The 46,703-nt window shown below is 64.4% G+C and carries 35 protein-coding genes and 1 pseudogene; 13 read left to right on the top strand and 23 right to left on the bottom strand.

All coding sequences use genetic code 11. From position 1 onward, the window contains the following. From B9C43_RS59460 to B9C43_RS56460, 3 genes and pseudogenes are all read right to left on the bottom strand, one after another. Positions 1 to 515 (bottom strand): annotated as a pseudogene (locus tag B9C43_RS59460) (site-specific integrase); the annotation flags it as partial. A 1,061-nt stretch (positions 516 to 1,576) separates the two neighbouring features. Beyond that, positions 1,577 to 2,563, bottom strand: a complete 987-nt coding sequence (locus B9C43_RS54440; protein WP_143447293.1) for an MvdC/MvdD family ATP grasp protein — start codon at positions 2,561 to 2,563, stop codon at positions 1,577 to 1,579. Between the two features lie 217 nt (positions 2,564 to 2,780). After that, entirely contained in the window at positions 2,781 to 3,212 is a 432-nt protein-coding gene (locus B9C43_RS56460; RefSeq protein WP_143447292.1) for a hypothetical protein, read from the bottom strand. A gap of 1,315 nt (positions 3,213 to 4,527) precedes the next feature. Between B9C43_RS56460 and B9C43_RS59450 the strand changes: the two genes are divergently transcribed. Then, positions 4,528 to 4,716, top strand: coding sequence for a very short patch repair endonuclease (locus B9C43_RS59450; protein ID WP_235039410.1), 189 nt, complete (start codon positions 4,528 to 4,530; stop codon positions 4,714 to 4,716). 178 nt (positions 4,717 to 4,894) lie between these two features. On the opposite strand, the gene B9C43_RS60420 is transcribed toward B9C43_RS59450, so the two are convergent. The 5 genes from B9C43_RS60420 to B9C43_RS57330 form a co-directional block, all read right to left on the bottom strand. Next, positions 4,895 to 5,440 carry an abortive infection family protein gene (locus B9C43_RS60420; RefSeq protein WP_407657200.1) on the bottom strand — a complete coding sequence of 182 codons (546 nt, stop codon included), beginning with the start codon at positions 5,438 to 5,440 and terminating at the stop codon, positions 4,895 to 4,897. 216 nt (positions 5,441 to 5,656) lie between these two features. Then, positions 5,657 to 8,491 carry a CHAT domain-containing protein gene (locus B9C43_RS54425; protein ID WP_143447290.1) on the bottom strand — a complete coding sequence of 945 codons (2,835 nt, stop codon included), beginning with the start codon at positions 8,489 to 8,491 and terminating at the stop codon, positions 5,657 to 5,659. Between the two features lie 663 nt (positions 8,492 to 9,154). Beyond that, positions 9,155 to 12,478 (bottom strand): CHAT domain-containing protein, encoded by a 3,324-nt coding sequence (locus B9C43_RS54420; RefSeq protein WP_084435004.1) that lies wholly within the window; start codon positions 12,476 to 12,478, stop codon positions 9,155 to 9,157. A 16-nt stretch (positions 12,479 to 12,494) separates the two neighbouring features. Further along, complete coding sequence (locus B9C43_RS54415) at positions 12,495 to 15,146, bottom strand: CHAT domain-containing protein (RefSeq protein WP_084435003.1); 2,652 nt, start codon at positions 15,144 to 15,146, stop codon at positions 12,495 to 12,497. Between the two features lie 4 nt (positions 15,147 to 15,150). Next, positions 15,151 to 15,486 (bottom strand): CATRA system-associated protein, encoded by a 336-nt coding sequence (locus B9C43_RS57330; RefSeq protein WP_160097439.1) that lies wholly within the window; start codon positions 15,484 to 15,486, stop codon positions 15,151 to 15,153. Between the two features lie 51 nt (positions 15,487 to 15,537). Between B9C43_RS57330 and B9C43_RS54410 the strand changes: the two genes are divergently transcribed. Further along, the gene (locus tag B9C43_RS54410) at positions 15,538 to 17,460 is read left to right on the top strand and encodes a CATRA conflict system CASPASE/TPR repeat-associated protein (protein ID WP_160097437.1); all 1,923 of its coding nucleotides are present in this window, start codon (positions 15,538 to 15,540) and stop codon (positions 17,458 to 17,460) included. 21 nt (positions 17,461 to 17,481) lie between these two features. Continuing rightward, complete coding sequence (locus B9C43_RS54405) at positions 17,482 to 18,588, top strand: macro domain-containing protein (protein ID WP_084435001.1); 1,107 nt, start codon at positions 17,482 to 17,484, stop codon at positions 18,586 to 18,588. On the opposite strand, the gene B9C43_RS54400 is transcribed toward B9C43_RS54405, so the two are convergent. The 3 genes from B9C43_RS54400 to B9C43_RS54390 form a co-directional block, all read right to left on the bottom strand. Beyond that, a complete protein-coding gene (locus tag B9C43_RS54400) occupies positions 18,585 to 21,530 on the bottom strand; it encodes a CHAT domain-containing tetratricopeptide repeat protein (protein ID WP_084435000.1) in 2,946 nt (981 codons plus the stop codon). The genes B9C43_RS54405 and B9C43_RS54400 overlap by 4 nt on opposite strands. Before the next feature lie 68 nt (positions 21,531 to 21,598). Continuing rightward, complete coding sequence (locus tag B9C43_RS59445; protein WP_084434999.1) at positions 21,599 to 22,696, bottom strand: integrase core domain-containing protein; 1,098 nt, start codon at positions 22,694 to 22,696, stop codon at positions 21,599 to 21,601. Between the two features lie 55 nt (positions 22,697 to 22,751). After that, positions 22,752 to 23,105 carry a hypothetical protein gene (locus tag B9C43_RS54390; protein WP_084434998.1) on the bottom strand — a complete coding sequence of 118 codons (354 nt, stop codon included), beginning with the start codon at positions 23,103 to 23,105 and terminating at the stop codon, positions 22,752 to 22,754. A 581-nt stretch (positions 23,106 to 23,686) separates the two neighbouring features. Here B9C43_RS54390 and B9C43_RS54385 point away from each other — a divergent pair. After that, positions 23,687 to 24,253, top strand: coding sequence for a Uma2 family endonuclease (locus B9C43_RS54385; protein WP_200826157.1), 567 nt, complete (start codon positions 23,687 to 23,689; stop codon positions 24,251 to 24,253). Positions 24,254 to 24,265: 12 nt separating this feature from the next. Here B9C43_RS54385 and B9C43_RS54380 read toward each other — a convergent pair whose 3' ends face one another. After that, entirely contained in the window at positions 24,266 to 24,634 is a 369-nt protein-coding gene (locus B9C43_RS54380; protein ID WP_235039409.1) for an integrase, read from the bottom strand. A 67-nt stretch (positions 24,635 to 24,701) separates the two neighbouring features. On the opposite strand from B9C43_RS54380, the gene B9C43_RS54375 reads away from it, so the two are divergent. Then, positions 24,702 to 24,971, top strand: a complete 270-nt coding sequence (locus tag B9C43_RS54375; protein ID WP_084434996.1) for a hypothetical protein — start codon at positions 24,702 to 24,704, stop codon at positions 24,969 to 24,971. 296 nt (positions 24,972 to 25,267) lie between these two features. On the opposite strand, the gene B9C43_RS54370 is transcribed toward B9C43_RS54375, so the two are convergent. Continuing rightward, positions 25,268 to 26,929: a hypothetical protein gene (locus tag B9C43_RS54370; protein ID WP_143447289.1), complete on the bottom strand. Its 1,662-nt coding sequence runs from the start codon at positions 26,927 to 26,929 to the stop codon at positions 25,268 to 25,270. Positions 26,930 to 27,624: 695 nt separating this feature from the next. Between B9C43_RS54370 and B9C43_RS54365 the strand changes: the two genes are divergently transcribed. Continuing rightward, positions 27,625 to 28,131 carry a helix-turn-helix domain-containing protein gene (locus B9C43_RS54365; protein WP_200826156.1) on the top strand — a complete coding sequence of 169 codons (507 nt, stop codon included), beginning with the start codon at positions 27,625 to 27,627 and terminating at the stop codon, positions 28,129 to 28,131. Here the strand turns inward: B9C43_RS54365 and B9C43_RS54360 are convergent. Then, complete coding sequence (locus tag B9C43_RS54360; protein WP_084434994.1) at positions 28,107 to 29,792, bottom strand: ATP-binding protein; 1,686 nt, start codon at positions 29,790 to 29,792, stop codon at positions 28,107 to 28,109. The genes B9C43_RS54365 and B9C43_RS54360 overlap by 25 nt on opposite strands. An 882-nt stretch (positions 29,793 to 30,674) precedes the next feature. Here B9C43_RS54360 and B9C43_RS54355 point away from each other — a divergent pair. Continuing rightward, the gene (locus tag B9C43_RS54355) at positions 30,675 to 33,026 is read left to right on the top strand and encodes an ATP-binding protein (protein WP_084434993.1); all 2,352 of its coding nucleotides are present in this window, start codon (positions 30,675 to 30,677) and stop codon (positions 33,024 to 33,026) included. Here B9C43_RS54355 and B9C43_RS59440 read toward each other — a convergent pair. The 4 genes from B9C43_RS59440 to B9C43_RS58175 form a co-directional block, all read right to left on the bottom strand. Further along, on the bottom strand, positions 32,995 to 33,348 hold the full coding sequence (locus B9C43_RS59440) for a hypothetical protein (protein WP_235039408.1): 354 nt from the start codon (positions 33,346 to 33,348) through the stop codon (positions 32,995 to 32,997). The two genes, B9C43_RS54355 and B9C43_RS59440, sit on opposite strands and share 32 nt — an antisense overlap. Before the next feature lie 223 nt (positions 33,349 to 33,571). Beyond that, positions 33,572 to 33,931 (bottom strand): integrase, encoded by a 360-nt coding sequence (locus B9C43_RS59435; RefSeq protein ID WP_143447287.1) that lies wholly within the window; start codon positions 33,929 to 33,931, stop codon positions 33,572 to 33,574. A gap of 107 nt (positions 33,932 to 34,038) precedes the next feature. Next, positions 34,039 to 34,467, bottom strand: a complete 429-nt coding sequence (locus B9C43_RS57325) for a subtilase-type protease inhibitor (protein WP_160097435.1) — start codon at positions 34,465 to 34,467, stop codon at positions 34,039 to 34,041. A gap of 459 nt (positions 34,468 to 34,926) precedes the next feature. Beyond that, positions 34,927 to 35,463, bottom strand: a complete 537-nt coding sequence (locus B9C43_RS58175) for a DUF4383 domain-containing protein (RefSeq protein ID WP_200826155.1) — start codon at positions 35,461 to 35,463, stop codon at positions 34,927 to 34,929. Between B9C43_RS58175 and B9C43_RS59430 the strand changes: the two genes are divergently transcribed. Further along, positions 35,344 to 35,727: an integrase core domain-containing protein gene (locus B9C43_RS59430; RefSeq protein WP_084435008.1), complete on the top strand. Its 384-nt coding sequence runs from the start codon at positions 35,344 to 35,346 to the stop codon at positions 35,725 to 35,727. The genes B9C43_RS58175 and B9C43_RS59430 overlap by 120 nt on opposite strands. A 184-nt stretch (positions 35,728 to 35,911) precedes the next feature. Here the strand turns inward: B9C43_RS59430 and B9C43_RS54330 are convergent, their stop codons facing one another. The 3 genes from B9C43_RS54330 to B9C43_RS54320 form a co-directional block, all read right to left on the bottom strand. Beyond that, the gene (locus B9C43_RS54330) at positions 35,912 to 36,736 is read right to left on the bottom strand and encodes a DUF6551 family protein (protein ID WP_143447285.1); all 825 of its coding nucleotides are present in this window, start codon (positions 36,734 to 36,736) and stop codon (positions 35,912 to 35,914) included. Further along, positions 36,720 to 37,256, bottom strand: coding sequence for a hypothetical protein (locus tag B9C43_RS54325; RefSeq protein WP_143447284.1), 537 nt, complete (start codon positions 37,254 to 37,256; stop codon positions 36,720 to 36,722). Before B9C43_RS54325 ends, B9C43_RS54330 begins: the two co-directional genes overlap by 17 nt. 480 nt (positions 37,257 to 37,736) lie before the next feature. Next, the gene (locus tag B9C43_RS54320; protein ID WP_084434988.1) at positions 37,737 to 38,282 is read right to left on the bottom strand and encodes a hypothetical protein; all 546 of its coding nucleotides are present in this window, start codon (positions 38,280 to 38,282) and stop codon (positions 37,737 to 37,739) included. Positions 38,283 to 38,953: 671 nt separating this feature from the next. Here B9C43_RS54320 and B9C43_RS54315 point away from each other — a divergent pair. Next, positions 38,954 to 39,211, top strand: a complete 258-nt coding sequence (locus B9C43_RS54315) for a helix-turn-helix domain-containing protein (protein ID WP_235039407.1) — start codon at positions 38,954 to 38,956, stop codon at positions 39,209 to 39,211. Positions 39,212 to 39,224: 13 nt separating this feature from the next. Here B9C43_RS54315 and B9C43_RS60415 read toward each other — a convergent pair whose 3' ends face one another. After that, on the bottom strand, positions 39,225 to 39,446 hold the full coding sequence (locus B9C43_RS60415) for a TIGR02391 family protein (protein WP_407657199.1): 222 nt from the start codon (positions 39,444 to 39,446) through the stop codon (positions 39,225 to 39,227). 56 nt (positions 39,447 to 39,502) lie between these two features. On the opposite strand from B9C43_RS60415, the gene B9C43_RS54305 reads away from it, so the two are divergent. Beyond that, positions 39,503 to 40,324 (top strand): integrase core domain-containing protein, encoded by an 822-nt coding sequence (locus B9C43_RS54305; RefSeq protein WP_235039406.1) that lies wholly within the window; start codon positions 39,503 to 39,505, stop codon positions 40,322 to 40,324. A 235-nt stretch (positions 40,325 to 40,559) separates the two neighbouring features. On the opposite strand, the gene B9C43_RS54300 is transcribed toward B9C43_RS54305, so the two are convergent. After that, positions 40,560 to 42,041 carry a hypothetical protein gene (locus B9C43_RS54300; protein ID WP_084434986.1) on the bottom strand — a complete coding sequence of 494 codons (1,482 nt, stop codon included), beginning with the start codon at positions 42,039 to 42,041 and terminating at the stop codon, positions 40,560 to 40,562. 707 nt (positions 42,042 to 42,748) lie between these two features. Between B9C43_RS54300 and B9C43_RS54295 the strand changes: the two genes are divergently transcribed. From B9C43_RS54295 to B9C43_RS54280, 3 genes are all read left to right on the top strand, one after another. Then, complete coding sequence (locus B9C43_RS54295) at positions 42,749 to 44,407, top strand: hypothetical protein (protein WP_084434817.1); 1,659 nt, start codon at positions 42,749 to 42,751, stop codon at positions 44,405 to 44,407. Between the two features lie 496 nt (positions 44,408 to 44,903). Next, positions 44,904 to 45,083, top strand: a complete 180-nt coding sequence (locus B9C43_RS54285; RefSeq protein WP_084434819.1) for a hypothetical protein — start codon at positions 44,904 to 44,906, stop codon at positions 45,081 to 45,083. A gap of 16 nt (positions 45,084 to 45,099) precedes the next feature. Further along, positions 45,100 to 46,575 carry an alkaline phosphatase D family protein gene (locus tag B9C43_RS54280; RefSeq protein WP_084434820.1) on the top strand — a complete coding sequence of 492 codons (1,476 nt, stop codon included), beginning with the start codon at positions 45,100 to 45,102 and terminating at the stop codon, positions 46,573 to 46,575. Positions 46,576 to 46,703: the final 128 nt, after the last annotated feature.

Here is a 46,703-nt window from a genome sequence, read left to right as displayed (position 1 = left end):
TCCAAGGCTGGGTCGTCACCGGTGGTTCCGGCGATCTCGTTGATCTCCGCCAGTCGGGTATCCGCCACCGCACGTCGCGTGGAGGGCAGCCGTCGTGGTTTGGCGACCTTCTTGGCCGGGTTCGCACCCTCGTCGATAAGCCCGTCGTCGACGGCATGGCGGTAGATGCAGCGCAGTGCGGCGATGAGGTGCTCGGCCGCGCTGCGGCCGCCCCGGGCGTTGCGCCGGACGACCACGTTGCTCCTGATGGTCTCGACCAGCTGTTTGATCTGTGAGGGTGTGGGTTCGTCCAGGCGTCGATCACCCCAGTGCTGGGTGATCCGGTTCCAGTAGGAGCCATAAGCGCGGCGGGTGCCCGCGGTGACGGCTGCGGAGACGGTCGGGATGTACTCGCGGAACGTCGGTATCGCTGGTCGCTCGACCGGGGCTGTGAGCAGGTCTTCGGGCGTGATGCCCATCCGATCCAGCAGCAGCCGAGCAGCATCCACCTCCGCGGTCGACGGTGTGATGGTCATGGCCGGTCACCCGCCAGCAGGAGGTCGAGCGAGGCGGGCGGATACACCGCGAGGGTCTGCCGGTCGGCGTCAGCGACCAGCCGTGGGACCAGCCCAGCGCGGTCATCAGGGCATGATCGACGAACCGTCCGCGGTCGTCGATCGTGGCCACCCCGTAGAGGGCTGTGCTGGACCGGGTCAGCGGGGCCACCGGCAACGGCATCGGTTGACGTGCTGCCAGCGAACTGGAAGGAGCCAAGCGTGTGGTCGGGAAGACCACCGGCTGAATGACAGAACCGGTCACAACGACCACCGCCCGAGGCGGTTCGTGACCGGTTCAGAGGGTTGGAGTGCACTCAAGCACTCACACGTTGGATGTGGCAGGAGTTCCACAACTGTGTGTCCAAGGACGATCTTGCGCACTATCTACACGCCTATACGTCGGATTGTGAACGAGCGAGCCTTGCCTTGCCTGGGAAGTGCGACATGGGGAAGAGATGATGCGTCCTCGATGTTCCTTCAGACATCCCTGTAGAGGAGCGTGACTAGCCGAGATGGAGGCGAAGTCTCCTACACATGTACGGGAGCGCCCATTTGATGTCTACGCTCTGCGGTGGATAGCGCACATTCAATCAGTGAGACTGGACTGCTGCAACTGTCACAGGAGATCGTCAGGCGACGAGCTTTCCTCCAGCACGTACCCACCGACTCAACTATTTTTGGGCGTCCTATAGGCGGCGGGTCGGGACGTGGGTTGAGCAACGATACGTTGCCGAGCGGATGATAACCCGTGGTTCTGAGGTATCGACTGTCGATTCTTTGCATGCACCGAGCAGAGGTCAACACCGCACCGCTGCGCAGATTGGCCCCCTCTAACGCTGGAGGAGGCCAATCGATCAACGTGCAACGTTGCGCTTGGTAAAATTAATCGTCGGTCTTCTTAGGTTTTCCACACCTCGTCAAGAATGATGGCAAAGGCGCATCAACATCTTCGGCCGGTGTGGCACACAAAGCGGAAAAAGTTTCAGGAACGGGAAAATTCTGAATTTCATCCACGGAACATCACCTCCTCTCGGTGACTATTATTCTTGGACAAGAAATTTTGCTACGCTCGCCGCGGCAGGTAGGCCGATCTCGTCCGTATAGCCTAGCCATTGGCCATTAGGGTTGACTTCTAAGAAATAGTGGTTACCGTCTCGATCCACCGCAAGATCTATGGCGGCAAATGCCAGATCTAACTCCCGCAACAGGCTTCGGATTTTGGCCGCGACTTCCGATGGGAGTACCCCGGCGGTATAACTACTGCCGCCGTTGAATTGAAGGGCGCGCCAGTCAACGACGGAAGAATCGGAATGGCTCGCTTCATTCAATGTTTGCTTGGCGATGAACAATTCGTCGCCTACGCAGGTAACTCGGAGTTCATGTGACTTTTGGATATAACGCTGCAGAAGTGTCGGCTGTGATCGAATAAGATCAATTCTATCTATATGTTGCTCGGTAATAAGAGTGGTATCGACATCATAAGAACCATCACCGTACTCCAAATGCGGCTCGGCAATTGGCTTGAATACCGTTGCCCCCAGGGAGCAGAACTCCAAGGCGCACCTTGGATCGTTGGTAATTATGGTGTCCGGTACCAGTAACCCTACTTTGTGCGCGATTTCCAGTTGATACGGCTTGAGTCTGGCCCGGAACATTTCCTGCGGTCGATTTAGCCAGGTCCTGTCATCAAGAGTGATGCACACACTGTTAATCACATCCTGAACTTCTTTTTGAAGAGCAGCCCGCTGCACTGGGTCGCGGATGGACTCGGCGAACCCGAAAGTCGACGTAAAGCCAAAGGGCTTTCTAAACCAAACGCTATTGACCTTGTCCAGCTGGATAGTTTCGTTCGATTTTACGAGCAACTTCCGCCGGCTTCGATAGTCCCAAAGAAACTGGTCGTCACCACGAATAATACTATCGGTATCGAGGCGGACAAGGCTATGCCCCATCTCAATGAGATGCTTTCTCACAGCTTCCACGTGGCAATCGTCATAGGAGTTGGTCAAGACCAAAACAGTCTTCATCATCAATCCCCAAGCTGGAGTTGCGCCTCATGAGTGGTATACCAGGAGCGCGAGCTGACAAATGTGTCCGGTAACTTGGGAGAACCCTGGTGAATCATGTCAGTTCAGGACTGATCCACGCAGCAAGCAACGAAGATGCCCCCCACATTGCATACCGCAGCCTAGTGTCAGTGCTACATTGATATACTGCGAGAGATGTAGGCGCTTCAAGCTACTGTCACCGTGTGTCAGTCCACATATCCAGAGGAAGTTGCTCATCGAAATCTCGTAGTCTACTCTGGACAGTAGAAGCTATCGTCTCCGCGAACTGATGCAGGCCTGGATGGAGACGCGGACTAACTGACCAGAGGAAGTCGATCATTTTGTCCGGCCTGGCTAGTATCTCCGCATAATCTTCGTCAGCACGGCCAAATTGATTGTCCCAGCGCTGCCTGACCTCTGGTGTACCGACGACGTTCAGCCATCGGATGGCGTTGAGAGCCAAGTTAACGCTGGTCAGAGCGGCGACGGCGGCAGCATTGTGAGTTGTTACCGGCTTGCGGGCAGACTCCAGTTGGTCCTCAAACCAGGTTGGGTTAAACCTTGTAATATCCCTGTCAGTTGGAGTAGCAACTACAGAATCCGGCTTACGTTTGCCGAAGATCCCCATTCATCTCCGCCTTCCGTTGCGGTCGCTGGCATAGCGGTCAGTGAGCGGTGTGCAGTGAGGAAGTCGTTGAGAAGTGATGTCATGTTACACATTTGATCTTGCGCGCCCACGGACAGCCTATTTGGATCACTACTCCCGGCGGTGTAGGTAATAATGACGCGGAAACCTCCAGCGGTTCAGTATCGGTGACAGGTGGCCGTATACTATGTATGGGTAGGGTTGGAAAGAGACCATTTCGTGGCGGTAATGAGTTAGCTACGTACAGATGACGACGGACTGGCAGAGTCGGACAGGTCCGGCCGCTCCGAGCGGTCATCGGTAATGCCGGCTTGGAGGGCGGCCCTGGTTTCCCAGCGACTCGGGTGAGACTGACCTATCACCCTGGAAAGCAAAAGTGCGCCGTCTCTATCGCGGATCAGGAACCGTGTCCGGGAACCCGCCTTCCAGGTCCATGACGAGGTGCGCACGGCTTGGGTCACCCACGCCGCGCGGCCCATGGCCGGAGCGTGAGAAACGCCGCCTCCTCAACCGAAGTCGCTCTCGGCGTGCGTTCACCGTCCTTGTTCTCCCGCGCGGCCTGGCTGGTCGAGGCCGCGGGCGGCCGGGGCCCGGCGGATCCGGCCCAAGATGGCCGAGGCGGTCGCGCTGGCCAAACTGCACCCCGCCGGCGAGGTCGACCAGGCCCTCGGGACGGTGTGGACGTCGTGGCGTGGTGCGGGACGGTGGTTGGGCACTCCGGCAGGGCGGCGAGGCTTTGGCCGGGAGGGTTTCGGGACACCGGTTCGGCAGTCAGGCGTGGTGCAGGTTGCGAAACTCGCGCCGGACCCGGGCCGGGGGACAAACAGTGGCTTCGCCGGGTTTCTCCCCCGGGGCCGGCGCGGATCCGCCGCGAGGCCCCGGGCCAGCCGCAATGCAAAGGCGCGCAGTAGCCGCTGTTGTCGAGTGAATGCCGCAGCAGATCGGCACGGCGGTCGAGGTTGTTGCTCGGCTGATTTGTCGGACCTCAGTGCCAAACTCGCCTGGTGTATCGACATTTGGATTCCGGGCCACCGCCGCCAGCTGCATCGCCATCTTCGTCTCGGGTGATGAGTCGGACCAAGTGCAGCGGCACGAAGCCTGAGTTGGCACTCCGCAAGGCCCTCCACCGCAGAGGTATGCGTTTCGTCGTCGATCGTGCTCCGCTGGGCACGAACCGCCGGAGACGTGTGGATGTTCTGTTGCGCGCGCCCGTATAGCTGTCTTTGTGGACGGCTGCTTCTGGCACTCGTGTCCGGTGCATGGCCACCTTCCACGTGCCAACCGAGGATGGTGGCGGTTGAAGCTCCGTGGTGTCGTGCTGCGCGACCGTGACACAGACGTCCAACTGGACGCAGCCGACTGGCGGGTGATCAGGGTGTGGGAGCACGAAGACCCGAACGACGCTGCTGATCGCATCCACCGCTTGGTGCTGGAACGGACAGACTCACCCGCATCACCACCGCCGCACTGGTCTGGCACCACTTGACTGCAGGGGAGGTATGGCGGCTTGCGGCCAACATCTGCCGACAAGAAAGTATCAGTCCCAGACCCTGTTAGGTCACCAGTCTGACTACAAGTGGGTTCAGCCTCACCGACTTGAACCCACACGTGTCCGAGGGGGGAATCGAACATGCCAATGTGGACTACCTGCGCATTGCAGGTGTTCATGTGGTCAACGGTAGGCCCTTTTGGAGATCACTACAAGCCACAGTGGACGTTTGGTACGCCTCTGTTGGCGGTGGGCTTCGCCAGCCGTGGTGGGTCGCTGTGTGGTGGTGAGGTGTTCTTGCGCCAGGGCGCGTTGGGATCGGTGAGGGTGTCGAGGAGGAGTTGGGACGGGGTGACTGCGGCATCGAGGGGCAGGTGTGCGTGTCGAGACGGAGCCGGACGGGCGCAGTCGTTGCGCCGTGCCCGGTTCCGTAGCTGCGGTTGCGCAGTTCGCCCAGTGCAGTAACGATGGTAGTGACCGCGCCGAGGATCTTCTCGACCGCGCCGCTGCCATCACCGCCTGGCGTGGTTGATGAAGGATGCAGGCCGAGCGCCTCTTGGGCGCCTGCGCCAGGGCGGGAAGGTCCGATTGTTGACGGTACAGTCTCTTTCGATGAGCACAACTTGGCGGTGCTTCGGCCGGTGCCAATCGCCTGTGCAGGATCGTCGACGATCGCCCGAACGCGTCCCGCAACAACTGGGCCACTTACCCGACTAGCCACCACGATGAGTCGCGGATGGCGCCTGGCAGCACCGTGGGCGGGTATCTCAGCGGGATGGCCGTTCAGCGTTATCCCCCGTTGATCACAACACTCTTGAGGCAAGCGTCCGTGTGACACTTCTGCTGGGCCGGAAAGATCAACTGATTCGGTGAGGACGCCAGGTGGATCGACTACCGGACGACGCGTGCTGACTGAAGGGTTCGTAAGGGGGAGCACTCAGTTGGTGCCGATGACCGCTAGCGCTGCCCAGCGGTACAGGCGCCGCTGACGCAGCGACGGGTCCCGGAGAATGGAGGCCAGCGCGGTCGCGGGGGAGGGGGCGGTCGGCAGTGCCTGGTAGAGCCGCGACAAGCAGCTGCTGACAACCTGATCCTGGCTGCCGATCTCGAAGTGCGTCGAAATCACGTGGGTCGCACCTGCGGCCAGCGCGGCCAGCGCGAGTCCGAGGGGTTCGTAATGGTCGTCACCGCTGGGATAGCCGCTGTGGCAGGAGGCAAAGGAGAGGTAAGGGGGTGGGGCCGTGGTGCCGTCGAGGAAGTCTGCTGCCGACAGCACGACCGATTGTTCCGCGAGGACCGCCTGCGCCAGACCTGGTTCGCGGTTGCCGTGGGCGGCGAGCACGGCGCTGCGCCAGCGGTCGCCGCCGCGCACAAAGGCGGGCACCACCTGTGCGGTGTCGGTGATTCGGTCGTGCCCAGCGGGGTGCGCCTCCAGACCATCTAGCTCGGGTGCGTTGATGCCGGCGTGTGGGTCGTGCCAGGACACCGCCGCCGACGGCGGTGTCCCGGCACGGTTGCGGTGTTGGAGGGCGGTGAGGAACCGCAGGGAGGGGGCTAGGACGAGGTCCGCGTGGTCGACGAGCAGGTCACCGCCGGGCAGCGGCAGCGCGGCGAACGGTACTGCCCACAGCCACCCCGTTGGGATCACTACCAGTGGCACGGGTTCGGCGGCGGCCCGCAGCCGCGTCGCGAACGCTGCGGGCAGGACCGGGCTCAGCACGTCTAGGTTCCCGGCCCGCAGCAGGATTCTTCCGTCCCGCGTATCGGCCAGCAAGGCTTCCCGAAGCTGGATCATCTCGCCGGTGACCGGCGCGACCGTCGCCACGCAGGTGCCGTCCGGAGAGCGCCACATAGAGATCACGTGCTGGTCGCCTTCTGCGGACTGCACGGGCATCACGATGAGGACGTCCTGCCGGATGCCGCCCAGGCGCTCCATTCGCAATGGCTCGGCGCCGTAGACGTCAGCGAACAGGTCGTTCGTCTGTTCGCTGAGCTGGACGTAGAGCCCGTCCAGTCGCCGGCGGAGGTCGGCCGGGGTCTGGTCGAGCAGGTCGTCGACAGCTGCTGGGGAGCGGACACCGCGCTGGCTGGGGTCGCGTTCGGCGAGCGCGGCGCCGACACGGGCGATCTCGGTAAGCAGACCGGCCAGATCCGGGGGCAGGTTGGCGTCACCGCGTCGCAGCAGTCCCGCGAGCCGGTCGGTGCGCAGCCGCTCCGCGAGTTCCACGGCCAGCTCGCCGTCACCGATTTGGACGGCCAGCAGCATCGCGTGCTCGTACTGGGCTCGGACGGTGTCGGTGATGTGTCTCCGGGCATCGGGGGTGGCCACCGCACGCCGAATCTTCTCGGAATGGCGGATCGCCGCGCGGATGTGCTCCGCGGTGGCGGTGTGGTCACCCAGGGCATAAGCCATCAGTGCGCTCCCGGCCGCTGCGGCGATCGCGAACATGGTCGCGCCTGAATCGACCGCTTCCGCCTCGGCAGTCCGGTAGGAGTCCAGAGCCAGGGCGGTGTTCCCTGCGGCGTTCTGCTGTTCGGCGTACAACAGGTGGTCCCGCGCGCGGTCGAGGGCGTCCCGCGCAGTGCTTGTTAACCGCCGCGCGCCCTTGGAGTGTCCGGAGCCTAGGATGTCGACCAGCTCGAGGTGCCACCGCGCGCTGTCGGCGCCTGCCGACAGGCCCGCCTCTTCGTAGGCCCGCGCCGAGGCACGGAGGGTCTTGCGGGCCTGCCGGACGGCGTTGAGCGAACGAGGGAGGCGGAGAAACCCGCGCACGGAGCGGCCGCCGTTGCGCGCCAGCTCCAGCCTGGCCCTAGCCTTCAGTAGATTGGCCGTGCCAATGGCATTGCCGCCCATCGCTTCGTAGCATCGACCGTACTCGTCGAGGCACCGCTCCGCCTCGGCGAACTCACCGCCTGTGGTGTGTAGGTGGGCGAGCGGCAGGATCAGCTCGGCCACGGTGAACGGGTCCTCGGCCTCCTCCAGTGCATCGGTGATCGTCTTCTTGGCCAGGGCCCACTCTGGGCCGCCGACTGCGACACCGCGTTGCAGGAACTGCGCCACATAGACGACGGTGACCATCTTCAGCTCGTCCGAGCCGATCTCGGTGGCGGCGGCTAGCTGCGTCCGCATGAGGTCGAGTGCCGCGCTCCGGTCTCCGGCCGCGTTGAGCGCCCGCGCCCGCAGCACCTCGGCCAGGCCGATCAGGTATCGGTCGCCGACGCTTCGGTGCACGTCTGCAGCCCGCTCGGCGAACGCCGTCGCCGACTCGTGGTTCCCCACGAGTACCTCCCACGCCGAGCGCTCCCGGTGCAGGTCGGCGTGCAGGTGGATGTCTGTGCTGCCGTCGCCTGCGGCGATCGCCGCGTCGAGCACTTCCCATTTGTCCTTCTGATAGGACATGCGTGCCGCTCGTGCCAGGCCGATTCGCGCGGCGAGGACGCCGTCAGGATCGCCGAGGTCCGCGTAGCCGCGTTCGGCGTCCTTGTATGGACCGATCGCCTCGGTTGCCCTGGCTTGGGTCCAGTAGGTGTTGGCGACGGCGAGCACGACCAACGGCACCTCGGCGCCGGCAGGTCTCAGTGCCTGCAGGAGTTCCCGTCCGGTCGTGCTCTTGCCGATCCGCCTCAGGATCTCAACGTGCCTCACCGCCGGGACGACGCCACCGTCTACTGGTGCGGACAGTTGCGCTGCGCCGGGCAGGTCAGTAGCTGCCAGCCGCCAGGCTCGGTCAGCCATTTCCGCGCCGACAGGGTGAATATGTGGATACTTCACCAACGATCCTCCGGATTCTCGTGAGGGCAAGGAACCCTAGCGCGTGATCTCGGACTTTCCGAGGGCCAAATAGTGCGACATGGCTTTATCGGACACTTCGTTCCAGATTTCGGCGCGGCCGGATGGCTTTATGTTGATCGGCATGAGCGATGACATGCCGCGCTGCTAAATGATCTCCAGTTCACGTGATCGACATCATCTCGGACGTCACGCAATGGTAATGCCGGAAGTGCGCTGGGACGCCACCGAGAACGCGTTCAGACCTTGAGCGATGCTCTGAAATTTGCCACGATATTGACTAGGAGTTTGTGGGGCACTCGTTTCGCGTTCGAGGCAGGCTTCAAGCGGATCGCGTCTTCGAGCAGTAGCGTAGGCGGCGTGGCCTATCGGGCAGGGCCGCCTGTCATCTCGCTGTAGACGAGGCAGAATAGTCGGCTGTCGTTCGGTTGCATCACCGCGAACGAGCCGATTCAGGACCATCCACGGGTTCCGCTGATCACTGCGTAGTTCGTCGGCGTCCAACTCGGTTCAGCGGTCCTCATCGTGATCGGCGGCATCGTCGCGACCATCGTCCCGATCATGATCGCGGCCCGGCTGTAACAGGCCGCCGGGGATGGGTTGGCGGCGATCTGGATGCGGAATAACTGTGCTGAATGGACTTGGCTAGGCACCGGTGTGGATGTGTGCCGCCCACACGTGCGGGTGCTGCGGATAACGGTCTCGTGCTTCGCGTGTCGCAGTGTGTACCGCGTGCGCGGCTGATTCGGCGCCCTGCGCAGTGACGGTCCCATACACAGTTTGAGTGAATCGGGCTGCGGGACGGTCCTTGACCGGCCACAGCGTCGCAATGACGTGCCGGTAGCCGGCCAGGTGGAAGGCGGCGGCCAGGTGAATCGCCTCATCGGTCAACGTCGTCCCCACCTGTGCGGTCGAGCACGCGGACAGGCAGGCCAGATCGGCGTTTTCCAAGTGCAGCCGGGAGATGTCCAGGATCGTCAACGGTTTCGTGGCGTGGTCGTCGAGCAACAGGTGGCTGGCCGACGGATCGCCTGGATCGCTGAAGCCGTGACACGCGAAGTGCACCCAGTTGTGCCGGGGCAATTCGGCGAGGACCCGATCGCGAACCGCATCCGCCTCACGCAGGACCGTGGGCCGGCGCGGGAGGTTGTCGGCGAGAATTCCGGCTTCGTGTGCGACACCGGGCAGGTCCAGCGTCGCCACAGTGTTGGGCATGGCCACCACCAGTGCATCCACCTCGGCACCGAATCTCGGGCGACGGCGAGCATGCAGAAGTGCCCGAACGGTCGGCGTATACGACGAGACAACCCGGTCCATCACTGTCTTCGGCGGTCCCCCTGATGACGGTTGGTGATAACCCGCGGCGTGCAAAGGAAGGAACGACAACGGCCCCGTCGGGCACCACCAGAGCCGGGGCCATCTGTCGCCGGAGGGCCCGTGCAGGCCAACGTGCTCGAGCACCGGCCCGGTGACGTTGTCCCATAGCCATTCCAGCGTCTCGGTGACGGTGTTCGCATCGGCCTGGAACTCCGTCGCGCGCCGACGGATCTCTTCCGGCGTCACGCCTGGCAGGCGGACGACCTCGACGCCTCTCGGAGTGAGGATCAGCGCGTCGGAGCGGAAATCGCTGATCGAGAACAACACCACAGGCCCGTCTGCGGCGGCCGCAAGCAGTTCGTCGGCCGGTGGCGGCAGCAGGAAGTGCGCGAATCCCGGCAGGGCGCGGATGTCGGCGGTCAGCTGATTCCACCGCACTGTGAGCGCGTGCTGTTCGTCGGCATGGGTCGCGCCGCCGGTCGGCCAGTTGGCGAGTTGGTCCCGAATCTGCTCGACCTCGTCGGCGAGATCGGGACGCTGCTCTCGCAATTCGGTGAGCTCGTCGCGGTTCTCCAGAGCTTGCGCGAACAACACACCGCGACCGTGTTCGAGCAGTGTGAGCGCACGCTCAGGATCACCGGCGTTGAGCGCGCACGCACACGCGTCGTGCACAACCCCAGCAGCCATGCCAAGTTGGCGTTCCTGGTCTGCTCGGACCAGTCGGCGCGAGGCCAGCCGTGGCAACAGTTTGACCGCGTGGGCCATCGCATTCGCCGCGTCTTGCCATTCCCGCTCACTGATGTAGAACAGCGCGGCCGACCGGGTGTAGAGGATCTGGTTCATCGGGGAGTCCGGGGTCAGCGACGCGGCCAGCAACAATCTACTGGCTTCCAGTCCGGCGGCGCGGTCGCCGAAGTCGAAGTATCTGCGTTGCAACACGGCCGAGAACGCCGCGAGCAGTTCGGTCCGGCCCCCGTGCCCGACGGGCAGCGCCGCCAACTCCGCCCGGCCTAACTCGATGGCCTCCTCAAGCACCTCCGGTCGCGTGGTCGCGTGGAACAAAGCCCTGAGCACGTGGATGGCCGCGGAGACCAGGATCGGCCGGTCCGGATTGGACGCCCGTAGCGCGGCAATCGCGTCTTTGGCCTGCGCGGCTGCCTCGGTGAGCACTGTGAGGTCGTTCGCGTGCTTGTACTTCTCGTGCAGCCGGACACTGAGCCTGCTCAGGTATCCGGCTCGGCCCGGGTCCCGTCCGGTGGCGGCGGCGATCGCCTGCCTGCCCAGGTCGATGGCACGATCGAGCTCCCGGAGATCACCGGTTCGCTGGAACGAGTAGTACAGCGCCTCGCCGAGGTTGCTGAGCCTGGAGGCCAGGAATGGATCCTCGCTTGGCGTCGCGTGGACGGCGCGTTGGAGCGTGTCGATCGCTTCCTGCAATGCCCGGCTGTCGCCGGTCTGGGTGTACCGGCCGATCAGGGTGGTGCCCAGGTTGTTCAGCGCGAGAAGGTCGTCACTGCCGGCCGCAGTTCGTCCTATTCGGACAGATTCGCCGTGGACGGTCTCATCCGATGCGCGATTGTGGGCGAGGGACAGCACAGCGGAAAGGTTCGAAGCGAGCACTGTGTAGTTTGGATGGTCGACGGGAACCGTCTGGACCGCGTGGCGCATCGTGCGAACCGCCTCCGCCAGGTCGTCGGGGTCGCCGGTGCGTTGATATCTTGCCCGCAACGCGTTTCCGAGTTTGCCGTGCGCCAATGCGGAATCCGTGCCGGTCGCGTCCGCGGTCCAACCACGGAACAACTCGATCGCCTCGTCCAGCGCTGCGTCGTCGTCGGCGTGTTCGTACAACCAGAAGAGCAGTTGGGCTGTGTCGGAGCGTAGATCCCAGTCGGGGAGCCTGCTTGCTGCGGCACGGCTGATGTGTATGGCTTCTCGTAACAGGTCCGGGTCGGGTGTGAGCTCGCATTGGTGGCGCAGTGCCGTCGAGGCGGAGTGCAGGATCGGGCCGAGGTCAGGATGATCGTCCCTGGCTTCGGCGAGTGCTTCGCGTGTCCACCGCACCGCCTCGGCCACCGCATCGTTGTCGTCTTCTTGGTGGAAGAGGTCGTGGTACGCCATGCCGAGGCGGCTCATCATCTCGGGACGGTCAGGATGTCCCGGCGGCATGCCCGACAGCATCCGCAGTCTGGCTCTGATGACCGCCCTGGTCGCGTCGGAGCTGGGGGAGTGCAGGGTGTGGGCGACCGCCATTCGCCCCAGGCTGTGGAATATCCGATGCCGGAACGAATCGTTCGCCGCCCGCTGCTCGACTTCCGGCAGCAGTACGGCTTCCGCCTCGGCGGCCACGTCGAGGTCGCCGAACCGCTCGACGAGCAATTCCAGTGCGACGCTGTAACAACCCAGGAAGTGCTCCCGGGAGGGGTGCTGGCGCGAAGTCGTGCCCAGCGCGAACTTCATCAATGCCGCGACCGCGTCGAGAGCTTGCCGGGACGCCTTGTCCTCGCCCTTTTCGAACAGATCCACCGCGATGGCCGACCACTCCAGGGGGTCGTCCCCGATCCGGTCGAGCACCGTACAAGCATCGGACGGCAGTTGCCCGGCACTCGCGCCAAGCCGATCAAGGATAGCCGCGCGTGCTCGTTGTCCACGCATGTTCAGCGTTGTCCTCTCACGAAACTGCGGCGCCGATCACCACGAAACCGGCCCATGTCCACGGAGTAGCGAAGGTCTGCGGGTGCGATTCGCGCATCTGCTCTTTCGCCAACCGTAGCGCCACGGCAGGGGCGGACCCATCGCGCATCAACTCGGCGAACCGCACTATCAGCCGGCGGGTGGGAATGTCCGGCGTCGGCCACAGGCTGACGATCAAGCAGCGCGCTCCCGCGAAGAACAGCGCGCGGCTCAACCCCACCAGCCCTTCGCCCGCGAGCAGTCTGCCCAGACCGCTTTCGCATGCTGAGCAGACGACCACATCGGCGTCGATCCGCAGATCGATGATCTCGAACGCGCGCAGGACAGGGTCGTCGTCGACGCCGGGAACCGGCGTGCACCACAGGCCGGACTGCATGGGCTGTTGGTCGTCAAGCAGTCCGTGCGTGGCGAAGTACACCTGCTGCGCACCGGAGATCGTCTTCGCCACGATTTCCTTGGTGGCTCCGGTGTGGACGTCCTGCGGGCTCGCACCCAGCACTTCCGCGACACGGCGTACCTCGGTCCGCGCCCCAGGCAGAGATGTGGGTGCGTAGCCCACGAACGGTCGCGCCACGGCCTGATCCGGGCGAATGCCATGGTGCAGAACGGAAACCGACGGAACGTAGCTGATCGCGACCACGTCGCCGAGCACGCCATGCTGCCAAGGCAGCATCTCGAAGGGCAGGTGGAAGAGCCGTCCACAAGGCACGATGACGACGTTTCGCACGTCTGCCGTGAGCGCCTCGGGAATCGGTTCCAGCAGTAGCTCCGCCAATTTGGCCTGTGCCAATGCCTCCTCGTCGCCACCGGGTTCGCCCCGGCGGTAGGCCGCAGTGGCGAAGTCGACGAGTGGCACCACATCGGCTGCCGAGATGTTGAGGGTGACGTGGGCCGACGCATGTCTCCGCGTCGCCCACAGGTGCAGGCGCGCCGTGCTTTCGGCGTAGGACAGCAGGAGGGTGTCGTCGGAGAGCTGGCTCCTCGCCTCGGATGCCGAGACCGGCTCCGGCGTTACAGCATTCGCGTACTGCGGCGCGTCCTGCCGAAGCCGGTGACGGCACTCCGCGAGCTGGTCCTCCAGATCACGGACCGCCTGGGCATCGGTTCGGCCTGAGGCCAACCGGGCGCGGGCGTCGAGCAGTTCCCGATGGAGCGCCAGTTCCTCCTGCAGTCGCAGGGCCATTGCGCCATCGCGCAGTGACGACCTGATGGGCCGTTCGCCCAGCAGGTCGGCGAGAGAACGTGCGCGTGCCGCCTCGGCGACGGCGAATGCTTCGTCGCCGTCGTTGTCGCCCCGTCGTGTGTGCAGCATGTCCAGCAGCAGCGAGAACGGAGACTGGTTCAGCGCGAACAGCTTCTCGCGTGTGTCGGGGTGCCCGGCCAGCACTCTCGCCCTCTCGGCTGCCGCACACGCACGCCTTGCCGCGTCGATGGCCGCGTCGATCTGCCCCGATTCACCGAGTACGAAGGCGAGGTTGGTGCCGGCTTGGGACCCATCCGCGGGCAGCTCGAACTTCTCGAACATCGCCACCGCCTGCTTCAGCAGGTGTACAGCGTCGTCGTTGTTGCCGACCTGGTGTTCCGCCGTGCCGAGGTTGGTGAGATCGAAGGCCACGTCACGTGAGGAACGTGCGATGGCTGCGTCGATCCCGAGTGCCCTTCGATAGTCGTCGACAGCAGCCGCAGGCCTGCCTGCGAGCTGGTGCGCGTACCCGACGTTGAGGAATGCGGTCGCGGTAGCGCTGGACGAGGGCGCTGCCCACTGCTCGATGCGCAGCGCTTCCGTGAGGTGCTCGATGGCTTCGTCGAAACGTTCGAGATCGAGCAGGATGATGGCGATGTTGTTGTGGTCGGCGGCTGTTCGCGGTGCTTCGGGTGTGTAGGCCATGTCGATCTCCAGCGCCCGCTGGAAGGACGAGAGCGCGTGGTCGATGTCGCCCAACGCGTGGCTCACGAGTCCGATGTTCGACCACGCGGTCGCGGTCGCCGGTGACCGCGGGTCCGCCGCGGTCTCGATATCGAGCGCAAGGCGGAACAACGACCTTGCCTCGTCGAGGGCACCGCGGTTGAGCAGCAGCGTCGCCTTGTTGGTAAGTACACCAGCGTGCGCGGAACTGTCAGGTTCCGTGGCGGTCGTGATCGCCAATGCCCGTTCGTACATGGCGAAGGCGTCGTCGGCACGGCCAAGCGACGACAGCACCTGTCCCGCTGCTGACAGGGAGTCGGCGAGATCGAGCGACATCGGGTCGATCGCCGCACGCAGGGCGATCGCCTGCTCGTAGCGTGCCTGCGCGACGTGGAGTTCGCCTTGGTGGTACGCGACGCTCGCGAGGTTGTTCAGCCCTCGGGCCGTCTCGGGCGACTTCGGATCGAGTTCCTCCTCAATCCACAGCGACTCCTCGAACGCGGTCCGCGCACCACGCAGATCGCCGATCTCCAAGCGCACGAAGCCGATGACGTTGAGGAATGTTGCACGCCACTGTTCGGCGGCCCGCCCCTCAGGCAGACGATCCGCCCAGCGCAACGTCTGTTCGGCGGACTCCAGCGCCGTGATCAGGTCGGCCCGCCGAACCCTGCGGTTGATCAGCCAGTACCTGAAGCGCAGCAGCGGCTCCAACACCAGGCGCACGGGGTCAGCGGGCCTGCTCGGGACGCTCGGGCTCCGTTGGCGGAATGTCGTCCTCCGGCCCGTGGACGAGCCTGTTCACCCTTTCCCGCACTGGTTCCGAGATCGACGATTTGACCCGTCTCTCGTCACCCATTCGGGTGGCGCGCAGGGGGCTCGCGAGCTCCAGTGCCACAGTTGCCCGCTCGAGCGCGGGCCAGTCCTGTGCGTCCCACGCCTCGATAGCTGCCGTCACGAGCTGGGCGATTGCCGCCCATTCCTCGGCGGTGGCTTGCCATTCGAGCACATCCGCCGCCACTTCGCGGGCGTCCCTGCGGATGGCGTGGTCGTTCAAGATGGACATGGAGTAACTCTAGCGATGGCATGGTCTGCTGGAGGGGCACCACGCGAGGAGGTGGACAGTCTGATCGCGGAGCAAGAGTTGATCTTGCACGTGTTCGCGCACGCGGACGATCGCAAGCCGGCCGACGTAGCCGAGATCGGCGCGTTGTGGACGCGTTTCGCCGACGAACTCGGCCTGACCGAACCGGTGCCGTTGCTGGGCCTGCCCATGAATCCGGACCGACTCACTGGTTTCGGGGTCGGCACTGCGGTGCTGGCCGCCCGGCAGAGGCCGGATACGCACGTGCAAGCGGTGCTTCGGGGGATGCACGACGCTCTTAACCTGTCGGTGCTGGCCGCGTTGCCGGGTGCGTCGTGGCAGCAGCTCGACGCGATGGTCAAAGGCGTGCTTGGCGAGATGTCCCAGGCGTTCATCGGCGTCGCGTGGCTCTACCAGGGCAAAGACGAGCACATTGATGCGGGTGTGCGATCTTTCGAGGAGCTGGGGTCGGAGGGCGGACGGGTTCGCCGTGGCTGCGAGCTCGAACCAGGCATCGTCCTGTGGGAGTTCTCCGGCCGCGAGGACACGCGGGCGGAGCGGCGGTTCGTGGTGCTGGCGCCGCCGGACCGCGATGACGAGCAGAGCGACTGGACGTGGTCGAACGGTCGTGCCGACATGCCGGAACTCGCACGCTATCTCCTGCACATGGCCAAGGTGCGCTACCAGCTTCGAGTGCATGCGCGGCTGCCGGAAGCGGGCATGCTGTGCCGGACGATCGACGACGCGGTGGCACAGCGGGATCAGGCCGCGCTGAGCACTAGCCGGTTCAGGATCGCCCGCCATGTGACCAACCTGAAGACGATGCGTCATACCGTGGAGATCGCGCTATCCAATGCGGTGGCGGCGTTGAAGCGCGTCGCCGACCTTCCGCAAGACGGGCCGATAGGTGATGATCTCGCGTTGGGAACGTATTTCCGCCAAAGGTTGGACGACGACATCAGGTACCTCGAGACATCAGCGGAAGGCGCTCGGCTGATGACGGAGTCGCTTGGCCCGGCGCTGGTGCGGTCGCACGAGCCGACGTTCGGCATCGTGACGGCGATGCCCGAGGAGTGTGCCGCCGCAAGGTTTCTGCTCGACGACTGGAAGCGCGTCAACGTGCCCGGCGACCGGGCGAACTACTTTGTTGGCACGATGCCAAGTACTGTGCCGGACCAGCCGCACGTCGTCGTGATCACACTGCTCGGCGAGACGGCGAACAACGCCGCCGCCGACGGTTGCGCGAACCTGATACGGAGCTTCGGCACGGTCAACTGCGTGCTGATGTCCGGCATCGCAGCGGGCGTGCCAAAGGTGACGGACCCGGCCAAACATGTCCGGCTCGGTGACATCGTCGTGGCGAGTTGGGGAATCGTCGACTATGACCATGTTGTCGACGCTCCGGACAACGTCTCACTGCGCCAGCCGCATCCCAGACCGTCGCCGTTGCTCAAGCACGCGGTCAACGCGCTGCAGACCGACGAACACATGGAACGTTGTCCATGGGAGACGCACATCGACGCCATTGTGCGCGCTCATCCCAGCTTCGCCCGCCCGGCCGACAGCACCGATGTCGTCTACACCGACGAATCTGATGACCAGGCCACGACGCCCCATCCGGATCCTGTGCTGAGCGGGCACCGTCCGGGCCGGCCCAAGGTGCATTACGGCCGCATCGGCAGTGCGGACCGGTCGTTGCGCGACCTGCGTAAACGCGATGCGATCGCGGCGGAACACAACTTGCGCGCGTTCGAGATGGAAGGCACCGGTATCGGCAAGGCCAGCTTCGCGAACGGTCTGGAGTGGTACGTGGTCCGCGGTATCAGCGACTATGGCGATCGCCGTCACGGCCATCTGTGGCGCAACTATGCCGCTGCGGTAGCTGCCTCCTACGTCAGGGCGCTTCTGGGCGAATGTCCTCCGCTTGACGTTCGCGGAGGACGGATCCGCGCGTGATAATCGTTGGGGGGAGGTGTCATGGGTGGAGTGTTCGTGAACTACCGCGTGCGAGAACAGCCTGGCTATGCGACTCTGCTGCACCGCGAGCTCGCCGCGAGGCTCGGACCGGATCGTGCGTTTCTGGCGTCCCGGTCGATCCGTCCCGGCGATGACTTCGTCACCACGGTGTTCGACACCTTGCGCCGTTGCGACGTGCTACTCGCGGTGATGGGTCCACAGTGGATCGAATTTCTGACGGACCCCGAGCGAGACTGGGTGCACCGTGAGATCCAGGAAGCCTTTTCGTGCGGCCTACGCGTAATCCCCGTCCTGGTGGAGGACGCTGAACTGCCCGACGCGGAACTCCTGCCCGGAGGCATCGCCGCACTCGCCCGATGCCAGGCCGTGCGGATCAGGCACTACTCGATCGACAGCGACCTCGACCGGCTCATCCGTGAGTTGGGCCGGACCACAGGCAACATCGCTGCGCCGGACGGCCCGGTGGAGTTCCGGCTGAGTGGTTCTCCGTGTGGACTGGAGGTCCTGTCCGGCAGCATCCGGCGGGTCCGCACCGCCGACACCTGGGTCAACAGCGAGAACACCGACATGAAGATGGCGCGCCACAACGAGTTCAGCGTGTCCGGAATCATCCGGTACTGGGGCGCGATCCACGATGACGCCGGCCGAGTCGTCGACGACCTCGTCGCGGACGAACTGGAAACCAAGGTGCGCGAACATCGACCGGTCGCACCCGGCACAGTGGTGATCACCGGCGCCGGAGCATTGAGGTCCAGCCACAACGTCAAGCACATCATCCATGTCGCCGCCGTCCATGGCGAACCTGGTGCAGGCTATCGGCAGGTCCTCAACATCAGCTGGTGTGTCACCAACGTACTGACACATGCAGAGCGACTCACGGCGCGCACGGTGCTGTTTCCCTTGCTCGGCACCGGTGTCGGTGGTGCCGAGGTGATACCCACGGCGGAGCGAATGGTGACCGCCGCTATCGACTACTTGCGGACGAACCCGGCCACGGCGTTGCGCAAGATTTCGTTCCTGGGGTTCGAGGAAAGGGAGCGGCAGGCCTTGATTGGCGTGTTCGCAGACATGCCGGCAGTCATACGGAAATACAATAAACGGATCTAAGGTCCGGTGTGGATGAGCGGTGCCCAGACGTCCGCACGGGCACGATATCTGTCACGCAGCATGAGCGTGACTTCTCGCATGGCGGCGGCCGAATGATCCGCGGTGGGCTTGTCAGGCAGGCGTTCGTAGAACGCTCGAGCCGCGACTGCGGCAAGGCGATCCTTCAGCGGCCACAGGCTGGCGATCACGTGTCGAAATCCGGCCAATTGGAACGCTGAGGCGAGGTGCAGGGACTCGTCGGCGTGACGGATCCCGCCGTCCGCAGTCGAACAAGCGGAGAGATAGGCCAGTTCGGCGTGCTTGAGGTGGAGCCGGCTGACCTCGGACAAGCGGAGGACGCGGTCGTGCAAGTGCACCCCACCCTGTGAAGGGGCAGTGGCATTGGTGCTGGCGTGGCAGGCGAGATGCACCCATGTGCTTCTCGGCAACGCGGTCAATACGCCGGTGGCCGTGGCCGTTTCGTTGATCAGGGGCGGAATGTCGGGATGTTGGGCCTGGAGAGCCGCTGCTTCTATGGCTGTGCCGACAAGGTTGGCAAGACCAGGCGTCCGATCCAGCGCGACTACGAGCTGGTGGCGTTCTGTCGAGGGTGGCCGTGCGCGCGCGTAGGTGAGTGTTCGCAACGTGGACGTGTAGGACGAGACGAGACGATCCAGTGCGCCGGGTTCGTCAGGGTGACCGGCCGCGTGGAGCGGAAACAAGTTCAGCAACCCCAGAGGCATCCACCATATCCGGAGCGGGGAATCCCCGGTTTGGGCAAGTGCATCCAGGATGGGGTGAACTGCTGTATCCCACAACCAACTCAGGATCTCCGGCAGCACCGTGACCAGATCGCTGTCGCCTGTGGCAGTAGCGCTCAGCAGATAGGCGCCGCGCGAACGGACAGCCGCCAGAGTGAGTTCGGGAAGAGGCACGAGCTCCGGATCGGCGTCGGCGTGGATGATGATCGCATCGCCGCGCTTCTCGCTCGCGTTCACCAGCAGCACGGCACCACCGGTCGCGGCCGTACGAAGATCATTGAATCGAGGCGGTAGGAGGAACCGGGTGAAACCGGGTCGCCCACGGATCTGGGCGAGCAGATCGTCATACTCGGTCCATAGTCTCCTGCGAAGGGTGACGGTGCTTTGTGGACTCCCGGTGGGACCGTCGTCGATGGTGTTGAGTTGTGCTCGGACGTGTTGGAATGCCGAGGCCAATTTCGGCTCTGCTTCTTCCAGATCTGTCAGGTCGGTGCGGGAGTCCAACTGGGCGGCCAATAGGATCCCGCGACCGAGTTCGGCGATCTCCACCGCGCCTCTGACGTCGTTCGTCGCGCAGTGTGCGGCAACGGCTTCACCGACCAGGCCGGTTTGTGCGCCTAGACGGTGCTCCTGATCGGACCAGCTCGTCTCTCTGGGTACTGCCGACGGAAGCAGGGTCACCGCGGTGTCCAGCATCTCCGTGGCAGTCGCGTACTCGCCCATTGCCGCTGCCAGCAACCCCACGGAAGTGGCTGCTTTGATTCGGTGTACGGGGAACGAGGTGGTCGCCTCGGAGACGTCTCGAGCGAGAGTGCGCAACTGATGTTGGCTGACGGTTTGTGTGCTCGCATCTAGCTGGGCTTGATAGGCGCCCGCAAGCGCGTCCGCGTAGATCGCACGGTGCGGGTGGTCGTGTGGTGCGGCCGAAAGGGCTTGGCGTGCCAGCGCGGTCGCCCGGTTCAAATCCGCGTCCGCGTGCAGGAGATCGAATCGCGTGGTGTGGAAGATGCTGAGATTGGACAAGTAGCGAGCTCGCTCCGGGTCGTTCGGCGAGCTGAGGGCGAGTGCCTGCTCCACGAGATCGCTCGCCATGTCCAGATCCGCTTGGCGCTTTGATCGTCGATAGCGGCGATGGTGCAGTCCGGCAAGATCGGACATGTAGCCCGGGCGGGTGTAGTGGCTCTGTGGAGTGATTTCGACAGCGAACTTGGTGTGGTGGATGGCGCGATCGAGGTCCGTCACCTCATGAAATCGACTGTATCTGGCTTGGTAGATGGCACCAAGATGGGCCAGGTAGCTTCCTTTGTTCGCTGCGCTGTCGGGAGTTTGGGCGACCGCGGCTTCGCCGAGGGCGATTCCACGATCCAGGTCGGCGGCCACCCCGCCCCGGTCGAACCGCTTCCAGTAGGCGCTGCAGAGGTTGGCGGCGACCACCGCCCAATCAGCATCGGGGTGTTCTATTTCGACAAGGACATGCTCGCCGAGATCGATCACCTGGTCCAGGTCCGCGGGCGAGCCGTTCCGATCGAAGCGCGCCATGTGGGCATTGCTCAACGTGAGCAGGCAGGTCACCTTGTCCAGGCTTGTGTCGTCGACGGCGTCGGCCGCCCGCTTGGCGAGATTGAACGCTTGGTCCAGATCTTCGGCGGTCCCGGTGAACCTGAACCGTTTCCGGTAGGCCGAGCTCAGCCGGGCCAGCATGCGGGGCCATTCGGAGTGGCTTTCGGAAGCGGTCGCGATGGCCTGTTCACCGAGATCGATGGCCCGTTCGAGATCGGCTGCTTGGCCGCTGTGGTCGAATTTCCGCTGATACGCCATTCCCTGTTCGGTCATGTGGACAGGTCGGTCCGGGTCATCAGGCCGCATGACGGCAATGGCGCTACCAAAATGGTGGATCGCATCCGTGAGATCCACCAAAGCTCCAGAGTGTTCGAACCGCGCATGTTCGTGGAGTGCCAGGTCGGCCAGATACGTGTGGCGCTGGGGATGTCCGTCGCCTGCGGCGGTCACTGCCCGCTGTGCCACTTGGATCGCAGTGTCCAAGTCGGACAATGCGCCGCGACGGATGTATTGGTAGGCGTGGGCTCTGCTCAGCAGACTGAGCAACTCGGCCAGTTGATCGTGCCCGTCCGGCATCACCGCCAAGGCTTGCTCGAGGTGTCCGATCGCGGGATCGACGTCCGCTCCATGGGACCGTGCCATTTCCAGACAGGCACTACCAAGGTTGAACAACGCCAGCGGTGCGCTTGCCGAAATTGCATCCGTGCAGGTCAGGCTACGTGGTGGTATTCGTTGAGGATGCTGCCCAATCGTGGGCGTCGGAGGATGTCGAGTTGGCTGGTCTGGGCTGGATCGCTGATCGGCTGTGGGAGTGGTTGTAATGGTCGGGCGTTGGCGATGCCCTGGTGGGGTCGGTGGTTGTTGTAGAACTGCTCGTATTCCCGGAGTGCGTGGAGCAGGTGTCGTTGGTTCCAGATCAAGGTGCGGTCAAGCAGTTCGCGGCGGCAACTCTGTATCCACCGTTCGACGATTGAGTTCATCCTCGGCATCTGGATGCCGGTCAGCACGACCTCGATGCTGGCGTCGGCGAGGATGTCGTCGAACAGGCGGGGGAATTTGCTGTCTCTGTCGCGGATGAGGAACCGTGCTCGGTGGCCGGCGTCCTCGAGGTCCATGACGAGGTTGCGCGCTGCCTGGGTCACCCATGCCGCGGTCGGATGAGGTGTCGCGCCGAGGATGTGAATCCTGCGATGAGCGTGCTCGATCACTGTCAGCGCATACATGCGGGTGCCGGTGAGTGTGATTGTTTCGAGGAAGTCGCAGGCCAGCAGAGCGTCGGCCTGGGAGCGTAGGAACTGTGCCCAGGTGCTGGAGGCGCGTTCGGGCGCGGGGTCGATGCCTGCGTCGGTGAGAATTTGCCACACGGTCGAGGCTGCAACCTTGACGCCCAGGACGAGGAGTTCGCCGTGGATCCGGCGATAGCCCCAACTCGGGTTCTCCTTGGCCAGGCGCAGAATCAAGACTCGAATAGAACGGATGGTGCGCGGTCGGCCCGGGCGTTTCGGTCGCGACATCCTGGCGTGGCGTCGGCGGAGTAGATCACGGTGCCAGCGCAGGATTGTATCCGGGCACACCAGCAGGCGGAGCCTGCGCAAGAGCGGGCGTGGTAGCCGGTGCAGGAGTGCGGCGAGTAACGCCCTGTCGGCCGGGCTGAAGCGCACTCTGGTGTCGCCGAGTTGGCGTTGCAGTACTGCGATCTGGTGGCGCAACGCCAGGATCTCGAGGTCTTTGTCTCGGTTGCTCGTCGGGAGCAGCCGGAGCAGGGAGAAGGTGTTGGTCAGGCCGAGGTAGGCCAGTCGCAGCAGCACGGTCGGTCATCCTGCCGTGAGACCGACCAATCGCGAGTGGGCGGCGTCGACGTCATCATATGCAGCGCCTGACCAGCGCGGATGAGATTTTCGGCAAGCGCACGGTCTGAGCGGCGTGCACCACGATAGCGTCGTGCACGCTGGTGATATCCACCCGCTGGCCGGTGTGCCAGCCCAATGCGCTCAGCACGGCGTGGTCGTGGATCCGGCCGGAGCGATCCAGCCTGGCCATCCCTAGCACTAGGCTGTCGGGCTCGACGGCCGGTAGGCGGGCTGCGGGCAACGGGGGCAGCGGTTGCGGTATCTGCGGGATGGGTCGCTGCAACGGCACAGGAATCACCGCGGCGAGTAGTCGTTCTCGCCTCGGTGACTCGTGTTCCGGCTGTCGCCGAACGTCCTCGGCGTCCACACCCTCATCATGACCGCCACCGGCTGGCGCGCAACCGCAGTTACTGCGGTGATGCTTGAGACATTGACCGGTCGTAGCACGAGACGTCACCTGGTCGAGCGGTATAGCGCTCTAACAGTGAACGACACACCGTCGAGGCAGCGACAACGCTGCGGCGTGCGTTCAATGGTGGTCTTGGGCGGCGAGGCTGTCTGAATGGGTGAACTTTCGCCGGTCGCCGATGTCGGTACCACGGCTGGGCCATGGTGGAGTTCAGTGGATTGTGACGCCGTTGAAAGGCACGTGGTCGCGCATGGTTGGAGGCGTTGTCCAGCGTGGTCTGACATAGCAAAGTCACCAGTGTTCGCGCCGCGGTCCGGACCGGTCCGCACGGGCGATGACTTGCCATCGGGGATGTGGACGGGGCGTCGGGATGCTTGGCCGCCCCCGTGGGCGGTGCTTGCTCGTGGCCGTGTGGCGTGATGAGTTGTTCATTTGGCTTGACATGTAGTGGCCAGTGCAGCGTCGGTGAGTGGGCGGGGGACAGGGGCTGGTGTGGCGGTTAGGCTGGGGGTGTGACTGTCGGACTTCAGTGGCCGTATGTGCCGCCTGATGGGTGGACTGCGGCTGATCTTGATCGGCTCAGTTTGGATGGGCCGTATGGGGAGCTTGACGCGCTGAAGCGTATCGAGTTGATCGATGGGGATCTGATCGTCATGAGTCCGCAGACGGAGTTTCATCGGCGTGTGGTGGAGCGTCTGCGGGATGAGCTGGCCCGGCAGGCTCCCGGCGAGTTGACCGCGACCCGGGAGATGGATGTGGTCCTGGGGGAGCGGCAGCGGCCGTGCCCGGACGTGTCGGTTGTCTCCGCCGTGGCGGCGGCGGACCTTGACCGGACGTACTACCTGCCTGCTGATGTGGTGCTCGTGGTTGAGGTGGTCTCCAAGTCTTCCGAGATCCGGGACCGGGAGACCAAGCCCCGTCGGTATGCCGAGGCCGGGATTCGCCACTTCTGGCGGATCGAGAATGACGGTGGCCGGCCGGTCGCTTACGTGTACGAACTCGATCCCGCCACCCGTACCTACCTGCTTTCGGGGATTTTCCATGAGCAGTTGAAGGTGCCGGTGCCGTTCCCTGTTGATCTGTTATTGACAGCGCTGTCTGGGTAGCAGTGTCTTTGCTCAGGAGCCAGCGTTGATGTGTGTGCAGCTCGTGTCGCCGAGATGAGGTTCACGCCGGTGAGATCGGCGTCGGCGTGCGCTGTAGTCGCACTTCCTGGCGATGAATCTGCGATGCCAGGCCAGGATCGTGGCGGGTTGGACGGGGAAGATCTCGCGCCAGCGGCGTCGGGGGAGTAGCGAGGACAGGGCGGCGAACCAGAACCGATCTGCTGGCTGGTACCGGACCTGGCCGGTGACCTGGCGCCGGAGGACGGCGTTCTCGTGCCGCAACACGAGCAGTTCAGCGTCCTTACTGGTGTCATGGCGCAGCAGAACTGCTGAGACGGACAGCAGTTGTCGGGTCAGGTGATACAGCAGTGACACGATCACTGAACCATGATCGCAATGGGGTACCTGGTGTCCTGACCTGGCGCTACGGATTTTCGAGCGGTACAGGATGGTCGGCCCGAACTGCCTCGGCGTGGTCAACAGTGAGCCGGCCGTGCGCCTGGACGCGAGTTTCGCGCGCGGCGGCCTGGCCGAGGGTGAGGTCGGTGTGGTCACCCAGTCCGGCGGCATCGCGATCGCCCTGCTGGAGCAGTTGCGGCGGCTGGGGCCCGGTGTGTCGACCCTGGTATCCACTGGGGACAAGTACGACGTCAGCGGCAACGACTTGTTGCACTGGTGGGAGCAGGACCACCACGTGCGTCAACTAACAACACCATAGCACGCGCTCTACCAGCGAAAATCCGGCGGGAGCACAGTCTTTGGCTCCATCCGAAGTGCCCACGCGGGGCTTTCGGGGCAAGATATCGCCATGCGCCGTGTGGTCAATATGGTCGCTAGAGCACGCGTCCGGACGCGCAATCGGCAGGGCCGTCAGCGATCGACAGGCTGTCGTTTCTGCGACGGGACCGGGGTTCGTGTCAGGCCTGAGTCGCCTGGTCACTTCGGGGTGGAACAGTGCCCTTTGCGCAAGGACGGAAGGAATCAAGTACCGTCGTGCGACGGTGGGATGGACCTTTACAACGACAGCCGGTGAGGGTCTTTGCAGATGTCAGGCCTCGGAATATCTTTAACCGCTTCTCGCCCGCTATCGCTTATCCAGTACCACCCAACGCCGTCAACAACCGCCCCTGCGGCGTAGCCGAGTTTTTCGAGTACGTGCGCACTTCGGTGCACTTCGTTGGATGTTACCCCAACGATATGCCGACGGATCTCACGAACTCGCAGACGCCTTTTGTGTGTGCTGAGCACGTGAAGAACCGCGCTGGACACGTCAGTCATCCTTGCGACCCGGGTGCTGTCAGGCCTGGGCCTAGGCTCGGCTATCTGCGCGCTGCCTTCCTTCAACGCCTTTCGTACCGTACCGAACGCAAAACCACTCTTCTCCGCTATGTCGCGTATAGACTCGCCCTTGCCATTGTTGTAGCGCACTAGCCAATCCGGTAAATGTTTGCGCCAAGCGTAGCGTGGTTGACCGGGGTTACGCCTCATCTCTGCCCCAAGCAATTCGAGATATCGATACATTGTGGCGCATCCAACACCCGCCGCTACGGCCATGTTCTTGATTGACCGTCCGCTTTCATATTGACGCTTTAGTTCAGGACCTCTGTTGACAGCATCCTGAATCTCCTGGGCCTCAGCTAGGCCAGCGTCGGTTACGGCGTAGCGGACATTTTTGCCTGTCCCGGCCGTCTGCACAAAGGATCGTTGCCGCAAGTAGGCCAACGCTCTGTACACTTTTTTCGCCGAGACTTCGTTAGCATCGGGGCCCACGGAAAGACCTTCAATCACCGCCCGAGGTGTCATTTCCCTTTGTTTTGCAAGAAGTAGCAAGGCCTTTTCGTGCAGATTCGTAACAACGGGTTGCCTGGCCCGTTTCGCGGACGTGGTCAACGCTCGCGATCCTCCATTTCGGTCGTTCATCAGCTTCACCATTAGGCGGTCGTTTCCGCAGTCCCGTCTACCCCGGTTGTATACGGCCATGATCTCGATGAGCGTATCGAGATCCAAGCTGTTCTTCGCTGAATGTCCGAACTCCATCACGAAGCGAGCCATCAGGGCGCCAGGGAGAGTTAGGACGTGGTATGCGTTCCGATGCTTGATAATCTTGCGTGTGATCCCGTTTTCGTGAAACTCGTGCAAACTCTTGAGAAGATCGTGAAGGTTGGCTTCGGGTATTTGTAGTAAGAAGTCGCAAAGGTTCAGCGCGCGGCTGCTGTACCGCAGTGCGAAAAGCATGCGCCAAGTCAGGGTTTTTTCGTCGCTCATGGCATAGTTCGCTGATTTCCGCGCTTGATCCGGGGCAAGTTCTTCGGTCGCGGCCATGTACCCGTCACTGGCCAAGATGTACCGAATGCCACTCGGCTGGCCCTCGTGAGGGTCGCCATAACCCGGCTCCACCTGTATAACCAGTTTTTCTTTCAGCATGACGGCAAGGGTTTTGAACACCACGCCTGGCGCCAGCCGGGTTTCCGCTTCAATAACGGAATGGTGAAGGGCTGCCGCGTAGAACCCGTGGCACGGCCAGGACTGTTCCAGGCACAGCGGACACTCTTGTGGCTCTCGCGGTGATGGTAAGTGTGCGGTCAGTTTGTCGACCGCCTCGACAGCGCGCCCCAATGGGCTGTCCACGGCGACGACGACAGCAATGATGCCTTGTGTGTCGTCCGGTGCGGTCATCTCGGCGCCGCCCGCCCCGTTGCATGCGGCGCGCCGGCCCCGCGTAGCACCGCATGCGGGTGCCTGCAAGCCGTGTCGTTGGGTGGGGATGAATGACTCTCGCGTTTGATCGCGGTGGTCACTAAGCCGACCTCCTCGTCGGGACGACCCACACAAAGTGGGTCCTGGGCGTGGTGCCTGCGTCCGCCCATCAGCCTGGTGCCTGTCACGGGCGTTTCGGTTCCGGTGCGAGCGGGAACTTTTCCTCGCCGGTTCGCGCTTTTCTGAGCTGGGCGAACACGTGGACGCCGGGGTGAGAACTTCCGGCGTGTGTGTCCCGTCGAACTCGCAGTGCGATCAATCTCCGAGCTACATTTCGCAAGGTAATTCGTTAGCGGGTTCGCCTGAAGGTTCTTTTCTGCCAGATCAATTGCATTTGCCGTGGAGGGATGCTCCGCAGATGCCGCAGTGTCGACCGCAGCCGTAGTGGACCTGTCCTGGTCGAGAACGCGGGTCATCAGGTTTGACCTGGGCGGTCGTGACATCCGATGATCGGCGGTCGTGTCTGTTCGTCTGGTCTATCGGCTCTGTGGTCAGGTGCTGTCCTGGCTTGCTTTGTTCGCCGGTCGTCGGCATCGAAGGACGCCGAGATACTCGCCCTGCGTCACGAGGTCGCGGTGCTGCGACGAAACAATCCAAGACCTCGGCTGTCCTGGTTGGATCGCGCCGTCCTGGCCGGGCTTGCCCGGATGCTTCCGAAGGCGCTACGCGCCCACCGGATGGTCACGCCGGGAACGTTGTTGCGCTGGCACCGCAGACTGATAGCCGCGCGGTGGCGACAGCCAAAGCCGCTGGGCCGTCCACCGATCGGCGATGAGCTGGTCACGTTCATCCTGCGCCTGGCGAGGGAGAACCGGAGCTGGGGTGTAGTTCGTATCCAGGGTGAGCTGCGTCGCCTCGGCCATCGAGTCGCCGCCTCGACCATCCGCAAAATCCTGCGCGCCAACGGAATCCCGCCATCGACGCGCCGCGACGACACCTGGCGCACCTTCCTGCGAACCCAGGCCGACAGCCTGCTGGCAATCGACTTCTTCCACATCGACACCGTGACGCTGAAGCGGCTGTACGTCGCGTTCGTCATCGAGATCAAGACACGCAGGGTCCACCTACTTGGCATTACCCAGCATCCGACCGGTGGTCATGTCTCGTGGCTCAGGGCGTAGGCGATGGCGTGCTCGCTGGTGAGTGCGGTGCCCTCGTGCAGCAGGGTGGTGAACGTGTGGTCTCCCGGCGCGTGACGGGCGCGCTGTTCGCAACGTTCGTGTGCCGGGGCGAGGTGGCGCAGTTCGTTTGGTGAGGTTCCGGTTGATCGCCAGAGCCTGGCGGCGGCCCCGAGCAGCCGGGCGGCGCGGTCGGCGTGTCGTTCCGCTGTAGCGTTCCAGGCCAGTATTTCTAGGCAGTGCGCGGTACCCCACTGATCGTCCACGGGTCGTCCGGTGCGCAGTGCTTCCCGGGTCAGCCGGTCGGCCTGCTGCCGATCGCCGGTGATCCACTGGCCGAGGCCGTGCACCCACAGTGCCCACGACTTGGACATGGATCCGCCGCAGTCCTCGACTAGGTTCAGGCACTCCTCGCCGAAGGCCAGAGCGTGGTCGGCGTCGCCGGTGGCCGCGGTGGACACCACCAAGTGCAGGAGAGTGCTCCAGACCCCGTCGCGGAAGAACGCGGCGACCCCGGAGAGCCGGGTGGCGTGCGCGAGGGCGTGCTCGTCGCCCAGCCGCCTGGCCAGGGTGTGGCATTCCCGCACTCTCGCCAGCCCCGCGGCCCAGTCGGCCTGCAGGAAGGTGAACCACGCGTTGACCCAGAGGGCCTTGGCCCGCGCCGGGCTCGGCTCCCGGTCCAGGGCCAGGGTGCTGTCGAGCCAGTGGCGAGCCTCGCTGAACCAGCCGGAGCGGGTCCGGTGGTTCCACAGACCGGCCGCGATCTGCGATCCGGCCGGCACCTGGCCGGGGTCGGTCAGGCAGAACTCCAGGGCGGTCCGCAGGTTGGCGTGCTCACGCCGGAACCAGGCGAACCAGGCCAGTTCGTTCGGCCCCACCCATTCCTGCTCGGCCCGCTCGGCCAGCCGGGCGTAGTGGTCCCGGTGCCGCAGCCGGACGGCCCGCTGGTGGCCGGATGACGCCAGTCGCTGTTCGCCGTACTGGCGGATGGCCTCCAGCATTCGGTACCGGGCCGCGCTGGCTTCCTCGGTGCGGATGAGGACGGATTTGTCCACCAGCCCGGCCACCAGCTCCAGCACGTCCGCACGCGCGATGCCGGCGCCGGAACAGACTTCCTCCGCGGCCTGCAGGTCGAACCCGCCGGTGAACACCGACGCCTGCAGCCACACCGTTCGCTCCTGCTCGGTGCAGAGGTCGAAGCTCCAGGTGATCGCGGCCTGGAGCGTCTGCACCCGCGGCACCGCGGTTCGGCTTCCCTCCGCCAGGAGCTCAAAGTCGTACTTCTCGAGCCGGGTCAGCATCCGCTCCAGGGACAATGCCCGTACCCGTGCTGCGGCCAGCTCGATCGCCAGCGGGATTCCCTCCAGCCGCCGGCACACGCGAGCGACCGTCGCGCGATTGGGGGCATCGACTGTGAAGCCGGGCCGCGCGAGCGCGGCCCGCTCGGCGAACAGCTGCACCGCCTCGTTCCGCGCCAGCGCGCGGGCCGTCATGGGTTCTTCGGTGTCGGGCACCGGCAACGGCGGCACCTCGAGCAGATGCTCCCCGCCAGACCGCAACGCCTGCCGGCTGGTGGCCAGGACCCGCAATCGCGGCGCCGCCCCCAGTAGGTCGTGTACGAGCCTGGCGCACGCATCCAGCAGGTGCTCGCAGTTATCCAGCACCAGCAGCAGTCCTGGTCGTCCAGGAATTCCGCCAGCACCACCGTCGGAGGCCGACCGGACTGATCCCGGATGCCCAACGCGTCGGCGACCGTCTGAGCCAAGAATGTGTCATCCTCCAGCGCGGCCAGCTCCACCAGCCACACCCCATCGGGGACGACATCCGTCAGGTGCGCGGCTATCCGCAGGGCGGGCCGGGTCTTGCCGACCCCGGGCCCGCCGGTCAAGGTGACCAGCCGATGCCGACGCAGCAGCCGCTTCGCCGCCGCGACCTCTCGTCGGCGGCCGACGAAGCTGGTGGCCTCGGCGGGAAGGTTGCCCACCGATTGACACGAACCGGCACGTGACATTACAGGTCCCGGGTTGTCCGGTGTGTGATTATCTTTGCAGCGATCTCCACACCGAACCAGCCCCGTGAGCAGTATTCGGTCGACGGTTCGTCACATATGTGTCGCGCTGAGGCAGAAAGGGTGCCACTGTCCACTATTCGCCATAGTCTCATCTCATTGAGACGCCGTGGACATCTACCTCCACAAGGGCAGCCAAGACGATATGAAGTCAGCTGTGAGAAAATGAAATTCAGTGGTGAGACCCTACAGATCACCTCACTGGGTCGTGAGCGAGGTTGGCGAACCGGCGTCGACACTACCGCGCTGGCGTTTAGTGGCCATTGCCAAGACCACGCCTACGCCTGCCGTTCCACCATGCCGGGTTGATGCAGCATTCTTGACACCGGAGTATGCAGGCTGTCCCGGGTCCTCGTCCGGTGTGGAGGTTTGTGTAGTGCCCTGCGGAAGGTCACAGTGAATGCATCGCGGCTGCTGGTGGCCTCGCTGAACGCGCCCGACTCGCGGCCTGGATGACACCAACGAACGTGAGACCGTCATGTCGGGTACCAGGTCGCGGCGGCATGGTGACAATCTTCCTGCCGAGGTCACCAGTTTCGTGGACCGCCGCCGGGAGATCGCCGAGGTCAAGCGGTTTCTGTCCACCAGCCGGTTGCTGACGTTGACTGGTGTGGGTGGGGTGGGCAAGACGCGGCTGGCGGTGCGGGCGGCGGCAGGGGTGCGGCGGGCGTTCCCTGACGGGGTGTGGCTGGTCGAGCTGGCCGCGCTGCAGGACCGCACGTTGCTGGAGCAGACGGTCGCGGACACCGTGGGGCTGCACGATCGGTCCGCGCGGTCGCCACGGGAGGTCGTGGTAGACCACCTGCGGGACAAGCAACTGCTGCTGGTGCTGGACAACTGCGAGCACCTGGTGGATCGATGCGCGGGGCTGGCGGTCGAGCTGCTGGCAGCGGCGCCGGGCCTGCGGATCCTGGCCACCAGCCGACACGCGCTGCGCACCCCGGGCGAGCACATCCTCGCGGTACCGCCACTACCGGTGCCGGATCCCGAACGCCCATCACAGCCCGGGAAACTGGTCGGCAACGAGGCGATCCGCCTGTTCGCTGAGCGAGCGACGGCCGTGGCGCCCGGCTTCGCGGTCACCGCCGACAACCACCCGACGCTCGCGCGGATCTGCCGCCGGCTGGACGGGCTGCCGCTGGCCATCGAGCTGGCCGCGGCGCGGCTGCGGGTGCTCACACTGGAGCAGATCCTGCACCGGCTGGACGACCGCTTCCGTCTCCTGTGCACAGGCAGCCGGACGGTATTGCCCCGCCATCAGACGCTGCGGGCGGTGGTCGACTGGAGCTACCAGCTGTGCTCACCACCCGAGCAGGCGCTATGGGGCCGGGTGTCGGTGTTCATCGGCGGGTTCGACCTGGACGCCGTGGAGGCGGTCTGTGCGGGGGACGGCATCGACCGCGCACAGGTGCTCGAGCTGGTGACCGGATTGGTGGACAAGTCGAGCCTAACCAGGCACGACCAGAACCACGGTCCCCAGGCGCGGTACCAACTGCTGGACACCATCCGCCACTACGGACGCGACACCCTGCGCACGGCCGGAAAAGAGGCAGCGCTGCGCCGACGGCACCAGGACTACTACCTGGATCTGGCCGAACGCGGCGAGGCCGAGTGGTTCGGCCCCACCCAACTGGAGGTGGCCGCCCGCACCCGGAGCGAGCACGCCAACCTACGCCTCGCTCTGGAGTTCAGCCTGAGCACCCCTGGCGAATCCCACAACGGCCTGCGGCTGGCAACGACCCTGTACTTCTACTGGGGCGGCTGCGGCTTCGTGGCCGAGGGACGCCACTGGCTGGACCGGGCACTGGCCCTGAACACCGAGCCGAGCAGGGCGCGAGCCACCGCGCTGTGGATCAACGCCCACCTCGCTGTCCTGCAGGGTGACCTCCTCGCCGCCACGGCCATGGTGGAGGAGTGCCGGGCCTGGGCCCAGGGGCGGGGCGAGATGACCACCCTGGCGTACGCCATCTGTATCGGGGGAACCGTCGCCTGGTTCAGCGGCGACCTACCGCGCGCGCAGGCCCTGCTGGAGGACGCCCTGGCGCGCTTCGAGGCCCTCGGCGAGCTGAACGGCACCGTGATCAGAGGCTATCTCGCGTTGATCGTGGTAGCCGTATTCCAGGGGGACCCCGCGCGCGCTGTCGCGCTGGGCGAGCATGCTCGCGCGCTGAGCGACCGGTACGGCGAGCAATGGGCCCGGGCCTACACGCTCTACGGTCTGTCCCTTGCTGAATGGAGGCGGGGCGATGTGGCGCAGGCGAACAGGTACGCCAAGGAAAGTCTCCGTGGCACACGTGTGTTCAACGACACCCTCGGCACGGCGTTGCTCGTCGAGCGGCTGGCCTGGATCGCCGGGACGGCCGGCGAGGGCGAGCGGGCCGCGGTGCTGCTCGGCGCGGCCCACCAGATCTGGCACCTGGTCGGAGGCCGGCTCCTATTGGGCTCCCCACACTACCTCGCCGCGTACGACGCGTGCGAGCAGCAGGCCCGCCGCACCCTGGGCGACCGCGCCTTCCAGGCCGCCTTCGCGCGCGGCGCCGACCTTGACCTGGAGCAGGCCGTCGCCTACGCGCTCGGCGAGAAACCAGAACCCGCCACTCCGGCCTCCGCCGCGACGGACACCGCGCAGACCCTATTGACCCGCCGGGAGCAGCAGGTCGCCGCACTCGTCGCGGACGGACTGTCCAACAAGGACATCGCCGCGCGGCTGGTGATCGCCCAGCGCACCGCCGAAGGCCACGTCGAGAACATCCTGGCCAAACTCGGCTTCACCACACGCACCCAACTCGCCACGTGGGTCATCGAACACCGAAAGGGCCGGGACCAGTGAGGGCCGGCGGCGGATCGCGCCGGCCGGTGTAGATCAGCATCTGGTCGGTGCACTCGGATCGGACGCTGCGCACGAACCTTTCCGCGTAACAGTTTGCTCGGGGCGTTCGCGGCGGGGACTTCACTGTGTCGATTCCCTCGGAGGTGAATACCGCGTCGAACGATGCAGCGTATTTGGTGGCTCGGTCACGGATGAGGAACCGGAACTGGGAGATCCGTTCGTCGAGGGTCATCAGCAGGTTGCGGGCGGCCTGGGTAGTCCAAGCCGCGGTCGGATGCGTGGTCGCGCCGAGGATGTGGACTCGACGGGTGCGGACCTCCATTATGAACAACACGTACAGTCGGCGCAGGCTGATGGTGTCCAGGTGGAAGAAGTCGCTTGCCAGTAGGCCTGTTGCTTGGGTGTGCAGGAAGGTGCGCCAATTGGTGTCCGGCCGTCGTGGCGCGGGACTGATGCGGGCGGCGGTGAGGATGCGGCGGATCGTGCCCGCGCCGATGTGGTGTCCGAGCCGGGCGAGTTCTCCCTGTACGCGGCGATGTCCCCACCTAGGGTTCTCCCCGGGCCAACCGCACGGTCAACTCGCGGAGTTCGTCGCCGATTGGTGGGCGTCCTGGTTGGTTCGGGTAGGTCCATTTCCGGGTGATGAGATGGCGATGCCAGGCCAGCAGCGTGCCGGGTGTCACGATGCGGTGCCGGCGCAATTCGCGGGGCAGTAGCCGCGTCAGTGCCGACAGGATCGCGCGATCTGGCCATCCAGGGCGTGGCTGGTCGACCTGGCGGCGCAGGACCGTCACCTCATGCCGCAACACCAGGATTTCGACATCCTTGGCGGCGGAGCGTCGGAGCAGTAAAACTAGCCAGCCGATCAACTGCACCGTGATCAAGTACATCAGTCGAAACAGCACGGTCGGTGAGCATCGCACGGCCCTCGTACGGGGCAAAACGGCAGGTCACCGAGCCAGACGTCGAGTTATGGCACGGTACAGGTTTTCGGCAAGCGCAACGTTGTCAATCAGAACGCAAAAATGGGATAGGTTGATGCCCGCAGCTCGCACGCATTGGAATAGGTCCGCTGCCAGTCAATGGGGTGACCTTGCCACGTTCCGTGTGCCGTAACGGTGATCGGCGCCCAGAGTGCTGGGCACATAATATCGGTGTCCCTGTCCAACTTTGTGAAGTCGCCATCCACCTCCCTTAGCCTGTTGCAGGCCTTGGTGGCGTGTGGATGACTGCCGTTGTCGGGGTCGCATGTCAGTGTTACGGCCGCATCCGGGATTGCCTTGGCCGTTTCGCCCGCTTTGGTCGTCAGGAAAAGCTTCGAGTTCGCGGCGGCACTGGGAGAATCCGTGTTTCTTCGCTCAGTGGCGGGGGCGCTCACGCCTACCCCGCTGACCATGATAGCCGCGACGACAATGAGTATTTTGAACATCACCTGTCTCATGATTTTCTCCTCGTATCCGCGCGAAGGTGGGTAGGGTCTAATTTTCTTTCTTGTCGCGCTTGGTTTGTTTTTTCGCTCATCTATTCGTTCGAGTTGAAGACGGAATTTGCGGCCGTGCCGGACCGCATGACTAACTCCTGGCCGATTCGTTTGCCGAAGACGTGATGTACTGCAGGCCGATCCAGTCGAGCAGACTATAATTTGAATAGATACGCCACCATTGCGAGAAGTACGGCCAAGCCCGCGCACCGAGCAGGGCGTAAGGTGGACATTCATCGTGCCTCTGTCGCCGGGGCAATCCTTGCCAGGAGGGAAAGCCCGGGATGCTGTAGCCCTCGGCGCTCGCTTCCTCGGTCAGCCCTCGGTGACAACATCCACGATCAATCCAGTGATGGGTGCGCTCGCGCCGATCAGTGGTGTGACATCCATTCGGTCGACGCGGGCCTGGTCGATGAGCGGTCAGGTGGAGACCTTGCCGTCAGCGACGAGCGACGCGACCGAGAGGTCGGGTAGGGCCAGTGCGACGGCGAAGTTGGTGCCCTTGTCACGCAACATTTCGCGCCGCGATCGCACGGTTGCCGTGCCGTTAGGCCCCGGGGACTCCTCGACACGGCCAGGTCCCAGTCCCGAGCCACGTCGCCGGCAACCGCGATATCCGCCAGTGCCATGGTGGAGCCGTACCCGTCCGGTGATGCCAGGAAACCGTTCGGTCAGATGGTATTGGTGGGTGTCGCGCGGCCGAGGCCACGGCTCAGTGCCAGGCCGAGCACGATCAGGTCGAGGTCGAGATGCAGCCAGTGGTCGGCGGCATTGAGTGCGACGAAGGTGGCCGCCCTGCCCTTTGTCGATGACCAGGCCGTCGATCCACAGGATCAGGTGGATGCTGCTGCCGCCGATCAGGAAGCCCCGTGCGCCGCCTTCGGTGCGTGCCGACACGAGGCCTGCGACGCCGAAGACCACGTGCACGAGGTCGGCCAGCCTCGGAGGCTTGATCAACGAGTACAAACCCGTAGCGGTCTAAAGCCCAGGTCAGCCCCAGCGGCCGACTTCTGGAACCCCCACACGGTCAGAAGCGAGGTCACCGACCGGCTCCTGGTCATCAGCGAGCGACATCTACGGTCCGCGCTGGAGCGGTATGTCGCTCACTACAACCAGCGCCGTCCCCATCGAGCGTTACAACTCCGCCCACCTCGACCCGACCACGCCTTACCTAGCGAGAGTGCGGGCACGCCGTACGCCGGCCGGTCCTCGGAGGCTTGATCAACGAGTACGAGCCTGCGGCAGCTTGACGCCCAGGTCAGCGCTGCGGGCCGACTTCTGGAACCCCACAGGGTTGCGCGTGTTCCGGTGAGGTCGGATGTGGCCGGGTGTGATGGCTGGATGGGCGGCTGTCTCGACAGGGCTTAGAGCGTCGAGCGCGAAGGGGCGCCGCAGGGGTCGGGTCCTATCCGGTGATGAGGGCGGCGGGGAGTCTGCCGGTGCGGCGGCCTTTGTTGTAAAGGGTGAGCAGTTCGTGCTGCAGGACCGAACGCAGGGTTTTGGCTGAGCCTTCGGCTTGGCCGCGGCAGGCGGCGAGCCATCCGGCGGGGCCTTTCTTCAGGCCGGCCATGGCCGCCGCGAGCGCGTCGTGGTCGAACTCGCGGGTTTTCGCCTCGTCGGTCCAGCGTTTCTCGACCAGGAACAGGAATTGCCCGACGGCTTTGAGGATGTTCTGGTCGACTGCTTTGGGGTCCTCACGCCCCCACGCTGTGGTGATCACGTGCAGCATGTCGGCGACGAGCTTTTTGCCGTAGCCCTCGCGGAATCCTTCACCGGTGTAGTAGACCTTCTCCAGGGCCAGGATGGCCCGGATCTTGCCGTCTCCTTGGCCGACGGCCCACCCGTTGGCGTGGACCGCGTCGTCGATCGCGACCGCCATCGGTTCGCCTTGGGTCACCCGGACTTTGTGCAGGTCGAGTTTGTTGGCGGCTTCTTGCTGGTTGAACTGGACGAACAGGCCGGCCTCCTGCTCGAGGGTCAGGCCGGTGTGCAGTTGGCACTGGAGCGGGAAGTCGTCCTTTTCCAGTTCGGAGACGATGGTCCAGCGGTGCCAGCCGTCGAGGATGACCAGGCTGCCGTCGGGGCGTTCGGAGACTTGCAGGGTGCCCAGGGCCGCGCGGTTGTAGTTGTCGCGGATCTTGGCCAGCTTGCTCTGGGTAAGGTGATCGCGTTGCACGCGCGGGTCGACGGTGAGATCACCGGCGCGGACACGCTTATTTCGTAGTGCCATGGCGGGCTTTGCCTCCGAGACGGGATCGGGAGAGGGTGTCAGCGGCCTGTTTGAGCGACACGCTGGTGGCGCGCATCAGGCGGATACACTCGGTGATGTCCTGTTCGGACATGCCGGCGGTGCTGACCGGGACACCGTGTTGCAGGGCGGTGGCGGTGGTCTGCGCGAACGCGTGGATGCGCAGGACACGCTCGTACACCACGGGCAGCCGGACGCTGCTGGGCTGGGTACTGGCCTGGGCGTCGATCTTCTCGCGCTTCTTGAGCTCGCCGTAGGCGGCGGACACCGTCAGGCGGTCGGCCTCGATGTCGGTGATCAGCCGTTGGGCGAACGGGGCGCCGGCCAGGGCCTTCTCGTAGACCAGCTTCAGGCGCGACCATTCCCAGAGGGCGATGCCGAACTCGGCCTGGAGTTGCTCGGGCAGTGGGGTGTCACCGCGCCGTTTGGTCTGCATGATGCGTGTGTATCCGTCGTAGATTGTGCTGACGGGTGTGACGAACGATGGCGTGACGTCCTCCAACCCCCGGTCCATGGTTCATGCAGGTGTGGAGGATCGTACCGAGAAGACGATCACACAGTGCCGGGTGTATCACCCGACCATCCGAAACGGACTCTCCTGACCTCGAACGACACCTTGAGGTTTCCTTCTTTTCTCTCCTCCGGCACGGCAGGAACCGGGGACACCGGGAGTCGGCAGGGTCGATCGCCTGGGGCGAGTCGAGCGCCGCGTGGCGGCTTGCCGGCGATCGGCCCTTAGGCAGCGGGTGGACGACCATCTGGCCGGTCAACGTCACCACGTGGGGCGTGATGCCGGGAAGGTGGGTACACCGGTCCGTGTTCTGCACGGTGGCCAGACTTCGGTCGTGCACCAAGTCACTAAGTAGCCGCATTGGGCAGGTGTGTAGGCGTGCCATGGGCATGGATCGGTCGAGCATTGATGATGTTGTTCTTCGGTTTGGCCGCGTCGGCATATCTGGGTCGCTACCGGTCTCGACCACCATCATATGTCCATTGTGGAGAGAAGCGCCGGAGTGTGGCGACCACAACGAATTCTGCGGACTGGTAAGGCCGGGCTGTTCCGTGGTTGTCTCAAAGGAACGCACCGATCACGGTGGCGCCGATCCACACGATCACGCCTACCGAGACGAGCACGAGCACCACGACGGCGCCCGAAACCCAGTTCTGCCACCGCGAAGCGGTGCAGCGTGCGATACGGCACCACCACGCCCCACCGCCTCAGCAGCATGTGGATCTTGGCCAGGGTCAGGTCCTGCTTCAGCCAGGTCTGAATCTGCTCACGCTGCTCGGCGATCGCCTCCCACGAGGCGCCAGTGCCGCGAGGCCGGTCCGGTCGGACCACGGCCACCGCCGCCCCGAGCACCTCCTCGGTCAGCTGGCCGTCCCCGCCCTCGAGCGTCACTCCGCAGGCCTGGGCGGCCTGCACATACCGGCGGACCGTCTTGCGGTCCAACTCGGCCAGCCGGGTCACCTCACGCAGCGAGTGACCCGCCAGCCCCAACCGCAGAACCTCTTTGATCTCGATCACTGATACCTCCATATATGCCATCTGACCAGCGCAACGGCCAAACGACCGGAGGTCGGGACGCCACGCGGGACCCGTCCGGGTGGTCCCATCAGTGGCAAATCCCTATCGAGGTGGTCCCATGCTCATGGCACCGAGCGCTCAGGTGGTCCCATGCTCGTGGCAGGCGACATTGACTGCTCAGGGACCCAGAGCTGGTGATCAAGCCGGTCGGACTTCGGAGAAGGACCTGATCACAACGTCCGCTCAGCCGCAATGAGGGAGCGACTCGCCAGACACCTGGACCGAGTCTGGCCAGGCACCGGTCCTACGCCAAGTATCTAAGTTGCTGATGAGTGGGACGGACCCGACGTCGCGCCGCGCTCCCCGGCGGTCAGCCTGGCGGCATCCGCTTCATCACGTTCAGCCCACCGCTTCGTCAGTGGTCTCATTCCGCATCGTGCGGCCTGTCGTCAGGTCTGGCTTTGGTAGGCGAGGCTCGCGCACACCAGAGCCGCCGCCGCGTTCAACCCACAGCGTCACGGGTGAGCCGGGCCGGGCCAAAACCTTCCCACCGCGTGTAGCGGTTCGCATGCCGACACGCTTGATCAGCAAAACCGCTGTTCACAGACATTGTGGACCTTCTTCGCCGTTATTTGAACCGTCCCGACCTCTTGGGACCACTGGTCGACGTCGTGCGGAAGATCGGCAACCGATGTGATAGCGACGACGCGACGGTCGAGGGCAGGACAGCCTCGCCTGACTACGACCGGCGGCGTCTCAGCGATACCGACATCGCCGAAGTCATCGAGGCTTACCGATCCGGTGCGACGACGCGGGCGCTCGCCGAGTCGTACGGCGTCAGTCAGACGACGATCAAGAAGAAGCTGCGGGAACGAAAAATTCGAAAGCGTGGCGCCGACACCAACTCACCGAGACGGCTACAACGCTAACAGCACGCCGGAGCTAGTTATCAATGTGCAGGTCATCGCCATGTTGGTAGCGTAGTTGGGTCAAGATGAGACTTCCAATGCCAAGCACACCAAAAGCGTAGCGCTTAGCATCATCACGCTTCTGGATGTTATGACGATCAACGTTACCAAGCGCCTGAACAAAGCCCATTCCTAGGGCTCGCCACCCCTCCCATTCGCTCGGCTCCTTACCCTGTGGGGTTCCGAAATCATGCATTGTCGCTTTGACCTGCGGTAACCACGAACTTTGCCCGTAGGGCATGATCGTGGGACGTGGGGTTGCGACTGGTATATCTGATCTTCATTCGGCTAAGTGGTTGGCTAGTTCTGCTGGGTCGCTCCGCGCCGTCGAAGGACGTGGAGTTGCTCATTTTGCGGCACGAGGTTGCCGTGCTGCGTCGGACGAATCCTCGTCCCCGGCTGGACTGGGCTGACCGCGCGATGCTCGCCGCCTTGGCGCGACGGTTGCCAACTATGCTGCGCCGACACCGACTGGTCACACCGGCGACGCTCCTGCAGTGGCATCGGCGCCTGGTGGCCAAGAAGTGGACCTACCTGAACTCGCCTGGCCGCCCGTCGCTCGACACTCAGCTCGTCGCACTGATCGAACGGATGGCGCGAGAGAATCCGAGGTGGGGGTATCGCAGGATCCAGGCTGAGCTGCTCAAGCTCGGTCACCGGGTCGGTGCCTCGACCGTCCGGTATGTCCACATTCTCGGGACGACAACGCATCCGGACGGCTCATGGACGACGCAACAAGCCCGCAACCTACTCATGGACCTCGGCGACCGAGCTGATGAGTTCCGGTTCCTGGTTCGCGACCGGGCCGGCCAGTTCACCTCAGCGTCCGATGCGGTGTTCGCCGGCGCAGGTGTCGAGGTGGTGAAGATCCCGCCGGGCTGCCCGAGGGCGAATTGTTATGCCGAAAGGTTCGTCGGCACGGTGAGAAGCGAGCTCACCGACCGGCTCCTGATCATCAACGAACGGCGCCTGCGGACCGTGCTGGAGCGATACGTCGCCCACTACAACCACCACCGCCCTCACCGCGCCCAGCAACTCCGCCCACCCCGACCCGATCGCTCCGTCCCAAGCTGAGGCCATGCCCGCGCCGTACGCCGGTCAGTCGTCAACGGTTTGATCAACGACTACGAGCCAGCAGCAGCCTGACGCCCAGGTCAGCGTCATAGTGCACGGTTTTGGAACCTCACAGGATCCGAGCCTGGAATGAGGATCCGAAACCGTTCGTGTGGACCAAAACCGCCGACGACATCCTGGACAGCCTCGCCCACTACTGTCACAAACTTACGACGCTAACTAACGACTCGGGACACTAGTTTGTCAGCTGGTCGGTTACCTGGTAGACGGCTTGCTGTAGTCCCGGATCGGTCGGCATCTCGTCGACGAAGTCCCACCAGTACCCGCCGCCGACACTGCGCTGGTACCCCAATGCGGCCCCGTAGTAGTACGCGGCCAGCTCTCGCCGGGCCCTGGCAACGTCGAGGGGATCGAAGGCCCAGTACAACCTCGAGGTGCTCGCCAACCAATAGCCGAGCTCGCCCAGTCCGACTTTCTTGCCGGCGAACTCGTCCAGCAGCGTTGTCATCACCTGGTCGAAGGCCAGGCCCAGGGGAGCGTCCTCCACCCAGGTCGACAGCAGCACTGTGTCGATGTTCCGCCGGATCTGCGGGGTCAGATTCGCCCTGGCCCAGTTGAAGGTCGACCATTCCGGGCTGTCTGTGCCGATCTGCCAGTACAGGGTGAGGACCACCATGGCATCCGGTCGTTGCTGGCGTACGTACCGGGCTGCCTGGTCGATCTTGTTGATGATGCGGTCCTCGTGGGGGACCTCCTGCTCGGTGCATGTGCCCTGGTCGTCGGTCTTGCGATCGAGCCAGCAGCCGTTCACCTCGTTGCCGACCTCCCAGGCGTCGATCCACGGGAAGGCGGTCACGTACGCCCTCACCCGGGCCAGATATTCCTCAGTGGTGTACCGGTTTGCGAAGTAGGAGTCCACCGGCTGGCCAAGGATCTTTAATCCGGCGGCGCGGGCCGTTTCCACCGCCTGCCGATAGACCTCAGGATCAGGTTGTTTGCGGTCGTCCTCGTCGTCCACCCCCGGGTCAAACACGATGCGGACCCAGCCGTATGACCCGCTGAGGCGCCGCGCGAGTGTCGACCACTCGGCAGGCGTGCCGATCTTGTCGACGGTCAGGCCGATCTGCGGGTCGGTGCGATGGCTCTTGGCGTACTGGGGCCCGTATTCGGCCAGCAGCGTGTCCAGGGCCAGGTGGATCGCGTCAAGCGCGAACTGGCCGTACTTGCCACGGTCGCTGTCGGTGCGCGCGTGCCGGGCACTGCTCAGGTTCGAGCGGGCCGCCGCGTAAGCCGCGGCCCACTCCCCTGAGCGGTGGTAGTCCGCGCGGGCAGCTAATGCCGCGTCCAGGCGCCGCATGGCATCGACCGCGGCCTGGTAGTTGAACACGACCGTGCCTCCCGCGCGGAAACCGGTGCCGCCGTCGTCGAGGACCACGAACGAGAAGCCCCGCTGGGTCGGCCAGTTGACCGCGAAGGCGACCGGACGGCCGGGGATGTCGAACTGCCACCGTCTCGGCACGCCCTCCTCGTACAACGGGTGCATCGCGAGATGCTGCATAGTGGCCGGATCCAGCAGGGTGTCGCTGTCGTATTCGCCGGCGCCGTGCATCACCGACCTCACCTCGTCGGCGAACAGTTCGATGCCCGAGCCTTGGGCATCGTAGAACTTCAGCGTCACGGTGTCGCCGACACTCGGAGCCGAGCTGGCGACCACCATGCTCAAGACAAGAACTCCGACGCACAAGCAAACGCAAACACGTGCGAAACGACTATTCATCATCCTGTACTTGGCTTTCACCATGATCATCCGTGGCTTTGACACGAGTGATCAAGCGTCGCTACGTCGAACGTGATGACGCGAAACGAACATGGCGGGTACCACGTCGGCAGCCTGACACCCCCAGGCGGGCGAGTGAAGGGCTATCAGTGGCGCAGAATCACTGTTGTCGTGATTACGTCAACGGTGTGATGGTGGGCGGAAGTACTGCGATCGCCGAACAAGACTGCGGACGCCGCTGTCGCTGACCCGATCCACGAAACGGTACCGAAGAAATGCCACGGATCTGAGACTCATGCAAGGGTGACACGTCGTGAGACAACCGAGAAACCGGCAGGTCAGCGAAGATCTACATGTCATTGAGTTTGGGATCCTACAGCTGTCGCGGATGTAGGGTCTCAAATCTGGTGTCGTAGTCTCATGGCCAATGTCGTATGGATGTCCTATACGACATCGCCGTGAGATTGCTCCTCGGCGTCTGGCCGATTCTCGCCATGCTTTGTCGTTCGCTGCCCATCGTCGGTTTAGCTAGGGGCCCCGACAATGGCCCTTTGCGTTCGTCGGGGTTGTCAGCAAAGACTGCGGTTTGTGGGCGTGGACTGGATTTCATGATCTTGAGGCGGCGGTGACGGCGGAGGGATTGGGGCATGATCTCGAGACGTCTGGCGACCTTCACCAAGGTGGGTGCCGTAACACTGTTGCTCGGCGCTCTTTCGTTTTCCTCAACGGCATCCGCGGTGCCTTCAGCAGTGGCGCTTTCGCTTCCGGAGAAGGTGCAGCGGATGCTTTCGCAGGGTGCGCTGGCCCGCTGGTATGCCCAGCATCCGGAGCAGGTCTCGGCCGGCATGCGGGCGAGGCCGGACTGGATCGCGGCGCTGGGCGCTCGTGTCAACGCGGTGCCCCGGGCGCTTGCGCCGGGCGACTTTCCGATGCGCCGGGCGCTGTTTAATCGTGACGATCTCGGCCTGCCGCAGAACGAGGAGTCGGTCGATCGCTGCTCGTCGAACGGCAACCTGGTGTTGGCGGGGACGAACGACTACCGGGGTCTGCTCAACCCGCTCGGCAACTTCACCGGCTGGCACTTCTCCGACAATGGTGCGACCCTGACCAGGGAGGGGCTGCTGCCAGCCGTCACCTTCGCTGACGGTGTTGCGGTGCCGTCGAGTGGCGATCCGGTGGTGGCCTTCGACGCGGCCTGCAACGCGTACATGGCCACCCTCAACCTGGTCTTCGTCGACGGGGTGCCGACACATAGCGGCATTGGCGTCTACCGCACGACGGCCGGCACGCTGGGGTCGTGCCCCGGCGGTGACGACCCCACCTGCTGGCCGACCCGTACGCTGGCAGATCAGGTGATCTCTCCCGATCCGGCACACTTCCACCTCCTCGACAAGCCGTGGATGGCCGTCGGGCACAGCGCCGGGCAGACCGTGATCTGGGTGACCTACACCGACTTCGCGGTCGACTTCCCCAATGTCACCACCACGATCAAGGCGGTGCGCTGCGAGGCCAACCTGACCAGCTGCGGCAAACCGATCAATCTCAGTGCCGGTGGCAGCGATGTCCAGTTCAGCGATGTGACCGTCGGGCCCGATGGCCGGACCTACGTGACCTGGGTCGAGGATCGGATCACACCGAACGACGGGGAGACCTTCGTCATCAAACTGCGGGTGGCCGAGGCCGGCAGCAGCGAGTTCAGTCCGGAGGGGGTGGTCACCACCGAGCTCGAGCCGATCGGTTTCGGCGGTGTCCTGCACGCCAACGACTTCCGCGTCGCCACGTACCCCAAGCACGACGTGAAGATCGTGAACGGGATACCGCGGATATTCGTGATCTGGGAGTCGTGCCAGTCCCGTCCGCTCAACGTCATCTGCGAGTTCTCACGCATGCGGATGACCTTCTCCGACAGCTTCGGCGCGGGGTGGAGCAACCCGACAACGCTGTCGGCGGGCGGGGACAACTACTTCGGCACGTTGTCCGCCAATCCGGGTGGTGCGAACCTCGCGGTGGCGTACTGGACCAGCCGGTTCGATCCGGTGTTCGGCAACCGGCAGGACCTCGAACTGGTCACTGTCGGGCCCCAGGGCACCGTGGTCAACCGGCAGCGGCTGACAACCCCGTCGAACGAGCCCGAAGCCGACCCGTTCCTCCGTGGCTTCTTCATCGGTGACTACATCGAGGTCACCGCACGCGCTGACAACGCGTTGGTGGCATTCAACGCCAACTATCGAAAGCAGGCTCTCGGTCTGGACGCCAGCCTACCCACCGCCCAACAGGACAACTACCTAGCCCAAGCCCCGCTCTAACCAACCAGATGGTGGCGTCGCCGAAGCACGCAGGGCCGCCACCCTCACAAGAACCCGAAGACGAGAAGCGTCGGAATCAAAGCACGGAAACGCGCGCTGGTCGCCGCGATCCGCCGGGACGCGGACGTCCGACTTATCCGGACGGACGCCATCTTCCCGCCGAGACCACGAGTTTTGTGGATCGCCGACGGGAGATCTGGTGGCCGGCCGGTGCAATGGCGGCCGTAGCCGAGGAGACTCCGCAGATGGTGCTCGATCGGAGCGGACGAATGAGCTGGGCGTTGGTCGATATGCTGTCGCAGCTGAACCTGGTCCACAGAACCACGCTCCTGGCCGCGGCTCTGATGCTGGCGGTGGCAACTCGGCGGCGGCCGACAGTGAACGCTGCTCGGTCCGCCCGTCCTGCGCCGGCCGGGGCACGTTCGCGTCCTATGGCGAGGTCTTCACCGTCTACGACCACAAGGCAGACGGGCACTCCGCGGTCCTGCTCTACTAGTTGCCCGACGGCTACGGCCCGCGCCTGGTGTGGAATCCCAACGGCAACGGCACGAGAGTCACAGCAGACCTCGAGCTGCCGGAGGGCAGTTGGGTCACCTACCGAGTGTGCCTGGGCAAGTACGGAGCCAAGGACGTGCTCGAGAAAACCTGTGGTGCCACCATAACCGACTTCGCATGAGCATGAAGGGGCCAGCATGTCAAAGCTGAACCGTCGTACTCTCCTCGTTGCGGCGGGAATCACCGCCGCGGTTCCTCGGGCGGTCAGGGCGGCCTCGGACCCGTTCCAGTTGGGTGTCGCGTCCGGCGATCCGAGGCCGGACGGAATGGTGTTGTGGACAAGGCTCGCCGCCGCCCCGCTCGATGCCGACGGCGGCATGGGCACCCGGACCGTCCGTGTCGACTGGGAGATCGCCACCGACGCGAGATTCGTCAACATTGTCCAGACCGGACGCGAGAATGCTGTGCCCGCCGACGGTCACAGCGTGCACGTCGAGCCACGAGGCTTGGCGCCCAACGCCTGGTATTTCTATCGCTTCAAAGCCGACCGCCATATCTCGCCGGTCGGCCGCACCCGCACCGCGCCCGCGCGCGGCGCCAGCGTAGCCTCGCTGGAGTTCGCGTTCGCGTCCTGCCAGCACTTCGAGGTCGGCTGGTATCACGCCCACCGTTACATCACGGCCGACAACCCCGACGTCGTGTTGTTCCTCGGCGACTACATGTACGAGAAGCCAAGCCGTCAGGCCCACAAGGTCCGCCGGTATGTCGCCCTCAACAACGAGGCGAACACATTGTCGGAGTACCGAATCCGCTATGCCCAGCACCATCTCGACCCGGATCTCAAGGCGTGCCACGCGGCCGCCCCCTGGCTAGTGGTCTTCGACGACCACGAGGTGAAGAACAACTGGTACGGCGTGCGGTCAGCCATCCCCGAGCAGCGACGCAAAGACGCCTTCCGAGCGTTCTGGGAGAACATGCCGCTGCCGAAGGCGATGAAACCGACGAGTGCCGCGATCAAGCTGTATCGCCGCATCGAATGGGGAACCCTGGCCCGCTTCCACATGATGGACACGCGCCAGCACCGCAACAAGCAGGCGCCGGCGAGAGACTGCGGCAAGGTCAACAGCACGACCCGCACGCTCACCGGCCCGGCGCAGGAGCAGTGGCTGCTCGACGGCCTGACGGCACGCGGCTCAGGCTGGGATTTCCTGGGCCAGCAAGTGTTCTTCGCGCACCGCGACTACGACGGCGATCCCCGCACCTGCGACGGAAACAACGATTCCTGGGACGGCTACCGAGCCAACCGCGCGCGGATCATCCAAGGTTGGATCGACCGCACGGTCCGCAATCCCGTTGTCCTGACGGGTGATGTGCACACCCACTGGGCGAACGACCTGCGCCTCAACCGAACCGGCCCAATCGTCGGCACCGAGCTCGTGACGAGCTCCATCACCTCGAAGGGCAGGAACAAGCCCGGTGGCGCGAGGAACAATCCGGGCTTGAACTTCATCGGCAACCACCGCGGCTACGTCCGGGTGACCGTGAACGCGCAGCAGCTCACGGCCGAATGGACCCGGCTGAGCTCGATCCAGGAACGAGACCCGGCCAAGGTCACCATGTCCGTGTCCCGGAGATACGTCGTGCTGGACGGCCAGCCGGGCCTGACCATCTAACGACCTCGTGCATGGTTGCTGATCTTGGCTGAGGCAGGGAATTGTGCGGGTTGTCAGCAATGATCTGTCCAACCTCGGCTGGGCGCGTGGCATGACGAGGCCGGTGCGCGCGAGGTGGTGGGCGGCGC

The sequence above is a fragment of the Kibdelosporangium aridum genome (assembly GCF_900176515.1).
GTDB lineage: Bacteria > Actinomycetota > Actinomycetes > Mycobacteriales > Pseudonocardiaceae > Kibdelosporangium > Kibdelosporangium aridum.
This window is presented reverse-complemented; position numbering and strand designations above follow the sequence as displayed.

Coding starts and splice junctions, on each gene's coding strand:
- B9C43_RS54280 (WP_084434820.1), top strand. CDS start 45,100: ATGTCAAAGCTGAACCGTCGTACTCTCCTCGTTGCGGCGGGAATCACC.
- B9C43_RS54375 (WP_084434996.1), top strand. CDS start 24,702: ATGGTCGGCCCGAACTGCCTCGGCGTGGTCAACAGTGAGCCGGCCGTG.
- B9C43_RS54295 (WP_084434817.1), top strand. CDS start 42,749: ATGATCTCGAGACGTCTGGCGACCTTCACCAAGGTGGGTGCCGTAACA.
- B9C43_RS54405 (WP_084435001.1), top strand. CDS start 17,482: ATGGGTGGAGTGTTCGTGAACTACCGCGTGCGAGAACAGCCTGGCTAT.
- B9C43_RS54440 (WP_143447293.1), bottom strand. CDS start 2,563: ATGAAGACTGTTTTGGTCTTGACCAACTCCTATGACGATTGCCACGTG.
- B9C43_RS54330 (WP_143447285.1), bottom strand. CDS start 36,736: ATGGCACTACGAAATAAGCGTGTCCGCGCCGGTGATCTCACCGTCGAC.
- B9C43_RS57330 (WP_160097439.1), bottom strand. CDS start 15,486: ATGTCCATCTTGAACGACCACGCCATCCGCAGGGACGCCCGCGAAGTG.
- B9C43_RS54420 (WP_084435004.1), bottom strand. CDS start 12,478: ATGCGTGGACAACGAGCACGCGCGGCTATCCTTGATCGGCTTGGCGCG.
- B9C43_RS60415 (WP_407657199.1), bottom strand. CDS start 39,446: ATGCATGATTTCGGAACCCCACAGGGTAAGGAGCCGAGCGAATGGGAG.
- B9C43_RS54300 (WP_084434986.1), bottom strand. CDS start 42,041: ATGGTGGTCGCCAGCTCGGCTCCGAGTGTCGGCGACACCGTGACGCTG.
- B9C43_RS54370 (WP_143447289.1), bottom strand. CDS start 26,929: ATGACCGCACCGGACGACACACAAGGCATCATTGCTGTCGTCGTCGCC.
- B9C43_RS59440 (WP_235039408.1), bottom strand. CDS start 33,348: ATGGAGGTCCGCACCCGTCGAGTCCACATCCTCGGCGCGACCACGCAT.
- B9C43_RS57325 (WP_160097435.1), bottom strand. CDS start 34,467: ATGAGACAGGTGATGTTCAAAATACTCATTGTCGTCGCGGCTATCATG.
- B9C43_RS54355 (WP_084434993.1), top strand. CDS start 30,675: ATGTCGGGTACCAGGTCGCGGCGGCATGGTGACAATCTTCCTGCCGAG.
- B9C43_RS54400 (WP_084435000.1), bottom strand. CDS start 21,530: ATGGCACGGTCCCATGGAGCGGACGTCGATCCCGCGATCGGACACCTC.
- B9C43_RS56460 (WP_143447292.1), bottom strand. CDS start 3,212: ATGGGGATCTTCGGCAAACGTAAGCCGGATTCTGTAGTTGCTACTCCA.